Origin of the sequence: Pseudomonas auratipiscis, assembly GCF_036324085.1 — a bacterium.
Taxonomy (GTDB): Bacteria; Pseudomonadota; Gammaproteobacteria; order Pseudomonadales; family Pseudomonadaceae; genus Aquipseudomonas; species Aquipseudomonas auratipiscis.
In genome coordinates this window covers 115,343-173,013 of sequence record NZ_JAZDCU010000010.1, presented here as the reverse complement: position 1 = coordinate 173,013, position 57,671 = coordinate 115,343, and the positions used below count along the sequence as shown (strand labels likewise).

Annotated in this window: 50 protein-coding genes, 2 tRNA genes and 1 riboswitch (2 of these 53 running past the window's edge); of the genes, 13 read left to right on the top strand and 39 right to left on the bottom strand. The window is 59.6% G+C overall.

The window, feature by feature from the left end:
• The 9 genes from V0R60_RS15820 to rnr all read right to left on the bottom strand — a co-directional run.
• Positions 1 to 79, bottom strand: the 5' end (the start) of a protein-coding gene (locus V0R60_RS15820) for a circularly permuted type 2 ATP-grasp protein (RefSeq protein WP_330080764.1). 2,408 nt of this gene lie to the left of the window's left edge; only the first 79 of its 2,487 coding nucleotides appear in the window; its start codon is at positions 77 to 79; its stop codon lies off the left edge, out of view.
• A gap of 265 nt (positions 80 to 344) precedes the next feature.
• Entirely contained in the window at positions 345 to 2,648 is a 2,304-nt protein-coding gene (locus V0R60_RS15815) for a YgiQ family radical SAM protein (protein ID WP_330080765.1), read from the bottom strand.
• 100 nt (positions 2,649 to 2,748) lie between these two features.
• Positions 2,749 to 4,146: a replicative DNA helicase gene (gene dnaB, locus V0R60_RS15810; protein ID WP_203478789.1), complete on the bottom strand. Its 1,398-nt coding sequence runs from the start codon at positions 4,144 to 4,146 to the stop codon at positions 2,749 to 2,751.
• 110 nt (positions 4,147 to 4,256) lie between these two features.
• Positions 4,257 to 4,703, bottom strand: coding sequence for a 50S ribosomal protein L9 (gene rplI / locus V0R60_RS15805; protein ID WP_136478396.1), 447 nt, complete (start codon positions 4,701 to 4,703; stop codon positions 4,257 to 4,259).
• Positions 4,704 to 4,724: 21 nt separating this feature from the next.
• Positions 4,725 to 5,624, bottom strand: a complete 900-nt coding sequence (locus V0R60_RS15800) for a hypothetical protein (protein ID WP_136478397.1) — start codon at positions 5,622 to 5,624, stop codon at positions 4,725 to 4,727.
• Between the two features lie 36 nt (positions 5,625 to 5,660).
• The gene (gene rpsR, locus V0R60_RS15795; protein WP_009403887.1) at positions 5,661 to 5,891 is read right to left on the bottom strand and encodes a 30S ribosomal protein S18; all 231 of its coding nucleotides are present in this window, start codon (positions 5,889 to 5,891) and stop codon (positions 5,661 to 5,663) included.
• A gap of 28 nt (positions 5,892 to 5,919) precedes the next feature.
• On the bottom strand, positions 5,920 to 6,345 hold the full coding sequence (rpsF, locus tag V0R60_RS15790; protein WP_136478398.1) for a 30S ribosomal protein S6: 426 nt from the start codon (positions 6,343 to 6,345) through the stop codon (positions 5,920 to 5,922).
• A gap of 243 nt (positions 6,346 to 6,588) precedes the next feature.
• Positions 6,589 to 7,335: a 23S rRNA (guanosine(2251)-2'-O)-methyltransferase RlmB gene (gene rlmB, locus V0R60_RS15785; RefSeq protein WP_136478399.1), complete on the bottom strand. Its 747-nt coding sequence runs from the start codon at positions 7,333 to 7,335 to the stop codon at positions 6,589 to 6,591.
• On the bottom strand, positions 7,332 to 9,923 hold the full coding sequence (rnr, locus tag V0R60_RS15780) for a ribonuclease R (protein WP_136478400.1): 2,592 nt from the start codon (positions 9,921 to 9,923) through the stop codon (positions 7,332 to 7,334). The genes rlmB and rnr overlap by 4 nt, the downstream gene beginning before the upstream one ends.
• A gap of 266 nt (positions 9,924 to 10,189) precedes the next feature.
• Here rnr and V0R60_RS15775 point away from each other — a divergent pair.
• From V0R60_RS15775 to V0R60_RS15760, 4 genes are all read left to right on the top strand, one after another.
• A tRNA-Leu gene (locus V0R60_RS15775) sits at positions 10,190 to 10,276 on the top strand.
• 87 nt (positions 10,277 to 10,363) lie between these two features.
• Positions 10,364 to 10,450, top strand: a tRNA-Leu gene (locus V0R60_RS15770).
• Positions 10,451 to 10,624: 174 nt separating this feature from the next.
• Complete coding sequence (locus V0R60_RS15765) at positions 10,625 to 11,638, top strand: extracellular solute-binding protein (RefSeq protein WP_330080364.1); 1,014 nt, start codon at positions 10,625 to 10,627, stop codon at positions 11,636 to 11,638.
• A complete protein-coding gene (locus V0R60_RS15760; protein WP_330080365.1) occupies positions 11,638 to 13,206 on the top strand; it encodes an ABC transporter permease in 1,569 nt (522 codons plus the stop codon). The genes V0R60_RS15765 and V0R60_RS15760 overlap by 1 nt, the downstream gene beginning before the upstream one ends.
• A gap of 84 nt (positions 13,207 to 13,290) precedes the next feature.
• Here the strand turns inward: V0R60_RS15760 and V0R60_RS15755 are convergent, their stop codons facing one another.
• From V0R60_RS15755 to V0R60_RS15700, 12 genes are all read right to left on the bottom strand, one after another.
• On the bottom strand, positions 13,291 to 15,225 hold the full coding sequence (locus V0R60_RS15755; protein ID WP_330080366.1) for a methyl-accepting chemotaxis protein: 1,935 nt from the start codon (positions 15,223 to 15,225) through the stop codon (positions 13,291 to 13,293).
• Positions 15,226 to 15,363: 138 nt separating this feature from the next.
• The gene (locus V0R60_RS15750) at positions 15,364 to 16,656 is read right to left on the bottom strand and encodes an adenylosuccinate synthase (protein ID WP_136478404.1); all 1,293 of its coding nucleotides are present in this window, start codon (positions 16,654 to 16,656) and stop codon (positions 15,364 to 15,366) included.
• Between the two features lie 54 nt (positions 16,657 to 16,710).
• Positions 16,711 to 17,898, bottom strand: a complete 1,188-nt coding sequence (locus V0R60_RS15745; RefSeq protein ID WP_330080367.1) for an ATP phosphoribosyltransferase regulatory subunit — start codon at positions 17,896 to 17,898, stop codon at positions 16,711 to 16,713.
• Between the two features lie 275 nt (positions 17,899 to 18,173).
• A complete protein-coding gene (gene hflC / locus V0R60_RS15740) occupies positions 18,174 to 19,043 on the bottom strand; it encodes a protease modulator HflC (RefSeq protein ID WP_136478406.1) in 870 nt (289 codons plus the stop codon).
• Positions 19,043 to 20,209 (bottom strand): FtsH protease activity modulator HflK, encoded by a 1,167-nt coding sequence (hflK, locus tag V0R60_RS15735; RefSeq protein ID WP_136478407.1) that lies wholly within the window; start codon positions 20,207 to 20,209, stop codon positions 19,043 to 19,045. The genes hflC and hflK overlap by 1 nt, the downstream gene beginning before the upstream one ends.
• 96 nt (positions 20,210 to 20,305) lie before the next feature.
• A complete protein-coding gene (gene hflX / locus V0R60_RS15730) occupies positions 20,306 to 21,607 on the bottom strand; it encodes a ribosome rescue GTPase HflX (protein WP_136478408.1) in 1,302 nt (433 codons plus the stop codon).
• Between the two features lie 12 nt (positions 21,608 to 21,619).
• Positions 21,620 to 21,880, bottom strand: coding sequence for an RNA chaperone Hfq (hfq, locus tag V0R60_RS15725; protein WP_136478409.1), 261 nt, complete (start codon positions 21,878 to 21,880; stop codon positions 21,620 to 21,622).
• A gap of 97 nt (positions 21,881 to 21,977) precedes the next feature.
• Positions 21,978 to 22,949 carry a tRNA (adenosine(37)-N6)-dimethylallyltransferase MiaA gene (gene miaA, locus V0R60_RS15720; protein WP_136478410.1) on the bottom strand — a complete coding sequence of 324 codons (972 nt, stop codon included), beginning with the start codon at positions 22,947 to 22,949 and terminating at the stop codon, positions 21,978 to 21,980.
• A gap of 1 nt (position 22,950) precedes the next feature.
• Positions 22,951 to 24,858, bottom strand: a complete 1,908-nt coding sequence (gene mutL / locus V0R60_RS15715; RefSeq protein ID WP_330080368.1) for a DNA mismatch repair endonuclease MutL — start codon at positions 24,856 to 24,858, stop codon at positions 22,951 to 22,953.
• Positions 24,855 to 26,279: an N-acetylmuramoyl-L-alanine amidase gene (locus V0R60_RS15710; RefSeq protein ID WP_330080369.1), complete on the bottom strand. Its 1,425-nt coding sequence runs from the start codon at positions 26,277 to 26,279 to the stop codon at positions 24,855 to 24,857. Before V0R60_RS15710 ends, mutL begins: the two co-directional genes overlap by 4 nt.
• 3 nt (positions 26,280 to 26,282) lie before the next feature.
• Entirely contained in the window at positions 26,283 to 26,753 is a 471-nt protein-coding gene (gene tsaE, locus V0R60_RS15705; protein WP_330080370.1) for a tRNA (adenosine(37)-N6)-threonylcarbamoyltransferase complex ATPase subunit type 1 TsaE, read from the bottom strand.
• Entirely contained in the window at positions 26,741 to 27,601 is an 861-nt protein-coding gene (locus V0R60_RS15700) for an NAD(P)H-hydrate dehydratase (protein WP_330080371.1), read from the bottom strand. The genes tsaE and V0R60_RS15700 overlap by 13 nt, the downstream gene beginning before the upstream one ends.
• 63 nt (positions 27,602 to 27,664) lie before the next feature.
• Here V0R60_RS15700 and queG point away from each other — a divergent pair, with 63 nt between their 5' ends.
• The gene (queG, locus tag V0R60_RS15695) at positions 27,665 to 28,744 is read left to right on the top strand and encodes a tRNA epoxyqueuosine(34) reductase QueG (RefSeq protein ID WP_330080372.1); all 1,080 of its coding nucleotides are present in this window, start codon (positions 27,665 to 27,667) and stop codon (positions 28,742 to 28,744) included.
• A 53-nt stretch (positions 28,745 to 28,797) separates the two neighbouring features.
• Here queG and V0R60_RS15690 read toward each other — a convergent pair whose 3' ends face one another.
• Together V0R60_RS15690 and orn are read right to left on the bottom strand one after the other, a co-directional pair.
• Positions 28,798 to 29,409 carry a trimeric intracellular cation channel family protein gene (locus V0R60_RS15690; RefSeq protein ID WP_136478416.1) on the bottom strand — a complete coding sequence of 204 codons (612 nt, stop codon included), beginning with the start codon at positions 29,407 to 29,409 and terminating at the stop codon, positions 28,798 to 28,800.
• A gap of 100 nt (positions 29,410 to 29,509) precedes the next feature.
• Entirely contained in the window at positions 29,510 to 30,052 is a 543-nt protein-coding gene (orn, locus tag V0R60_RS15685; protein WP_330080373.1) for an oligoribonuclease, read from the bottom strand.
• A gap of 91 nt (positions 30,053 to 30,143) precedes the next feature.
• On the opposite strand from orn, the gene rsgA reads away from it, so the two are divergent.
• On the top strand, positions 30,144 to 31,175 hold the full coding sequence (gene rsgA, locus V0R60_RS15680; protein ID WP_330080374.1) for a small ribosomal subunit biogenesis GTPase RsgA: 1,032 nt from the start codon (positions 30,144 to 30,146) through the stop codon (positions 31,173 to 31,175).
• Positions 31,176 to 31,437: 262 nt separating this feature from the next.
• The gene (locus V0R60_RS15675) at positions 31,438 to 31,920 is read left to right on the top strand and encodes a TIR domain-containing protein (RefSeq protein ID WP_136478419.1); all 483 of its coding nucleotides are present in this window, start codon (positions 31,438 to 31,440) and stop codon (positions 31,918 to 31,920) included.
• A 66-nt stretch (positions 31,921 to 31,986) separates the two neighbouring features.
• Here the strand turns inward: V0R60_RS15675 and motB are convergent, their stop codons facing one another.
• Together motB and motA are read right to left on the bottom strand one after the other, a co-directional pair.
• Positions 31,987 to 33,006, bottom strand: a complete 1,020-nt coding sequence (gene motB / locus V0R60_RS15670) for a flagellar motor protein MotB (RefSeq protein ID WP_136478420.1) — start codon at positions 33,004 to 33,006, stop codon at positions 31,987 to 31,989.
• A gap of 3 nt (positions 33,007 to 33,009) precedes the next feature.
• Positions 33,010 to 33,861, bottom strand: a complete 852-nt coding sequence (motA, locus tag V0R60_RS15665) for a flagellar motor stator protein MotA (RefSeq protein ID WP_136478421.1) — start codon at positions 33,859 to 33,861, stop codon at positions 33,010 to 33,012.
• A 130-nt stretch (positions 33,862 to 33,991) separates the two neighbouring features.
• Here motA and V0R60_RS15660 point away from each other — a divergent pair, with 130 nt between their 5' ends.
• Genes V0R60_RS15660 through asd form a run of 3 tightly spaced genes read left to right on the top strand, consistent with a single transcriptional unit; the run spans position 33,992 to position 37,256 of the window.
• Entirely contained in the window at positions 33,992 to 35,527 is a 1,536-nt protein-coding gene (locus V0R60_RS15660; RefSeq protein WP_136478422.1) for an HDOD domain-containing protein, read from the top strand.
• A gap of 46 nt (positions 35,528 to 35,573) precedes the next feature.
• Positions 35,574 to 36,383 carry a rhodanese-like domain-containing protein gene (locus V0R60_RS15655; protein WP_136478423.1) on the top strand — a complete coding sequence of 270 codons (810 nt, stop codon included), beginning with the start codon at positions 35,574 to 35,576 and terminating at the stop codon, positions 36,381 to 36,383.
• Positions 36,384 to 36,392: 9 nt separating this feature from the next.
• A complete protein-coding gene (gene asd / locus V0R60_RS15650; protein ID WP_330080375.1) occupies positions 36,393 to 37,256 on the top strand; it encodes an archaetidylserine decarboxylase in 864 nt (287 codons plus the stop codon).
• A 45-nt stretch (positions 37,257 to 37,301) separates the two neighbouring features.
• Here the strand turns inward: asd and serB are convergent, their stop codons facing one another.
• Positions 37,302 to 38,516, bottom strand: coding sequence for a phosphoserine phosphatase SerB (serB, locus tag V0R60_RS15645; protein WP_136478425.1), 1,215 nt, complete (start codon positions 38,514 to 38,516; stop codon positions 37,302 to 37,304).
• Between the two features lie 134 nt (positions 38,517 to 38,650).
• Here serB and V0R60_RS15640 point away from each other — a divergent pair, with 134 nt between their 5' ends.
• The gene (locus V0R60_RS15640; protein WP_330080376.1) at positions 38,651 to 40,147 is read left to right on the top strand and encodes a histidine kinase; all 1,497 of its coding nucleotides are present in this window, start codon (positions 38,651 to 38,653) and stop codon (positions 40,145 to 40,147) included.
• Between the two features lie 116 nt (positions 40,148 to 40,263).
• Here V0R60_RS15640 and V0R60_RS15635 read toward each other — a convergent pair whose 3' ends face one another.
• From V0R60_RS15635 to V0R60_RS15595, 9 genes are all read right to left on the bottom strand, one after another.
• A complete protein-coding gene (locus tag V0R60_RS15635; protein WP_136478427.1) occupies positions 40,264 to 40,968 on the bottom strand; it encodes a PqiC family protein in 705 nt (234 codons plus the stop codon).
• A 176-nt stretch (positions 40,969 to 41,144) separates the two neighbouring features.
• Positions 41,145 to 43,403: a DNA topoisomerase IV subunit A gene (gene parC / locus V0R60_RS15630; RefSeq protein WP_330080377.1), complete on the bottom strand. Its 2,259-nt coding sequence runs from the start codon at positions 43,401 to 43,403 to the stop codon at positions 41,145 to 41,147.
• A 10-nt stretch (positions 43,404 to 43,413) separates the two neighbouring features.
• A complete protein-coding gene (locus V0R60_RS15625; protein WP_136478429.1) occupies positions 43,414 to 43,932 on the bottom strand; it encodes a retropepsin-like aspartic protease family protein in 519 nt (172 codons plus the stop codon).
• Entirely contained in the window at positions 43,929 to 44,915 is a 987-nt protein-coding gene (locus V0R60_RS15620; protein WP_330080378.1) for an esterase-like activity of phytase family protein, read from the bottom strand. Before V0R60_RS15620 ends, V0R60_RS15625 begins: the two co-directional genes overlap by 4 nt.
• Positions 44,912 to 46,816: a DNA topoisomerase IV subunit B gene (gene parE / locus V0R60_RS15615; RefSeq protein ID WP_136478431.1), complete on the bottom strand. Its 1,905-nt coding sequence runs from the start codon at positions 46,814 to 46,816 to the stop codon at positions 44,912 to 44,914. The genes V0R60_RS15620 and parE overlap by 4 nt, the downstream gene beginning before the upstream one ends.
• A 36-nt stretch (positions 46,817 to 46,852) precedes the next feature.
• Positions 46,853 to 47,461: a YqiA/YcfP family alpha/beta fold hydrolase gene (locus V0R60_RS15610; protein WP_136479040.1), complete on the bottom strand. Its 609-nt coding sequence runs from the start codon at positions 47,459 to 47,461 to the stop codon at positions 46,853 to 46,855.
• A 103-nt stretch (positions 47,462 to 47,564) separates the two neighbouring features.
• Complete coding sequence (gene cpdA, locus V0R60_RS15605; RefSeq protein ID WP_256658284.1) at positions 47,565 to 48,377, bottom strand: 3',5'-cyclic-AMP phosphodiesterase; 813 nt, start codon at positions 48,375 to 48,377, stop codon at positions 47,565 to 47,567.
• 84 nt (positions 48,378 to 48,461) lie between these two features.
• Complete coding sequence (locus tag V0R60_RS15600; RefSeq protein WP_136478432.1) at positions 48,462 to 48,914, bottom strand: DUF1249 domain-containing protein; 453 nt, start codon at positions 48,912 to 48,914, stop codon at positions 48,462 to 48,464.
• The gene (locus V0R60_RS15595) at positions 48,905 to 49,522 is read right to left on the bottom strand and encodes an NUDIX domain-containing protein (RefSeq protein WP_330080379.1); all 618 of its coding nucleotides are present in this window, start codon (positions 49,520 to 49,522) and stop codon (positions 48,905 to 48,907) included. Before V0R60_RS15595 ends, V0R60_RS15600 begins: the two co-directional genes overlap by 10 nt.
• 185 nt (positions 49,523 to 49,707) lie before the next feature.
• Here V0R60_RS15595 and V0R60_RS15590 point away from each other — a divergent pair, with 185 nt between their 5' ends.
• The gene (locus tag V0R60_RS15590) at positions 49,708 to 50,454 is read left to right on the top strand and encodes an RsiV family protein (RefSeq protein ID WP_136478434.1); all 747 of its coding nucleotides are present in this window, start codon (positions 49,708 to 49,710) and stop codon (positions 50,452 to 50,454) included.
• Here the strand turns inward: V0R60_RS15590 and cytX are convergent.
• A complete protein-coding gene (gene cytX, locus V0R60_RS15585) occupies positions 50,423 to 51,715 on the bottom strand; it encodes a putative hydroxymethylpyrimidine transporter CytX (RefSeq protein ID WP_330080380.1) in 1,293 nt (430 codons plus the stop codon). The two genes, V0R60_RS15590 and cytX, sit on opposite strands and share 32 nt — an antisense overlap.
• Before the next feature lie 80 nt (positions 51,716 to 51,795).
• Entirely contained in the window at positions 51,796 to 53,685 is a 1,890-nt protein-coding gene (thiC, locus tag V0R60_RS15580) for a phosphomethylpyrimidine synthase ThiC (protein ID WP_330080381.1), read from the bottom strand.
• 162 nt (positions 53,686 to 53,847) lie between these two features.
• A riboswitch (TPP riboswitch) is annotated at positions 53,848 to 53,952 on the bottom strand.
• Between the two features lie 142 nt (positions 53,953 to 54,094).
• Between thiC and V0R60_RS15575 the strand changes: the two genes are divergently transcribed.
• Positions 54,095 to 55,528: a TolC family outer membrane protein gene (locus tag V0R60_RS15575; RefSeq protein ID WP_203478720.1), complete on the top strand. Its 1,434-nt coding sequence runs from the start codon at positions 54,095 to 54,097 to the stop codon at positions 55,526 to 55,528.
• A 72-nt stretch (positions 55,529 to 55,600) separates the two neighbouring features.
• Here the strand turns inward: V0R60_RS15575 and waaA are convergent, their stop codons facing one another.
• Both waaA and V0R60_RS15565 read right to left on the bottom strand, forming a co-directional pair.
• Positions 55,601 to 56,869, bottom strand: coding sequence for a lipid IV(A) 3-deoxy-D-manno-octulosonic acid transferase (gene waaA / locus V0R60_RS15570; RefSeq protein ID WP_330080382.1), 1,269 nt, complete (start codon positions 56,867 to 56,869; stop codon positions 55,601 to 55,603).
• 14 nt (positions 56,870 to 56,883) lie between these two features.
• On the bottom strand, positions 56,884 to 57,671 hold the 3' portion of the coding sequence (locus V0R60_RS15565) for a LysR family transcriptional regulator (RefSeq protein ID WP_330080383.1). Its footprint extends 103 nt past the window's final position; the window shows 788 of its 891 coding nt (coding positions 104-891); its start codon lies off the right edge, out of view; its stop codon occupies positions 56,884 to 56,886.

The window sequence follows — 57,671 nt, the reverse complement described above, 5'->3', positions numbered from 1 at the left end:
CACGGACTTTGCCTTGGTCATCGAGCATTTCGTGGTAAGCACCCGGGATTGGCCGGTAGGCATCAAACAAGTCAGGCATGGCGGCGATCGAGGTCTGCAAGTCGATTCAGAGAGCGGAACCGCGCAAGACATGTGCCATATGGCCAAGTCAGTGAATTCCGGCCTGCAACTCATTCAGGTGCACCAAAAGCGCACCGCAGAGAGGCTGCCGTGCAAGCGTTGCACAGATTCGAGGCTTTTCCAGAAAAAACTGCAGGGGAGCGGCGTGATCCGGCCCCCTTTTTTCCAGGGTGCGCTGGCCTCATCGCGGGGCAAGCCCGCTCCCATTGCCAGGGAATTGCTAACTAGCGTGGCACGGCCGGTTGGCGGGCGGGTTTCTTACCGCCTTTACCGCCTTTGGCTGCTTCTTTACGCTCTTTGGCAGCCTGCTGGTTGCGGGCAAATGCCGCTGCCTTGGCTTGCTCGCGCTTGTCCCACGGATTGGAGCCGTCGCTTGCGCGAGGCGGCAAGCCCGTGTGCTGGGTCAGGATCTTCTGATCCTTGGCCACTTTGTGGCTACCCGCTGGCGTGGAGTTCTTGCGTCGAGCACTCTGGTAGCTGTCAGTCGACGGCTGGTGCAGCGGAATCAGCTGATGCTTGCCAGAACCAATCAAGTCGGCACGCCCCATGCGCTCCAGTGCCTCACGCAGCATCGGCCAGCCTTTCGGGTCGTGGTAACGCAGGAACGCCTTGTGCAGGCGACGCTGCTGCTCACTCTTGACGATGGTTACCGGGTCACTCTTGTACGTAACCTTGCGCAGCGGGTTCTTGCCGGAGTGGTACATGGCAGTGGCCGAGGCCATCGGCGACGGGTAGAACGCCTGCACCTGATCAGCACGGAAGCCATTACCCTTGAGCCACAAGGCAAGGTTCATCATGTCTTCGTCGGTGGTACCCGGATGCGCGGCGATGAAGTACGGGATCAGGTACTGTTCTTTACCTGCTTCTTTGGAGTACTTCTCGAACATGCGCTTGAAGCGGTCGTAGCTGCCAATACCCGGCTTCATCATCTGATTCAGCGGGCCTTCCTCAGTGTGCTCCGGGGCAATTTTCAGGTAGCCGCCAACGTGGTGGGTCACCAGTTCCTTGACGTACTCCGGCGATTCCACCGCCAGGTCGTAACGCAGGCCGGAAGCGATGAGGATCTTTTTCACCCCTGGCAGCTCACGGGCGCTGCGATACAGCTTGATAAGGGCCGAGTGGTCGGTATTCAGGTTCGGGCAGATCCCCGGGAACACGCACGACGGCTTGCGGCACGCCGATTCGATCTCGGGGCTCTTGCAGGCAATACGGTACATGTTCGCGGTAGGGCCACCGAGGTCGGAAATGACACCGGTAAAACCTGGAACCTTGTCGCGAATTTCTTCGATTTCACGAATGATCGAATCGTGGGATCGGTTCTGGATGATGCGTCCTTCGTGTTCGGTGATCGAGCAGAAGGTGCAGCCGCCGAAGCAGCCGCGCATGATGTTCACCGAGAAACGGATCATGTCGTAAGCCGGGATCTTCTCCTTGCCGTACGCCGGGTGCGGGATGCGCGCATAGGGCATGCCGAACACGTAGTCCATCTCTTCGGTGGTCATCGGAATGGGCGGCGGGTTGAACCATACGTCAACCTCCCCGTGCTTCTGTACCAGCGCGCGGGCGTTGCCCGGGTTGGTCTCCAGGTGCAACACCCGGTTGGCGTGAGCATAGAGCACGGCGTCAGCACGGACTTTCTCGAACGATGGCAGGCGAATGACCGTTTTGTCACGGGTCATGCGCGGGCTGTCTAGAATCTGTACGACCCTGGCTTCGTTGGGATCTTCGTCCGGGCCTTTTTCCTGCTCGATGGCGCAGGCCTGGGTGTCCTGGGTGTTCACGTACGGGTTGATGATCTTGTCGATCTTGCCCGGACGGTCGATACGCGTGGAGTCGACTTCGAACCAGCCTTGCGGCGTGTCGCGTCGAATGAAGGCTGTACCACGAATATCAGTGATGTCTTCGATCTTCTGGCCAAAGGACAGGCGCTGGGCGACTTCCACGATGGCGCGCTCGGCGTTGCCGTACAGCAGGATATCGGCACAGGCGTCGATCAGGATCGAATGACGAACCTTGTCCTGCCAGTAGTCGTAGTGCGCGATACGGCGCAGGGAAGCTTCGATACCACCCAGCACGATAGGTACATGCTTGTAGGCTTCCTTGCAGCGCTGGCTGTAGACCAGGCTCGCGCGGTCCGGACGCTTGCCGGCCAGGCCGCCTGGCGTGTAGGCGTCGTCGGAGCGAATCTTTTTATCGGCGGTGTAGCGGTTGATCATCGAGTCCATGTTGCCGGCCGCGACACCGAAAAACAGGTTCGGCTCACCAAGCTTCATGAAGTCGTCTTTGGACTGCCAGTTCGGCTGGGCAATGATGCCCACGCGAAAGCCTTGGGCTTCAAGCAGGCGGCCAATGATCGCCATGCCGAACGACGGATGATCGACGTAGGCATCACCGGTCACGATGATGATGTCGCAGGAATCCCAGCCGAGCTGATCCATCTCCTCCCTGCTCATGGGCAGGAACGGTGCTGGTCCGAAGCATTCGGCCCAGTACTTGGGATAGTCGAAAAGTGGTTTGGCTGCTTGCATGTCAGTGACCGGTGGCTAATCGATGAAAAATCGCGGGCGCGGAATATAGCACAAATTTTGACCAATTCCGACGTTAAAGGTCGGAATTGCTCGAATTGCCTTACTCGTCGTCGTCGAAGTTGTAACTACCCGGCGCCAGGTTCTCAAAGCGCGTGTACTTGCCGATGAAGGCCAGGCGAATAAAGCCGATCGGCCCGTTCCGCTGCTTGCCGATGATGATTTCGGCGATGCCTTTATGCTCGGTTTCCGGGTGATAGACCTCATCACGGTATACGAACATGATGACGTCGGCGTCCTGCTCGATCGCACCCGATTCACGCAAGTCGGAGTTCACCGGGCGCTTGTTGGGCCGCTGTTCAAGGGAACGGTTGAGCTGCGACAGTGCCACGACCGGGCAATTGAATTCCTTGGCCAGGGCCTTGAGCGAGCGCGAGATCTCGGAAATCTCGTTGGTACGGTTGTCACCGCTGGAACCTGGAATCTGCATCAATTGCAGGTAGTCGATCATGATCAGACCCACTTCACCATGTTCACGCACCAAGCGGCGGGTACGCGCACGCATCTCCGAAGGGCTGATGCCAGCGGTATCGTCAATGAACAGCTTACGGTCGTTTAGCAGATTGACCGCCGAGGTCAGGCGTGGCCAGTCATCGTCTTCCAACTGACCGGAACGCACCTTGGTCTGGTCGATGCGCCCCAGGGACGACAGCATACGCATGATCAGCGATTCGCCTGGCATCTCCAGGGAGTAGACCAATACCGCCTTGTCACTACGCAACACGGCGTTTTCGACCAGGTTCATGGCAAAGGTAGTCTTACCCATGGACGGACGACCAGCAACGATGATCAAGTCGGCTGGCTGCAGGCCGCTGGTCTTCTCATCAAGGTCGGTATAGCCGGTGGACAGGCCGGTAATGGCGCTATCGGTATTGAACAAGGTATCGATACGGTCGATGGCCTTGGTCAGCAGGTCATTGACCCCAACCGGGCCACCGGTTTTCGGCCGTGCCTCGGCGATCTGGAAGATCTGTCGCTCGGCTTCATCGAGAATCTCAGCCGCATTGCGTCCCTGCGGGTTGAAGGCGCTATCGGCAATCTCGTTGCTGATGCTGATCAACTGACGCAGCGTTGCCCGCTCACGGATGATCGCGGCATAGGCTTTGATGTTGGCTACCGATGGGGTGTTCTTGGCCAACTCGCCCAAGTAACCCAGGCCGCCGACTTGCGAACTGACACCTTCCTTATCCAACTGCTCGTGCAGCGTTACCACGTCGAACGGGGCGTTCAGGTCGGCAAGCTTATGGATGGCGCGGAAGATCAGGCGGTGGTCATGCCGGTAGAAATCGCCATCGGAAACTTGATCAAGCACTCGTTCCCAGGCGTTGTTGTCCAGCATCAGGCCACCGAGCACGGCCTGTTCGGCCTCGATGGAGTGCGGAGGCACCTTCAGGGCAGAGGTTTGCAGATCATATTGCTCGGGGGCGGTAATCTCGTTCATGGCCACGCAGGAATCAGGGTGATGAAAAAGACAAAGGGCACGACCTGCAAAGCAGGATCGTGCCCGATGTTAACCGGCTGACACTCAAGGTGCTAGCCGATTGGGACAGCTTAGGCTGCGACAACAACCACGCGAACGGTGGCTTCAACGTCGCTGTGCAGGTGCACGGCAACGTCGTATTCGCCGACGTTACGGATGGTGCCGTTCGGCAGACGAACTTCAGCTTTGGCCACTTCAACGCCGGAGGCGGTCAGGGCGTCAGCGATGTCGTGGGTGCCGATCGAACCGAACAGCTTGCCTTCGTCACCCGCGGTGGCAGTGATGGTCACTTCCAGCTCGGCCAGTTGGGCAGCACGGGTTTCAGCCGAAGCTTTTTTGTCTGCAGCCAGTTTTTCCAGCTCGGCACGACGCTCTTCGAACGCAGCCAGGTTGGCGGCGGTCGCAGCGGTAGCCTTGCCGAATGGCAGCAGGAAGTTACGACCGTAACCGGCCTTAACATTTACCTTGTCGCCCAGGTTGCCCAGGTTGGCGACTTTTTCCAGCAGGATCAGTTCCATTTGGTATAAACCTCTTAACTTTTAACCTTCACCGTTCGCGGAATCGTTGTCAGCACCTTTAGGGGGTGCCTTGCGACCGCGAAAATCAATCAGGCTGTCGACAATGGCCAAAACCACGAGCAACGGATAAGTCAGCTGCATAAACAGCAGGAGTGTCACGTACATCCCGACCAACCAGAACTTGCCCAGTCGACCTTGCGCCACCAGCCCATGCATCAGGGCAAGCCCTGCGAACATCAGCGGTACGCTGCACAGCGGCGTCAACATCGCCAGTTCAGAACCGAAATTCGGCCCCACCAGCATGAGCACCACCAATACCAGCGTTGGCACCAGAGGAAGCCTGACCGCTTGAAACTCGCGACCAAAACCTCCCGGGTTATACAACACTGCCTGCCAGTAACGACCCAACATCAGGGCCAGCACACTGACGGCTTGCATCAATGCCGCTATCAGGCCAATGAGCACAGGTGCGATCAGGCTACCCAGGCGGGCCCGCTCTTCTACCGACAATTGTTGGTAGAGACCGTCGAGCATCTGCGGCAGGGCTTTTTCAAGCACGCCAGCCAGCGCTTCGATCGGTTCGCGGAACACCGAACCCAGAACAACCCCATACACCAGGCCCATCGCGATGCTGAACAACAGCACCCGGTTCCAGGACTGTCCGGCGCGCAACAGCGCAGCCAGACCCAGCGTACCCAGCAACACCATCAAGGTGCGCGGCTCGCCGAAGAACCACCACACCAACGCCGGCAATAATGCCCAGGCGAGGACTGCGGAGGCGTCCTTGAAACCGCGCCGCAGGAACACCAGGCTCCCAGCGGCGGCACTCAACCAGAACAACAGCGGCAACGCCGCACAACCCACCACCACCAGGGTGGCTTGCACGCGACCGCGCATGATGAAATCAGCTAAGGCACGCATGCATTCTATCCTTTGCTACCTGTCGACGACCCGGTCTCAGCGGCCGTGGCTGTCGGTGTAGGGCAGCAGGGCCAGGAAGCGGGCGCGCTTGATAGCGGTAGCCAGCTGACGCTGATAACGAGCTTTGGTACCGGTGATACGGCTTGGAACGATCTTGCCGGTTTCGGATACGTAAGCTTTCAGGGTGTTGAGATCTTTGTAATCGATCTCTTTCACGTCTTCAGCAGTGAAGCGGCAGAATTTACGACGACGGAAGAAACGTGCCATGTAATAGGCTCCTCAAAAGGTCCGTGGATTACTCGTCAGCGTTATCGCTGTTGTCGCTGTCATTGCTGTCATCGCCATCGGCGCTGTCAGAATGCTCAGGACGGTCGCGACGCTCACGGCGCTCACTGCGGTTTTCTTCAGCCTTGAGCATCTCGGATTGGCCGGTGACGGCTTCGTCGCGACGGATGACCAGGTTACGGATCACGGCATCGTTGTAGCGGAAGTTGTCTTCCAGCTCGGCCAGGGCCTTGCCAGTGCACTCAACGTTCAGCATCACGTAGTGAGCCTTGTGAACATTGTTGATTGCGTAGGCCAGTTGACGACGGCCCCAATCTTCCAGACGGTGGATCTTGCCGCCGTCTTCTTCGATCAGCTTGGTGTAACGCTCAACCATGCCGCCGACTTGCTCGCTCTGGTCAGGGTGGACCAGAAAGATGATTTCGTAATGACGCATGAATGCTCCTTACGGGTTGTAGTCTGCCACCAGGGTGGTCAGACAAGGAGTGAATGACACTGTATGTCTTGCCTTGGCTGAAGGCGCGTGAACGCCTGCCGACATGGCAAGGGGCGCAATTGTAGAGAAGCACCGAAGGACAAGCAAGGTCATTGGTGAAGATTTGAACAGTTGCAAGCCACAAGATCAGTGCACTTCCCAGGGAAACACCACACCTTGCGGCTTGCAGCCTGAAGCTGGTTATTACTTCTTGGCGTTACGCTGACGAACGGCTTCGAACAGGCACACGCCCGTCGCCACCGACACGTTCAGGCTGCTGACGCTGCCGGCCATTGGCAGCTTGACCAGGAAGTCGCAGTGCTCGCGGGTCAGACGACGCATGCCCTTGCCTTCGGCCCCCATGATCAGAATGGTCGGCCCGGTCAGGTCCTGCTGGTACAACTCCTGCTCGGCCTCACCGGCCGTACCGACGACCCACAGGCCACGCTGCTGGAGCTTCTCCAGTGTGCGCGCCAGGTTGGTCACGGCCACCAGCGGGATTACCTCGGCGGCGCCGCAGGCCACTTTACGCACAGCCGGCGTCAAGGTTGCCGACTTGTCCTTGGGCACAACGACCGCCAGGGCACCGGCTGCATCTGCTGTACGCAGGCAAGCACCGAGGTTGTGCGGATCGGTGACGCCGTCGAGCACCAGGATCAACGGGGCGCCCTCAGTGCGGTCGAGCAGCTCTTCGAGCATTGCCTCACCCCACACCTGGCTCGGACTGACCTCAGCGACGACACCCTGGTGCACGCCTTCGACCCAGGCGTCCATCTCACGGCGCTCGGCCTGGCCGACCGCAACGCGGTTCTGCCCGGCCAGGTCGACAATAACCTGGACACGCGGATCGCTACGGCCTTCCGACAGCCAGATCTGCTTGACCCGCTTGGGGTGATGACGCAAAAGGGCTTCTACGGCGTGAACGCCGTAGATTTTTTCCAACTGACTCATGACTTGGCCTTGGGTTTACGTGATCCAGAGCTCGCTTTTGGCGGCCCTTTACGATGCTTGCTCGGCTTTTCCGACGACTTGCCGGCCTTGGAGGACGACTTGCCACTGGAGCTTTTGGCACCGGACATCAGCGCCTTTTTCATTTCCCGGCTTTTGCGCACCTCGGCGTTTTTCGCCGCCGCATGCGAAGGGAAATAAGCTTCGGCAGTTTCGTTCTTCTTGCTCCGACGCGCAGGCTCGGCCTTCGGCATCTCAGCCTTGTCGAGCACTGGGACTGGCTTGCCGTCCTGCGGGCGCACACCTTCGGAGCGCTGCTTGCGACCAATCGGCGCTTTCAGGGTGTTCTCGGCCATCTCGAAGTCGATCTTGCGCTGTTCGAGATCGACACGCATGACCCGCACTTCGACCGTGTCACCCAGGCGGAAGCTGCGACCGGTGCGCTCACCGGCCAAGCGGTGGTGCACAGGATCAAAGTGGTAGTAGTCGCCCGGCAAGGCGCTGACATGCACCATGCCTTCGACGTAGATGTCGGTCAGCTCGACGAACAGACCAAAACCGGTCACGGCAGTGATCACCCCCGGGAAGCTTTCGCCGACGCGGTCTTTCATGTACTCGCACTTGAGCCAGTTGACTACGTCGCGGGTGGCCTCGTCGGCGCGCCGTTCGCTCATCGAGCACTGCTCGCCAAGCTGCTCCAGGGTCGGCTCGTCATACGGATAGATGCGCGCCTTGGGAATGCTCGGGGCGCCGGCACGCTTGACGTGCGGTGTATCCTGGCGCGAACGGATCACACTGCGAATAGCGCGGTGGGTCAACAAGTCCGGATAACGGCGGATCGGCGAGGTGAAGTGGGTGTATGCCTCGTAATTCAGGCCGAAGTGGCCGTTGTTGTCAGCGCTGTACACCGCCTGGCTCAAGGAGCGCAGCATCACGGTCTGGATCAGGTGGAAATCCGGGCGATCGGAAATCTGGGCCAGCAGGGCCTGGTAGTCCTTGGGCGACGGACCATCCTTGCCTTTGTGCAACGACAACCCCAGCTCACCAAGGAAAGCGCGCAGTTTTTCCAGGCGCTCCGGTGGCGGACCATCGTGAACTCGGTACAGCGCCGGGATTTCATGCTTCTTGAGGAACTCGGCAGTGGCAACGTTGGCTGCCAGCATGCACTCCTCGATCAGCTTGTGGGCATCATTGCGCACCGTCGGCCGAATTTCGGCGATCTTGCGCTCGGAACCGAAGATGATCCGGGTTTCCTGGGTTTCGAAGTCAATAGCGCCACGGGTGTGACGGGCCGCCAACAGAACTTTGTACAGGGCATACAGTTGTTTGAGGTCCGGGACCACTTCACTGTACTGCTCGCGCAGTGCCTTGCCCTCACGGGTACGCGCATGTTCGAGCATGCTGCTGACCTTGTTGTAGGTCAGGCGTGCGTGGGAGTGGATCACCGCCTCGTAGAACTGGTAATCAACCATTTGCCCGGACTTGTTGATGGTCATTTCACAGACCATCGCTAACCGGTCGACGTGCGGATTCAGCGAGCACAGACCGTTGGAGAGCTCCTCCGGCAGCATCGGAATCACGCGCTCTGGGAAGTACACTGAGTTGCCGCGGACCTGGGCTTCGTTATCCAGGGCCGAGCCCAGACGCACATAGCTGGAGACGTCGGCGATCGCCACGTACAGGCGCCAGCCACCGGAGAACAGGCGCAACTTGCCCAGGCTCTCGCAGTAGACCGCATCGTCAAAGTCGCGAGCATCTTCACCGTCGATGGTGACGAACGGCAGATGACGCAGGTCGATGCGATGCTCTTTGTCTTTTTCTTCGACTTCCGGCTTGAGCTTGCGCGCTTCCTTGATCACCGCCTCTGGCCAAACGTGCGGAATATCGTAGCTGCGCAGAGCAACGTCGATTTCCATGCCGGGCGCCATATAGTTACCGATCACTTCGGTAACATCGCCTTGAGGCTGGAAGCGCGGCGTCGGCCAATGGGTGATCTTCACTTCGACGAACTGACCGATCTTCGCACCACCGTTACGTCCCGGAGTAATCAGCACTTCCTGCTGAACCTTGGGGTTGTCCGGAGTAACGAAGCCGATACCGCCTTCTTCGAAATAACGACCGACGATGCTTTCGTGAGCACGGGAGATCACTTCGACCACTACGCCTTCACGGCGTCCTCGGCGGTCCACGCCGGAAACCCGGGCCAGGGCGCGGTCACCATCGAACACCAGGCGCATTTGCGCAGGGCTGAGGAACAGATCGTCGCTGCCATCATCCGGAATCAGGAAACCGAAGCCATCACGGTGGCCGGAAATGCGTCCGAGGATCAGGTCCAGCTTATCTACCGGGGCATAGGTGCCACGCCGGGTATAGATCAACTGACCGTCACGCTCCATTGCTCGCAGACGGCGGCGCAGGGCTTCGATCTGGTCTTCGGTGGTCAGGCCGAACTCTTCGACCAACTGCTCACGGGCAGCCGGCGAGCCACGCTCGTCCAGGCGCTGCAGGATCAGCTCACGGCTAGGAATAGGGTTTTCGTATTTTTCCGCTTCACGAGCGGCCTCGGGATCGAGGGACTGCCAATCGGCCATTAGGAGAGGTTCACCTTGTCTATATAAGGGTTAGTTTGGCATAGGCGTATTGAAACCGGAAATTTCAGGCTTGGACAGCCCTCACAGAGCCCCTGGATACTGCCAAAACCATCATAAGGAACAACAACTTGAATTTTTGTAGATTTTTTCTGAACGGGGCTTTACAGCTCTCAGGGGCATCCGTATAGTGCGCACCACAGCGACGGCCACCGTCGTTATAGTTGAGATGCTAGCTGATGTGAAGCATCATGCGACCTCAGCGAAATGCCCAGATGGTGAAATTGGTAGACACGCCAGCTTCAGGTGCTGGTGACCTTACGGTCGTGGAAGTTCGAGTCTTCTTCTGGGCACCAATTTCAAATCTTAGAACTGCACAGCGCTTCTGAGATTTACAGCAACAAGCTACACTGTTTTTGTTACAAGCTACACCGCTTCATTTTGCCCAGATGGTGAAATTGGTAGACACGCCAGCTTCAGGTGCTGGTGACCTTACGGTCGTGGAAGTTCGAGTCTTCTTCTGGGCACCAATTCAGATCAAACCCGCGAAAGCGGGTTTTTTCGTTTCTACCCCTGCCATTCCTTCCTTGCGCCCCGAAACGACCGATAGCCTGCTCATGAAATTCCCCTCATAGGGCCATTTGAGAAGCGATATCGATTATCATTGTTTCCAGATATGTAGCCGCAAGCGAGGAAGTACCCGCATGACGTTCCGCAATTCCCCCCTATTGCGCGGCCTGGCCGTTTCTGTTTTTGCCCTGTTGTTAGGCACCCCTGTCGCCATGGCTGCCGACCCCGTGTCGCTGACTCTGTACAACGGCCAGCACAAGGAAATCGGTGACGCTATCGCCAAAGCCTACGAGGCCAAGACCGGTATCCACATCAACATCCGCAAAGGCAGCAGCAACCAGCTGGCCAGCCAGATCATCGAAGAAGGTGATCGCTCACCCGCCGATGTTATCTACACCGAAGAATCACCGCCCCTGAACAACCTGGGCGAGCTGGGCCTGCTGGCCAAGATCGACGACTCGACCCTGCAGATGCTTCCCAAGGATTTCGTCGCCGCCAATGGCACCTGGATGGGTGTGACTGCACGCACCCGGGTAGTGGCGTTCAATCCAAAGGTAATCGACGAAAAAGAATTGCCACCTTCTGTGATGGACTTCGCCAACCCTGAATGGGACGGCAAGATTGGCTTCGTTCCGACCAGCGGTGCCTTCCAGGAACAAGCCGTCGCCATCCTCAAGCTGCACGGTCGCGATGCAGCCGAAGAATGGCTGACTGGCCTCAAGGCCTTCGGCAAGACTTACACCAACAATATGGTTGCTCTCAAAGCCGTGGAAAATGGCGAAGTCGCCGCGGTACTGGTGAACAACTACTACTGGTACGCCCTGAAAAAGGAACGCGGCCAGCTGGATTCGAAGCTGTATTACCTTGCCGATGGTGACGTCGGCGGCTTGATGACCATTTCCGGCGCTGCTGCCGTCAAAGCCAGCAAACACCCGAAGGAAGCCCAGGCGCTATTGGCCTGGATGGCCAGCGAAGAAGGCCAACGAGTCATCACCCAGACCACCGCCGAATATCCCTTGCACAAAGGCATGGTCTCGGATCAGGGTCTGAAGCCGTTCGAGGATCTGCGTCCGCCGAAAATCACCCCGGCCGACCTGGGCAATGCAGAAGAAGCCCTGGAACTTGAACGCGAAGTTGGCCTGCTCTGATGACCGTAGCCGTACCCATGCCGGCAGCGGCAAGCCGTTACATCCCTCGGCGCAAGCGACCTTCGATCTGGGTTGTGGTGCCGGTCCTGCTGTTGGTCGGCCTGAGTCTGCTGCCCTTGTTGTACGTAGGCCTAAAGGCCTGGGAAGCAGGCTGGCGAGAAGCTTTGCACCTGCTTTGGCGCCCCTTTGTCTGGGGTCTGATGCGCAATACGCTGATGTTGATGGCCGGCGTCACCCTGGTCTGCATGATACTCGGGGTGTCCCTCGCCTGGCTGCTGGAACGAAGCGACCTGCCAGGCAGACGACTGTGGGGCGTAATCTTGTGCCTGCCGTTCGCGGTACCCGCTTTCGTCAGCGGCTTTACCTGGGTGTCCTTGAGCCCACGCTTCGAAGGCCTGGGCGGGGCAATCCTGGTAATGAGCCTATCCAAATACCCGCTGGTATTCCTGCCCGTTGCTGCGACGCTGCGCAATCTCGATACTTCGTTGGAGGAGTCGGCACGAACACTTGGGCAAAACCGATGGGGCGTGTTTTTCAAGATCACCCTACCGCTGCTGTGGCCCTCGATTCTGGGTGGCAGCCTGCTGATCGCCCTGCATATGCTGGTGGAGTTCGGCGCCCTGTCGATCCTCGGCCTACAGACGTTCACCACGGCGATCTACCAGCAATTCGAGCTGGAATTCAGCAACGCCAATGCAGCGATGCTCTCGGCAGTGTTGTTGTTCATGTGCCTGTTGCTGCTGTGGTTCGAACTGCGCGTACGTGGCAAGGCGCGCCATGTCCGCATTGGTCAAGGCGTAGCACGTCGCGGCGCACCTGTTCGCCTTCGCGCCTGGATGCCGGCAGGTCAGCTGTACTGCCTGATCCTGGCTTTGCTCGGCAGTGGCATTCCGCTGGGCATGCTTGGCTACTGGCTGAGCGTCGGCTCCTCCGCCGCCTTCCCGGTTGCCGATATCAGCCGCGCGCTGGCGTCATCGCTGTCGCTGTCGTTGGGAGGCGCCGGCCTGAGCCTGCTCCTGGCATTGCCGATAAGCTTTCTGGTGGTGCGATACAAGGGCCGCCTGGCAATCTGGGCCGAGCGCCTGCCGTACTTGCTGCACGCCCTGCCCGGCCTGGTAATAGCCCTGACCCTGGTGTACTTCGCCCTGCACTACGTGCCGGTGCTGTACCAGACCACCGGGCTGTTGCTGCTGGCTTACGCCCTGCTGTTCTTGCCCCTGGCCCAGGCACCGGTGCGCACGGCCCTGAACAAGGCGGCTCCACAACTGGAAGAAGCGGCGCGCACCCTGGGCGCGAGCCAATTCAGCGCGTTCTGCCGGGTTACTTTGCCAATTATCTTCCCGGCGCTCGCCGCCGCATTTGCCCTGGTATTTCTCGATGCCATGAAAGAACTGACGGCGACGCTACTGCTTAGCCCCACAGGCATGACCACCTTGGCGACCGAAGTGTGGGCACATACCGCCAACGTCGAATTCGCAGCAGCGGCTCCTTATGCAGCACTGCTGATTCTAGTGTCGGGGCTGCCGGTGTATCTGCTGACGACGCGGATGTATCTGAACCGCGCTTGAGGCTATGGAACGCTACGCGGGGCAAGCCCGCTCCTACCAGGTGTGCGTACAACCCTGCAGGAGCGAGCGTGCCCCGCGATCGTTTCAGGCCCGGAACTGGCCCAGGCTGGCTTTGAGCTGAGCCGCCAGGTCATCGAGCACTTTGCTGCTGGCAGTGGTTTGCATCACTACCTCTGCTGCCCGCTCGGCCTGGGCATGAATGGTCTGCACCCGCCCACGTACCGCCTGAGCACCGTGTGCCTGCTGTTCAGCCGCTCGGGTGGCCAGGCCAATTGCTGCATGCACCTGCTCGACCGAGACCTGAACCGATTGCTGCAGGCGCGCGCTGTCACGCAACACCAGCAAGCCCTCGCTGGCCTGGCGTCCCGCCTGGCTGATCGCCGCAACTGCTTCCTTGGCACCTTGCTGCAGTGCACCGATGTGAGCCTGAATGTCACCCGTCGAGCTCTGTGTTTTGCTCGCCAGCGCCCTGACCTCATCGGCGACCACGGCAAAACCACGACCCGTTTCTCCCGCCCGTGCCGCCTCGATAGCAGCGTTGAGCGCCAACAAGTTGGTCTGCTCGGCAATGCCGTGAATGACTGTGAGCACCACTTCAATCTGTTCACTTTGTTGAGCCAATCGCTCAATGACTTCTGAACCGGTTTGCACCTGCCCCGCCAACGCTTCGATCAGCTTGGCAACCTGCGTCGAGGTACGGCTGTTTTCATCCGTGGCCTGGCGAATATCCACCACTTGTTGCAAGGCAGACTGCATGGCGTGGCTTTCTGCCTGGGCTTCATCAGCCATGGTCGACAGATCGCGCAAGCTAGCCGCCACGGCATCACGCTGTAGCTCGGCAGCAGCATCGGCACCGGCATTGCGCTGGGCCATGACACCTATTTCAACGCCTGTGCGCTGAGCCACCTCACCTGCCTCCCGCACGATCGGCTGCAGCTTGTCGACGAACTGGTTGACTGCAGCCGCCATGTCGCCAATCTCGTCGCGACTGTCGATGCTCACGCGCTTGGTCAAGTCGCCCTCCCCGGCGGCCAAGTCGTTCAAGGCTGCGATAAGCAGGCGCAGCTTGTTGACCACCCGCCGCCCCAACACCACCGCCACCACCAGCAGCACACCAAGCCCAACCAGGGCCAGGCCCAGACCGATATTCCAGCGCAAGGTTGCCGCCGCGTCCTGGACGCTTTGCGAGGTATTGGCCTGCATGGCTGCGGCACTTGCCTGGGCAGCTTCCAGGCGTGCGCGCAAGGCTTTATTACTGTCCGCGGCAGCACCTACCAGGCTATCGCCCACCAACTGGTCACCGCTGGCAATCAGCGCTGAGAAGCGCTTATCGAGGGCAACCAGCTCGGCGTCCACTGCTGCGGTGGAAACCCCCATCAATACCTTGCCGATCTCCACGCCATTGGGATTGATCGACGCCTCGACGAAATACACCGACGGATCATTGCGCGCAGCATCCAGGACCTTGTCCAGCGCTCGTTCACCCTGACCCTTTTCCAATAATGCCTGGTTGATCGGGTTCTGCCGGTTCAAATAGCGAGTCAGGTGCTGACCCTGAACATCGTCATAGACCACGAACAACACATTGGGATTGCGCTGAGCGCGCCGGGAAAACTCGGACAAGGTGGGCAAGTCGTTATCCCACATTGCCCTTGGCGCAACCGAGGCCAGTAGCTCGGCCATGTCGTTGGCGGAGTCCTTGAGGTTTTTCTCCAAGGTCGCCCGTAACTGCGCCTGCTCACCCTGCAGGCGCGTCGACAAACCCGCAGTCAGTCGCTGACGCGTGCTCGCGGAGAGGCTATCGAGCCCGGAGCTGACCTCCTGCCCCGCCTGCTCAAGCTCGGCAGACAATTTCTGGCTATCGACACCCAATCGTTTGCCCAGATCCGCCTCCAGCGCAGTGACTGTGCTCCGGGTCAGCGCGACCGCAACCAGCACCTGCACCAAAAGAGCGATACCGAGGGCAACAAAGACAGGCCGCAACAGGCGACTTCGTAACAGTGAGAGAACGGCAGACACGTAAGAACCCTCTACTACTGGGGCCATTAAAATGATGGCAACCCTGAAGCGATTCTTACAGCAAAGGTTGTGCCGAACAGCGGACAGAAACGACAAAGGCCCCTAAAAAGGGGCCTTTGTTTTTACACCAGACGTTTATCAGGCAAACGGATGACGCAGCACGATGGTCTCGTTGCGATCCGGGCCAGTGGAGATGATATCGATCGGCGCACCGACCAACTCTTCCACGCGCTTGATGTAGGCACGGGCGTTAGCCGGCAGCTCTTCCAGGGTTTTGGCACCCAGGGTCGACTCGCTCCAGCCCGGCATTTCTTCGTACACAGGCTCCAGGCCGATGTAGCTGTCAGCGTCGGTTGGCGCATCGATAACGGCACCGTTCTCGTTCTTGTAACCAACGCAGATACGGATGGTTTCGAGGCCATCGAGTACGTCCAGCTTGGTCAGGCACAGGCCCGAGATACTGTTGACGTCGATGGCACGACGCAGGATAACGGCGTCGAACCAGCCGCAACGACGGGCACGGCCAGTGGTTGCACCGAACTCATGACCACGCTTGGCCAGGAACGCACCGACGTCATCGAACAGTTCGGTCGGGAACGGACCCGAGCCAACACGGGTGGTGTAAGCCTTGGTGATACCGAGGATGTAGTCGATGTACATCGGGCCAACACCCGAACCGGTAGCGATACCGCCGGCAGTGGTGTTGGAGCTGGTGACGAACGGGTAGGTACCGTGGTCGATATCCAGCAGCGAACCCTGGGCACCTTCGAACATGATGTCCTTTTCGGCGCGACGCAGGTTGTGCAGCTCAGCAGTGACGTCGAGCATCAACGGCTTGAGCAGCTCAGCGTACTCCATGCACTCGTCCAGCGTTTTCTGGAAGTCGATGGCTGGCTCTTTGTAGTAGTTGACCAGCACAAAGTTGTGATAGTCCAGCAGCTCGCCGAGCTTGGCAGCGAAACGCTCACGATGGAACAGATCACCGATACGCAGGCCGCGACGCGCTACCTTGTCTTCGTAGGCTGGGCCGATACCACGACCGGTGGTACCGATCTTCTGCTCGCCACGGGCTTTTTCACGCGCCTGGTCCAGCGCTACGTGGTAAGACAGGATCAGCGGGCAGGATGGGCTGATACGCAGGCGCTCGCGCACCGGTACGCCTTTCTCTTCCAGCTTGTTGATCTCACGCAGCAATGCGTCTGGTGCAACCACCACGCCGTTGCCGATCAGGCATTGCACGCCTTCGCGCAGCACGCCGGACGGAATCAGGTGGAGGACGGTTTTTTCACCGTCGATCACCAGCGTGTGGCCAGCGTTGTGGCCACCTTGGTAGCGCACTACGGCGGCAGCATGTTCGGTCAGCAGATCAACGATCTTGCCTTTGCCCTCATCACCCCACTGGGTGCCCAGGACTACGACATTCTTACCCATAACACTTGTCCTCATTCGCGCAAACTTGGCGCCGGCTCGTGCCGGCGGGGAATCTCAAATGGCTAACGGCAGTACCTGCCAAAGCCCGTTTTGCTGAATCAATTGCCGATCGCAATCCGCCTCGACGGCGGCAGTCAAAGGCTGCCCAGGCAAGGCCTGAACCACCCGCTGACCTTCACTGCGCAATTGGCAGACCAACTGCCAGAGTGCTGCATCGCTGCTGTCGGGCATCCAGATCCCGCCAGAAGGCAACACAACCTCGGCCCGCCCCAGTGTGACCAGGGTCTTCAAATCCGTGGAGAAACCGGTGGCAGGGCGAGCCCGGCCAAAGTCTGCTCCGATGTCGTCGTAACGACCGCCCTGGGCGATCGACTGACCGACACCCGGGACAAAAGCGGCAAACACCACACCTGTGTGGTAGTGGTAGCCACGCAACTCACCCAGGTCGAAATACAGCGGCAAATCTGGATAACGCGCAGCCAGGCGCTCGGCGATGGCCAACAAGTCATCGAGTGCAGCCAGAACCGCTGCAGGTGCGCGCCCAAGGCGTACACGCGCCTCGGTAAGCACTTCGCGACCACCACATAACTCGGTAAGCGAGCGCAGCATGTTGGCGAGGTCCGCAGGCAGGTTGGCGGTAAGCGTGACAACTTCATCGACAGCCTTGCGCTGCAGGGCATCGAACAACTGCTGCTCTACCGCACCGGACAAACCGGCGGCGCGCGCCAAGCCGCGATAGATACCCACGTGACCGAGGTCCATGTGCACATCAGCAACGTCGGCCAGTTGCAGCATGGCCAACATCAGGCTGATGACTTCAACGTCGCTGACCGGGCTTGCATCACCATACAGCTCGGCACCGAGCTGGATCGGGCTACGCGAGTTGGACAGCGCCCTTGGTTGGGCATGCAGCACGCTGCCGGCATAGCACAGACGGCTCGGTCCTTCACGACGCAAGGTGTGCGCATCGATACGCGCCACCTGTGGTGTGATGTCGGCACGAAAGCCCATCTGCCGACCCGACTGCGGGTCGATAACCTTGAATGTCCGCAGATCCAGGTCCTGGCCGGCACCGGTGAGCAGCGATTCCAGGTACTCGATATGCGGGGTCACGACGAACTCGTAACCCCAGCTCTGGAACAGATCCAACACCTGGCGACGCGCGATTTCAATACGCGTCGCCTCAGGTGGCAGTACTTCTTCGATGCCATCTGGCAGCAGCCAGCGGTCTACCGTTGCCATTACGCCATTTCCCCTTTGGTCCGGGCGGCCTGCCCGCGGGCTAGCCTTGAGTGAAGCAGGTGTCGCCAAACAATGACGCGCAGCACTGATTCCAGCGCAACCGCCGTGTCGACACCCTCAAATACCTTGGGTTGCGCTGTAGATCGGAGATGCCTTGCGGCCGTTCGATCTTGCAGACGCAAAAAAGCCGGGAATTTCCCGGCTGCCGCATCATACACCCGTTTTCTCACAGGAACACCCCGCCAGGCGTTTTAGCCGCCCGGCGGGGTGAAAACTTACGGCTTGGCTTTGTCCATGAAGCGGAAGAACTCGTTGCTCGGATCGAGCACCAGTACATCGCTTTTGTTGGCAAAGCTTTCGCGGTACGCCTTGAGACTACGGTAGAAAGCGTAGAAGTCCTGGTCCTGACCATAAGCCTTGGCGTAGATCGCCGCCGCCTGAGCATCACCATCACCACGGGCTTCTTCCGATTCCCGATAGGCTTCAGCCAGCAGTACACGGCGCTGACGGTCAGCGTCGGCACGAATACCTTCGGCCAACTCGTTACCCTTGGCGCGGTGCTCGCGGGCTTCACGCTCACGCTCGGTGCTCATACGTTCGAACACACTGCGGTTCACTTCTTTAGGCAGGTCGATGGCCTTGACGCGAACGTCGACCACTTCAATGCCCAGCTCCTTGCTGGCCATGCGGTTCAGCGATGCAGTGATGTCAGCCATCAATGCGTCACGCTCACCGGAAACCACTTCGTGCAGGGTGCGCTTACCAAACTGGTCACGCAGGCCGCTTTCCAGACGGCGCGACAGACGCTCATCGGCGATCTGCTTGAGGCCCGAAGTTGCCGTGTAGAAACGCTCGGCATCCTTGACTCGCCACTTGGCGTAGGCATCAACCATCACCGCTTTCTTTTCCAGGGTCAGGAAGCGCTGGGTTGGGGCATCCAGCGTCATCAGGCGGGCGTCGAACTTGCGCACCTGGTTGACGTAAGGCACCTTCACATGCAGGCCCGGCTGGACATCTGCCTGAACCACTCGACCAAATTGCAGCAGTACCGCACGCTCGGTCTGGGACACGATGTAGAAGCTGTTCCAGGCCACGATTGCCAGCACCACGCCAACGATCAGGGCGATCAGCGATTTATTGCTCATCAGCGACTCTCCCTAGAACGCAACTGTGTTTGCTGCTGTTGCAGCTCCGCCGCCGCGCGATTGGCCGCGTCGTTTACCGAAGCCGGGACGCTGACTGGAGCACTGCTGGTACGGCTGCCTTCAACCATCTTGTCCAACGGCAGGTAGAGCAGATTGCTCTGGCCATCCTTGCCGGAAACCAGGACCTTGCTGGTGTTGCTGTAGACTTCCTGCATGGTGTCCAGGTACAGGCGCTGACGGGTTACCTCAGGAGCCTTGCGGTACTCGGCGACCAGTTTGGTAAAGCGATCGGCCTCACCCTTGGCACGCGAAACGACTTCGTCACGATAACCGTTGGCGTCTTCGATGATCCGCTGGGCCTGACCACGCGCTTCCGGCACAACGCCGTTGGCATAGGATTCAGCCTGGTTGCGGGCACGCTGCTCGTCTTCACGGGCACGAATCACGTCGTCGAAGGCTTCCTGCACTTCACGCGGGGCTGCCGCGCTCTGCACGTTCACCTGGGTGACAGTGATACCGGTGCGGTAGGTATCGAGGAAACGTTGCAGACGCTCCTTGATGTCTACAGCCATTTGCTCACGACCTTCGGTCAGCACCTTGTCCATTGCGGTGGAACCCACCACATGGCGCAGGGCACTGTCGGTCGCGTGCTGCAGGCTGACTTCAGGCTGATCGACGTTCAGCACGAAATCCTGCAGGTTGGTGATCTTGTACTGCACGGTCAGCGGCACTTCGACGATGTTCTCGTCTTCAGTGAGCATCTGCCCCTGCTTGGTATAGGCACGCTCACGCGTGACGTTTTCCATGTACTTGCGATCGATCGGCGGGAAGTAGATGTTCAGGCCCGGCCCTACGGTTTCGTAGTATTTGCCGAAGCGCAGCACGACTGCTTGCTCCTGTTCGTCGACCACATACACGGCGCTGTACAGCCAGATAGCCGCCAGCACAGCCAGCCCGATGCCGAGCAGGCCGAAGCCACCGCCCTTGCCGATGCCGCTGTCTCCACCGCGTTTCTTGCCACTGCCGAACATCCCATTGAGGCTGTCCTGCAGTTTGCGGAAGGCCTCGTCGAGATCCGGCGGTCCTTTTTTGTCGCCGCCGCCACCGCGGCGCCCGCCCCAAGGATCCTGATTGTTCGAGTTGCCACCCGGCTCATTCCAAGCCATAGCGCTCTCCATCTGATAAAGCAAAGACGCACCCACGGCGCGCCGTCCAATGCTACAGAATGCCTGTCACGGCTGCCCGGCCGCGTCGCCGGGCTTTTATTGCAAAGTGTGTTGCTCAATAAAGTCTGCCGGCTCCAGGCCTTCACGGCTGATCAGGCGATTGAACTCGACCCGAGACACCCTTACGGCCAGAAGACTGCTGCCTTCATCGTCATGCTCTTCGCCCTGCACCGCACCCAACTCAAAGAACTTCGCGCGCAACCGCGCAAAACGCTGTTCCAGGCGCAAGGTTCCGATAAACAGGTCATCCCCCAGCAACTCGGCGACTGCCTGCCCCACCAGTTCCAGGCCGCGTCCATCCTGCGCAGAAACCCAGACTCGCTGCGGCTTGCCATCGGCATCGCGCTGAATCTGCGGCTCGACGCCCTCAAGCAGGTCGAGTTTGTTATAGACCTCGAGGATCGGCAAGCCTTCTGCACCAATCTCCCCCAGAACCGCCATGACCTGCTCGATCTGTTCCATGCGATCAGGTTCATGAGCGTCAATCACGTGCAGCAGCAGATCAGAGTTGCTCGACTCTTCGAGCGTAGCCCGAAAAGCCTCGACCAGCTTGTGCGGCAGGTGCCTGATAAAGCCCACTGTATCGGCCAGCACGATCGGACCTACGTCATCGAGCTCAAGGCGACGCAACGTGGGGTCGAGGGTGGCGAACAACTGGTCGGCGGCATAGACCTCGGATTGAGTCAGGGCGTTGAACAGGGTCGATTTGCCGGCGTTGGTATAACCAACCAGCGAGACTGACGGGATATCCGCCCGCTTGCGTCCCCGGCGAGCCTGCTCGCGCTGGCTGCGCACCTTCTCTAGACGCCCTTTGATCTGACGCAGGCGCACCCGCAACAGACGACGGTCGGTTTCCAGCTGGGTTTCGCCTGGACCACGCAGACCGATACCACCTTTTTGCCGCTCAAGGTGCGTCCAGCCGCGAACCAGCCGCGTGCTCATGTGTTCAAGCTGGGCCAATTCGACCTGGAGCTTACCTTCATGGGTACGCGCCCGCTGGGCAAAGATGTCGAGAATCAGACTGGTGCGATCAAGCACGCGACACTCGAAAGCGCGTTCGAGGTTACGTTCCTGACTGGGAGTGAGGGTGTGATTGAAAATCACCAAATCTACCTGCTCGGCTTTGACCAGGTCGCGCAACTCGTCGACCTTGCCGCTGCCAATCAGGTATTTGGCGGTGGGCTGATGTCGCGCCACATTGGCGAACGCGACTATATCGGCCCCAGCCGACAACGCCAGTTCCCGAAACTCCTGCGGGTCTTCGCGCGCCTCAGGGTTCTGACCTTCCAAGTGAACGAGGACCGCTCGTTCACCACCACCGTGGCGCTCAAAGAACAAAGCAGACTCCTATCAGGCGTTACCTGGCTCAGAGTCGCCATGCTCGGATTCGGTTGCGCTTGGCAGACGAATCGGACGCACAGGAACTACTGTCGAGATAGCGTGTTTGTAAACCATCTGGCTGACGGTGTTTTTCAGCAGGATCACGAATTGGTCGAAGGATTCAATTGTGCCTTGCAGCTTGATGCCGTTAACCAAATAGATCGAAACCCCAACTTTTTCTTTTCTCAAAGTATTCAAGTAAGGGTCTTGTAGCGAATGCCCTTTTGACATATGCCGCACTCCTGTAAGGATCAATAGTAAAAAAATCAAAGAAAAACTGATGGCTCAAGCCGCCCCACCCCCAAGGATAGACGGCAATTGCAAGGACTCAGCTCAATATGGAGACCGACCCCAGGTATTTCAAGGTACGAGGCAGATTGTCGCAAGCCAGGCTGTCCAACCAATGCAGGTCAGCCCAACTACGCAACCAGGTGAACTGCCGCTTCGCCAATTGGCGAGTAGCAATTACGCCGCGCTCCTGCATTTCAACTGATGTTAACTTGCCATCAAGATGATCCCAGACCTGGCGATAACCAACCGCCCGTATAGACGGTAGTCCCGCATGCAAGTCACTTCTGGCTCGCAGCAATCGGACCTCGTCAACGAAGCCCTGTTCCAGCATTTGCCCAAATCGTAGCGCAATCCGCTCGTGCAACACGTGACGATCGGCAGGCGCAATAGCCAGGCTGGCGACAGTATAGGGCAAATGACCCGCCGCCGAAGGGCCTGCGGCGCTACTTTCCGCGGATTGACGTTGACGATGTTGTGTCATTGTCATGCCGCTGACCCGATAAACCTCGAGCGCCCGAATCAGGCGCTGGGGATCGTTGGGGTGAATTCGCGCCGCCGATTCCGGATCAACCGCCGCCAACTGCTGATGCAGCCCTTGCAATCCAAGGCGCACGGCCTCTTCTTCAAGTTCAGCGCGGACCTGCTGGTCGGCGGCGGGCATATCAGCCAACCCTTCCAGCAAGGCTTTGTAGTAGAGCATGGTGCCGCCGACCAACAGCGGTATTTTGCCGCGCGCAGTGATGTCGGCCATGGCCTCCAGCGCGTCACGGCGAAAATCGGCAGCCGAATAGCTTTCAGCCGGATCAAGAATGTCGATCAGTCGATGGGGGTGCGCCGCCAACACTTCCCGGGAAGGTTTGGCAGTACCAATATCCATGCCTCGATAAACCAGTGCCGAGTCGACGCTGATCAGCTCGCAGGGCAGCACTTTGGTAAGTTCGATGGCCAGGTCGGTCTTGCCCGCCGCGGTCGGGCCCATGAGGAATATCGCGGGAGGTTTGCTACTCATTTTATCGACCGCGCAGGAACAGTTTGTCCAGATCGTCCAGGCCCATTTGGGTCCAGGTCGGTCGGCCATGGTTGCACTGGCCGCTGCGCTCGGTATTTTCCATATCGCGCAGCAGTCCGTTCATTTCTGCCACGGCCAAGCGCCGGTTGGCGCGAATGGCGCCGTGGCAGGCCATTGTCCCAAGCAATTCGTTCAGGTGCGCCTGGATACGGTCGCTGGTACCGTACTCCATCAGATCGGCCAGAACATCCTGGACCAGACGGTTGGCCTCAGCCTGCTTGAGCAGGGCTGGAATCTGGCGGATGGCAAGGGTTTCCGGGCCCAGGCGCTGCAACTCGAAGCCCAGGCGCCGGAACCACTCGGCGTGCTCTTCTGCGCAATCGGCCTCACGCTGGCTCAGCGCCAGGGACTCCGGCACCAACAGCGGCTGGCCACTCAGCCCTTCGCTGGCCATGGCCACCTTGAGACGCTCATACATGATGCGCTCATGGGCGGCGTGCATGTCTACCAGCACCAGGCCCACGGCGTTCTCGGCAAGAATATAAATACCCTTGAGCTGCGCCAGGGCATAGCCCAGCGGCGGCACATCACCCTGGCTTTCCGGCAGCGCGGCCGGCGCCGCGTCGTTCAGCGGCGAGAAGAACTCACGATAGACACTCTGCGCCTCGGCAGCCGGCACAGCCTGGCCCGGACGCGGTGTGTACTGGTATTGGTAACCGCCACCAGCGCCACTGCCATTGCCGGCGCCAAGGTTACGCATACCCGGCTCGGACGCTGGTTGCTCGAGCAGATTCGCGGCAAGGCGCATCTCACCCTGGGGGCCGAACTCGCCCGCCTGAACGCCACTGGGACGAACAATCTCGGTGGTCGCTGCAGGTGCGGCCAATTGATCTTCCGGCCGCACGTCGGCCAGAGCGCGGTGCAGGGTGCCATAAAGGAAGTCATGGACCATGCGCCCATCACGGAAGCGCACTTCATGCTTGGTCGGGTGGACGTTGACGTCGACACCGGTGGGGTCGACTTCCAGGAACAGCACGAAAGTCGGGTGACGGCCATTGAACAAAACATCGCGATAGGCCTGGCGTACCGCGTGCGCAACCAGTTTATCGCGCACGGCCCGGCCGTTGACGAAGAAATATTGCAAGTCGGCCTGACTGCGCGAGAAGGTCGGCAATCCGACCCAACCCCACAAGTGCAAACCGTTACGCTCGATTTCGATCGGCAAGACCTGTTCGAGAAAGCCCGGGCCGCAGATCGCCGCCACACGCCGGGCACGGGCGGTATCGTCGAGGGCTTCATGCAGGCTGAGAATGGATTTGCCGTTATGACGCAGGTGGAAAGCCACGTCGAAACGCGCCAGCGCCAGACGCCGGATCACTTCCTGCAGATGATCGAACTCGGTCTTCTCGGTTTTCAGGAACTTGCGTCGAGCCGGGGTATTGAAGAACAGGTCACGCACTTCTACAGAAGTACCCACCGGGTGTGCAGCTGGCTGCACCCGCGGGGCCATGTCGCGGCCTTCGGTTTCCACTTGCCAGGCCTGGTCAGCGTCTCGGGTGCGCGAGGTCAGAGTCAGGCGTGCGACCGAACTGATCGAGGCCAGGGCTTCACCACGAAAGCCCAGGCTCATGACCCGCTCCAGGTCTTCCAGATCGCGGATCTTGCTGGTGGCATGACGCGCCAACGCCAGCGGCAGGTCCTCGGCTGCAATGCCGCGCCCGTCGTCACGTACCCGCAACAGTTTGACCCCGCCCTGCTCGACTTCCACGTCGATGCGCCGGGCACCGGAGTCCAGGCTGTTTTCCAGTAACTCCTTGATCACCGATGCCGGCCGCTCGACAACCTCACCGGCGGCGATCTGGTTGGCCAGCCGTGGGCTGAGCAGCTCGATCCGTGCACTCTCGGTCATTGCTGGGACGCCAGGGCAGTAGTCGGAATATTCAGACTTTGGCCTACCTTCAGCTCATCAGTCTTGAGGTTGTTGGCCGAGCGCAGGCTAGCGACATTGACCTGATATCGAACCGCGATCATCGCCAAGGTCTCACCTGGGCGCACGCTATGTTCACGTGGCCCTTGGGCGATCTTGCCGCTGTCACGCAGGAAGGCTATGTAAGTGCCTGGCGGCGGATTCTGCTGGAAGAACTGCCGAACACCGCTGTGAATCGAACGTGCCAGCGATTGCTGATGGCTCGCAGTGGCCAGCTTTGCCGCCTCGTTGGCGTTGGAGATGAAGCCGGTTTCCACCAGGATCGACGGGATATCAGGCGACTTGAGCACCATAAAGCCCGCTTGCTCTACCCGACGCTTGTGCAGCGGGGTTATCCGCCCCATGTTGCCCAGCACTTTCTGGCCAACGTTGAGGCTCGAGCTTAGCGATGCTGTCATCGACAGATCGAGCAGCACGCCTGCAAGCATACGGTCCTTGTCATCGAGGCTGACGTTACCAGCACCACCAATCAGGTCGGAACGGTTTTCACTGTCCGCCAGCCAACGCGCAGTTTCAGAAGTGGCGCCGCGATCGGACAGGGCAAATACCGAAGCACCGAAGGCGGCCTTGGACGGTGCGGCGTCGGCGTGAATCGAGATAAACAGGTCAGCGCCCTTTTTGCGCGCAATCTCGGTACGTTTGCGCAGTGGAATGAAGTAATCGCCAGTACGCGTCAGCTCGGCATGGAAACCTTTCTCGCGGTTGATCTGGCGCTGCAACTCTTTGGCAATCGACAGCACGATATCTTTTTCATGCTGGCCTCTGGAGCCTGAAGCCCCCGGATCTTCACCGCCATGGCCAGCATCGATGGCAATAACGATGTCACGTTTGCCACTAGGCACTGGGGTCAGTTTTATTGCCGGCTGCGCAGGCGTCACCGGCACTGCCGGAGTGGTGGCAACCGGAGGCGTTGGCGACGGCGAAACGGCATCGGCAGCCTGGTCGTATAGGTCCACTACCAAACGATTGCCATATTGGGCATTGGGCGCCAGGGTAAAGCTCTTGGGGGTGACCGACTTGCGCAGATCGATGACTACACGCAGGTCAGTAGGTGTGCGTTGGGCGGAGCGCACACTGGTGATCGGGGTGTTGGCGGTCGATGCCGTCAACGGCGCGGCCAGCGTCGCGCCATTAATGTCGATGACCAGTCGATCGGGGGCGGTCAGAGTAAATACACTGTGCTGAACGGGCCCCGAAAGGTCGAATACCAGCCGTGTGTTATCCGGCGCACGCCATAGACGCATACTTTTGACTTGCGTGGCGGCCAGAGCCTCAACGGTTACCGCCGTAAGCAGCAACCCTACGACTGCAACCAGTGCGCGAATGCGCATACCTATCCCCATTTTCTATTTGAATTCCAAGGCCAGAGCGGCACACCAGGCTTTGCCACGTGCCCCCTGTGGCGACAGGTCAAGCGAACGACCGTTCGCTTGGGGGCTTATGGTAATGGTCAGGTCGGGCTTTGGCAAAACACCTGCCCCTTTTTGGGGCCATTCAAACAGGCACAAAGCATCATCTTCGAAATAATCGCGAATCCCGAGGAACTCCAGCTCTTCGGGATCGACAAGACGATAGAGGTCGAAGTGAAAAGCGCGGACGTCGCCAATTTCATAGGGTTCAACCACGGTGAAGGTAGGGCTTTTAACTGCGCCCTGATGCCCCAGGCCACGAATGATGCCTCGCGACAGGGTGGTTTTACCCGCGCCCAGGTCCCCTTCAAGAAAAATTACGCCGTGACCTTTGGTCACCTCGGCAATACGCCCACCGAATCGGACCATTGCCTCTTCGTCGGCCAAAAACAGGGTTACACCTGACACGCTGAATGCTCCTCCAATAAATGACGAATTGCCGGAACCAGATCACTGGCCGCCAGCCCACGGCCTTGCGCACCCAATCGCTCGCCGGCACAGGCATGCAGCCAGACACCCAGACAAGCGGCCTCCCAACTGGACATGCCCTGAGCCAAAAGCGCACCAAGTACACCGCTTAGCACATCGCCCAGCCCCGCTCCGGCCATCGCCGGATGCCCGCGTTCACACAGGGCAAGCTGACCTGCAGGGTCGGCTACCAGGGTGCCTGCGCCCTTGAGCACACATACGACCGCATATTTGCGCGCCAGTTTGCGCGCCGCACCTGGGCGATCTGCCTGCACGGCCTCGGTGGAAATCCCCAGGAGACGCGCCGCTTCTCCGGGATGCGGAGTGATGATCGAGCCCGACGCCAACGCCAGTGGCGCTCTGGCAAGCAAGTTCAAGGCATCGGCATCCCACACCTGTGGGCTGCCGGCATTGTTCACCACCGATAGTAAACTACGCCCCCAGGCTGCCTGACCGAGCCCAGGCCCGACCACCAACACCGAAGCGCGCTCAATTATTCCCATCAACTGATTGGCCGAATGCACCCCTATGCACATCACTTCGGGGAGCCGCGCCAGCGCTGCCGGCACCTGTTCGCTGCGCGTCGCCAGGGAAACCAGTCCGGCACCACAGCGCAATGCAGCCTCGGCACTGAGCAGCACTGCCCCTCCCGTACCGCGATCACCACCAACGACCAGCACATGGCCGAAGTCACCTTTTTGCGCCGCAAGCTGACGTGGTGCCAGTGGTGCAAGAACAACACTGGTGAGGATAAAAGGCTGGTTTGCAGGATGTTTGGTCTGAGGCATGGGTCAAAGGCTCCGATGTCTGGCAGAATTATACGCACCTGAGTCTGCCTTGCCTTATTTCCCATGTCTTCTGTCATCCCCGATCTTCCAGCGTTGGCCCAATCAATCAAGGATTGGGGCAAAGAACTCGGCTTTGCCCATGTTGGCATCGCCGGGGTGGATCTGGCTGAGCATGAACAACACCTGGAACGCTGGCTGCAAGCGGGCTATCACGGTGAAATGGACTACATGGGTGCTCACGGCAGCAAGCGCTCGCACCCCGACCAGTTGGTCCCCGGCACCCTGCGCGTGGTGTCACTGCGCATGGACTATCTGCCCGGTGACACACGCATGGCCCAGCAACTGGCCAATCCAGAAAAAGCCTACATCTCTCGCTATGCCCTGGGTCGCGACTACCACAAGCTGATCCGCAAGCGTGTCCAGCACCTGGCCGAGCGTATCCAGAAAGAAATCGGCCCGTTCGGCTTTCGTGCCTTCGTCGACAGCGCTCCCGTGCTGGAGAAAGCCATCGCCGAGCAAGCGGGCCTGGGCTGGATCGGCAAGAATACCCTGCTGCTCAACCGCAAGGCGGGTAGCTACTTCTTTCTAAGCGAACTGTTTGTCGATCTGCCGCTGCCGGTAGATCCCCCGCAAGCCAGCGAACACTGCGGGCGCTGCACTGCGTGCCTGGACATCTGCCCCACCAATGCCTTTGTCGGCCCCTACGTACTCGACGCCAGACGCTGTATCTCGTACCTGACCATCGAGCTGAAAAACGCCATCCCCGAAGAGCTACGCGCGCTGATAGGCAACCGCGTGTTCGGTTGCGACGACTGCCAGATTGTCTGCCCATGGAACCGCTTTGCCCGCCCCACCGGCGAAACCGACTTCAAGCCCCGGCATAACCTCGACAGCGCCGACCTGGCCGAACTGTTCATGTGGGACGAGAAAACCTTCCTCGACAGTACCGAAGGCTCGCCACTGCGCCGCGCCGGATATGAGCGTTGGCTACGCAACCTGGCCGTAGGCCTTGGTAACGCCCCGTCGACCATCCAAGTGCTGGAAGCGCTGAAGGCACGCCAGCACTACCCTTCGGAACTGGTACGCGAACACGTCGAGTGGGCCTTGGATCAACACACTAAAAAAGCCGCCGCCAACACCTGAAGCTGTAGCTTGAAGCTTGAAGCTTGAAGCTTGAAGCTTGAAGCTTATGACTTTCAGTGCTCATCGTTGTAGTGGAACTTGGGCATTTCCCAGTGAAAGCGGATCGCCAACAGGCGCAGCAACAGACCGCCGAACAAGGTCAGCAGGATGGCTTGCTCCCCTGGCATGTTGAAATGCACGCACCCCAGGTAAAACCAGGCCGCGGCGAACGAAACACTCGCATACAGTTCGCGCCGGAAGATCAGCGGGATATCGTTACAGAAAATATCTCGAAGGATCCCGCCGAACACACCGGTGATCACGCCGCTGATCGATGCCACCAGCATGCCCTGCCCCATCTCCAGTGCCGTCATGCAACCAATCAGGGTGAAGGCGACCAGGCCCAAGGCATCGAGCACCAAAAACAAAGAACGCAAATGGCGCATCAGCGGCGCGATGAAGATAGTCATCAGTGCAGCGAAGCTGGTCAGCACCAGGTATTCCGGATGCTTGACCCAGGTCAGCGGGTAATGCCCCAGCAGCACATCGCGCACCGAGCCACCACCCAGCGCGGTAACGCAGGCGATCAGCACCACACCAAACCAGTCCATCCCGCGGCGCCCGGCCGACAGCGCGCCGGTCATCGCTTCAGCGGTGATTGCAATGAGGTAGAGCATCAACAACATGGCGCAGATCCGTGCAATGGGGCGCGCAGTCTAACCAGTTGCTTCAGGCACCAACAGGGGGCGCCGCACGGATTGTCTGTACAACCGTGCGGCAACGCGATCAGAACTTGATGAAATGCTCGCGGTAGTGACGAAGTTCGTTGATCGATTCACGAATGTCGTCCAGCGCCAGGTGGGTACCCCCTTTCTTGAAGCTGTCGCGCACTTCAGGGGCCCAGCGTGCAGCCAGCTCCTTGAGCGTGGACACGTCGAGATTGCGGTAATGGAAGTAATTCTCCAGGCCACGCATGTGACGGTAGAGGAAGCGGCGATCCTGACAGATGCTGTTGCCGCAGATCGGCGACTTGCCTTTTGGCACCCACTGCTCAAGGAAGGCGATGGTTTGAGCCTCGGCCTCGGCCATGCTGACCTTGCTGTCCTTGACTCGCTGAGTCAGACCGGAGCCGCCGTGAGTACGAGTGTTCCACTCGTCCATGCGCGCCAGCACCTCGTCACTGTGGTGAATGGCAATCACCGGACCTTCGGCCAACGTGTTGAGGTCGCTGTCAGTTACGATGGTGGCCATTTCAATAATGACATCGTGGTCTGGATCCAGACCGGTCATTTCCAGGTCGATCCAGATCAGGTTCTGTGGGTTCTGCATGATTCTGCTCCTCGGTAGGTGCGCAGTTTAGCCTAGTGGAGCGTGCTAAACTCCACGCCGTTTAATAATGCTTGCCGAACACGGAACCTTCATGGCCAAACGCCAGCTCAATCGCCGCCAGAACTGGCGGATCGAAAAAATCCAGGGTGAACGCGCTGCCCGCGCCGCCAAACGCGAACAACTGACCCTGCAGGAGCTCGAAGGCGGCGACCTGGGCCCGGAACAGCTCGGTCTGGTGATTGCTCACTTTGGCGTGCAGGTCGAGGTCGAAGCACAAGACGGCGAAGGTGCAGGCCAGGTGTTTCGCTGCCACTTGCGCGCCAACCTGCCAGCACTGGTTACTGGTGATCGGGTTGTCTGGCGGGCCGGAAACCAAGGCATCGGCGTAATCGTTGCGCAAATGCCACGCAACACCGAGCTGTGCCGCCCTGACAGCCGTGGCCAGCTCAAGCCTGTGGCAGCCAACGTCGACCTGATCGTGATTGTCTTCGCCCCTGCGCCGGAGCCGCACGCCAATTTGATCGACCGCTATCTGGTCGCCGCCGAGCATGCTGGCATTCACCCCCTGCTGTTGCTGAACAAGGCCGACCTGATCGACGCGCAGAACGCTCCAGCGCTTAACGCCTTGTTGGCGGTGTACCGGCAACTGGGCTACCCGCTCCTGGAAGTGTCGGCCCATCATGGCGACGGAATGCAGCAATTGCAGGCTCGCCTGGATGGTCATATCAGCGTCTTCGTGGGGCAGTCCGGGGTTGGTAAGTCTTCGCTGGTCAACAGCTTGCTGCCTGACGTGCAAACCCGGGTTGGCGACCTGTCAGAGTGGTCCGGGCAAGGCACGCACACCACCACCACCGCGCGGCTATACCACTTCCCGGGAGGTGGCGAGCTGATCGACTCCCCGGGTATTCGCGAGTTTGGTCTGGGGCACGTAAGCCGCGCCGATGTCGAAGCCGGCTTCATCGAGTTCAACGACCTGCTCGGCACCTGCCGTTTTCGCGACTGCAAACATGATCGCGAACCGGGCTGCGCGTTGCTCAAAGCCCTGGAAGATGGCCGCGTGCAGCAGCAGCGGATGAACAGCTACCGCTCGATCATCGCCAGCTTGCCGCAAGATAGCTATTGAGTGAACCGGTGAGGCTCGCAAGGAGCCTCACCGCATTCCATGTAGGACTCACCTGCAGGAAAATTTACCAAACAATGTAGGGCCATTCTTTATCGCTGGTCATACCTTGCCGCGACAAACTCTTTCATTGATTGTCGGCTTTCAGGTTCGCTTTCACCGGGTGACCCAACTCCATGCTTTGAGCTTGAGAGGAAACGACAATGATAAATCCAACCTTGACCAGCAACACCTTCACCCCCTGTGTACCAGGAGGACAGAACTGATGCCTGTGGTTATCAGCTATCGCCACCAGGAGCGCCTTGATGCCTTCATTATCAATGAACGCCTGAAGCTTGAAGGCATTGCCACCCAACTGGACCTCTACGACGGCGAAACCGGTATGACTGCCGATGACGTCAGCGGTCAGGTCTGCAGCAACATCAGTGGCTGTACTCACCTGATCAGCGTCCTCTCCCCGGAAACCATCGACTGTTGGTGGGTACCCTTCCAATTAGGCGCCGCCACCCTCGGCAATCGTCGCATCGCCCTGTACCAATGCGCACACTGCGCGCTGCCTGGATTTCTGGAGAAGTGGCCCATCATGAGCCTGCGCGAACACATCGATCTGTTCGTGCTCGCCTACCACGACGAACAGACATTCCGCCGCTCTATTTGTAGTGAAGGTGCTCACGCCGACGCCACCAATCGACTGAATGCCGGCTTCTTCCACGCTGACCTCAAGGCCAAGATCCGCCGTGGCTTTTGACTTTCGCCAGAAAGCACAACGCCCGTGAACATTGCTGTTGACGGGCGTTGCAGGCAAAGGCTGGGATTACTCCTTGCTCTCGTCCATCTTCAATACGCCATCCTCGAAGATGTTCAGCTTCTGACGCAGTTCACGTGGCTGCATGGGCTCGTCAACAGGCGCGGGGGCTGGCGAGGCCGGATTGGGTGCCGGGGCGTCGGCACCTGGCGCGGCCCCTTCTGGTGCACCGGGCTGCGGCTGCTCGCCCTCGATGGTGCGCTGGGCCTTTTTGGTCAGCACGATAATATCGATACGCCGATTGACCGGATTGAGCGGATTGGCCCGATCAAACAACGAAGACGAAGCATAACCAACCACGCGGGCAACCTGGGTATCCGGGTAGCCACCCGCAACCAGAGCACGACGCGCTGCGTTGGCACGGTTGGCCGACAGCTCCCAGTTGCCGAAGTCTCCGGTGCCAGCGTACGGCTTGGCGTCGGTATGGCCACTGATACTGATCTTGTTCGGTACAGCCTTGATGGTATCGGCCATCGCCAGAAGGATGTCTTCGAAATACGGCTGCAAGCGGGCACTACCGAGGTCGAACATTGGTCTGTTTTCAGCGTCCATGATCTGGATACGCAGGCCATCCTGGGTAATCTCGAACAGAATCTGGTCCTTGAACTTCTGCAGTTCCGGGTTCTCGTCGACCTTGTTCTGCAACTCCTGCAAAAGCAGTTCGAGGCGCTCACGCTCAACCTGCTCGGCCATACTTTCGACCTTGTCCTGATCCAGTTGAATGCTGGTGTCCGGCGTCGGTTCGGATTTGACTTCAGGGTTGATGGTCTTTTCCGGGGCAAGCTCGGGCGAACCGCCCAGGTCAATAATGTAGGGCGTACCGCTTTCCGAAAAACCGATGGGGTCCTTGAAGTACCCGGCAATGGCGATTTTCTGTTCCGGTGTGGCAGTGGACATCAACCAAAGCACCAGGAAGAGCGCCATCATCGCCGTAGCAAAGTCGGCGAAGGCGATCTTCCAGGCACCACCGTGGTGGCCGTCGCCAAAGCGCTTTACGCGCTTGACGATAATGGGCTGATTATTCTCCATGACTTAGCGTCCGCGAACCGCTTGTTCCAGCTCGGCGAAACTTGGACGGTGGGCCGGGAACAGCACCTTGCGCCCGAATTCCACTGCCAGAGACGGCGGCATGCCGGAAGCCGAAGCCACCAGCGAAGCCTTGATCGCTTCATAGACGTTGAGTTCTTCGCGGGCGTCCTGGCGCAGCGCGGTGGCCAGCGGGCCGAAGAAACCGTAGGCCGCGAGAATACCGAAGAAGGTACCTACCAACGCCGCACCCACGTGCAGGCCGATGGCCTGCTGGTCGCCATCGCCCAACGAGGCCATGGTCACCACGATACCCAATACTGCAGCCACGATACCGAAGCCTGGCATGCCATCGGCGATACCGGTCACGGCATGGGACGGGTGCTCGAGCTCTTCCTTCATGCTCAACAGCTCCATGTCGAACAGGCCTTCGAGCTCATGGGGAGCCATGTTGCCGGTGGACATGATGCGCAGATAGTCACAGATGAAGGCAGTCATGCGTTCATCGCCCAGCACCGCCGGGTATTTGGCAAAGATCGGGCTGGAGGCGGCGTCTTCGATATCGGCCTCGATCGCCATCATGCCTTCGCGGCGGCTTTTGTTGAGGATCTCGTAGACCAACCCGAGCACCTCGACATAAAACGTGTGGGTAAAGCGTGTGCCGAACATTTTCAGCGACTTTTTGATTACATGCATGGTCATGTAACCGGGGTTCGCCTGCAAGAACGCACCAAAGGCTGCGCCACCGATGATCAAGACCTCGAAAGGCTGAATCAGTGCCGCAATTTTGCCGTGAGACAGAACATATCCGCCGAGCACACTCGCGAATACGACGATGATGCCGATAATTTTAGCCATAGATTGAAAGCACTTACTGTCGTGGTCGGGGTCGTGAACGGAAGTTAAAAAAACTCTTCTTCTACTTATCGGCAGATCTGCGCCAGACTATAGTCAGTCAAGGCGAAAAGCCAGTTCGGCCCCTTCCAGCATGCCTATTGAAACCAACGTGCCAGATCAAACACCGAAAACACTCGCTGCCTGGGTCAAGCTACTAGATAGCGTTCGATTGCCCATTCCCATCACCAGCTATGAGCGGGTCAACGCCGCAATTGCCGATAGCCGTCGCTCTCTGCGCGATATCGCCGAATTGATGCAGGACAGCCCAGCCTTGGTGCTTGGGGTCATGCGCGAGGCCAATCATCACACCAACACAAGCATCGGCGAGCCTGCCGAGAGCTTGGAAATCGCCTTGAATCGCCTGGGCCTGGCGCGCACAGCAGAGCTGCTCGAGCGCCTGCCAGTCCTTGCTGAGTGCGAGATCGCACCGACCTTGCGTCAGTTACAGATGGTCAGCCAGCACGCCAGCCAGCAGGCCAACGGCCTGTTTGCCAGCCGCCTGGCCCGACTCTGGCAGGAAATTCACTGGGGCAGCCTGTTGTTTCTTTCGCCCTTATGGCCATTGGCACTGACCTTCCCCAAGCTTCTCGAAGACTGGGAGCTGCGCGTCGTGCACAAGGGTGAATCGGCACAACAGGTCGAAATGGAGTTGTTTGGGGTGCGCGTGTTGAGCCTGTGCAAGGCGCTGGCCGAACACTGGCGACTTCCAGACTGGGTCACCCGCGGCTATCAACTGCTGCAGGAGGAGCGCCGCTTGCTGGCGCAGGCCCTGCACATTGCCCGCGACCAAAACAGCCTGCGCCAGCAGCGACGCCTGGACGAACGGCCGAACTTGCGACGTTGGTTCAACCAGCCTGCCAACACTGTACTGCTGGCCAATGGCTTGGCGTTGGCTGCACAAGTGGGTTGGACCAACCCTCATGTCCGACGCTGGCAACTGCTCACCAGTCTGTATTTGCAAACATCACTGGACGAGGTACAACAACTGGTGCACCAACAGGCAGCCACCAGTGCCCGTCACCATGCCTGTCATGACCTGTTCCACCCGGCCGAGGCCTTGCTCTGGCCCTGGAATCAGCGCCGCCTGCACCCCGGCCAGATCGCTCCGCCGCCACCTTCGACCCAGGCCTTGGGCACTTGGCGCAAACTCTGCGCCGAGTTATTGAGCGAGCCTAGCCCGTTCAGCAATGCCATACACCTGACCACCGTGGCCCGTGATGCCTTGGTAGCCTGTGGCATGCAACGGGTGATGCTGTTGATGACCGACAAGACCGCTACCCAGTTACGCGTCCATCAAACAGCTGGAATTCCGGCAGAAGCCACCAGCCTGGTTGTGTCGATCGAACAGAGCAAGTTGCTTCAGCGCCTCATGAGCTCATCAGCTCAGTTACGCCTGACGCCGGAGAATAGTGTTCAATTTTCCGCCCTGTTACCGCCACACCTGCGTACGTGTTTCCGCAGCGAACACGTGTTGCTGCGCTCGCTGTCGAGCAATGGCCGGGTAGTAATGGTGCTGATTGCCGACCAGGGTGGAAAACCGATGGCCGATGTCAGCGTGCAAGCCTTTGGCAAAACCGCGCAATGTATCGAGCGAGCCCTGACTGCCTTCAGCAACCGCAGCGCCTGACCCATGCGCTACAATCGCCCCCTCTGATCCGCCCTGGAGACTCTGGATGACTGACTTTTCTGGCTTGCCCCTGGTAATCGAGCCGGCTGACCTGCAAGCCCGGCTTGATGTACCAGAGTTGATCCTGGTAGATCTGACCAGCATCAACCGCTATAACAGCGGGCATATTCCGGGCGCTCGCTTTGTCGACCCAAAGCGTACCCAACTGGGCCAGCCCCCTGCACCGGGCCTGCTGCCAGCCAAAGCCGATCTGGAAAAGCTGTTCGCCGAACTCGGCCACAACGACAATGCGATCTATGTGGTATATGACGACGAAGGCGGTGGCTGGGCTGGACGCTTTATCTGGCTGCTCGATGTCATCGGCCACAAGCGTTACCACTACCTCAACGGCGGCGCTCAAGCGTGGCCGGCGAGCACCCTGAGCACTGAAGTACCGAGCCATGCTGGCGCTACCGTCAGCCTGACGCTGCACGAAGAGCCCACGGCCACCCGTGAATACCTGCAAAGCCGCATCGGTGCTGCCGACCTGGCGATCTGGGATGCACGCAGCGCCGCCGAATACCGTGGCGAGAAAGTGTTGGCAGCCAAAGGCGGACACATTCCCGGCGCAGTCAACTTCGAGTGGACTGCCGGCATGGACATGAACGATGCCTTGCGCATCCGCAAGGACATGCCCGAAATCCTCGAGCAACTGGGTATCAGTAAAGACAAGGAAGTGGTCACCCACTGCCAGACTCATCACCGCTCCGGCTTTACCTACCTGGTAGCCAAGCATCTGGGCTACCCTCGGGTCAAAGCCTATGCCGGATCCTGGGGCGAATGGGGCAACCACCCCGACACCCCTGTAGAAGTTTAAGGAAACCTAATGAAATCCCGCTTGTTCATCATCAGTCAGTACCTGTTGCCCCATCACCTGCTGTCGCGCCTGGCTGGCTGCATTGCCGAATGCCGCGTGCGCTGGTTCAAGAACGCCTTCACCAGCTGGTTCGCCAAACGCTACCAGGTCGATATGTCCCAGGCCCTGGTCGAAGACCTCAGCGCCTACGAGCACTTCAACGCCTTCTTCACCCGAGCGTTGAAACCTGGCGCCCGTCCGCTCGATGAAACCCCGGGGGCAATCCTCTGCCCTGCCGACGGCGCAGTCAGCCAGCTCGGGCCTATCGAGCACGGTCGCATCTTCCAGGCCAAAGGCCACAGTTTCAGCGCGCTCGAGCTGCTCGGCGGTGATCCAGCCAACGCGGCACCGTTCATGGGCGGTGAGTTCGCCACTATCTACCTGTCGCCAAAGGACTATCACCGTGTGCATATGCCGCTGGCTGGTACCCTGCGCGAAATGATCTATGTGCCGGGTCGCCTGTTCTCGGTCAACCAGACCACTGCTGAAAACGTTCCGGAGCTGTTTGCCCGCAACGAACGCGTCGTGTGCCTGTTCGATACCGAACGCGGCCCCATGGCTGTCGTGCTGGTCGGAGCGATGATCGTGGCCTCGATTGAAACCGTCTGGGCCGGCCTGGTGACGCCACCCAAGCGTGAACTCAAGACCTTCCGGTACGACGAAGCCAGCCGCGCTCCGATTCATCTGGAAAAAGGCGCGGAGCTGGGCCGCTTCAAGCTGGGTTCGACTGCTGTGGTCCTGTTTGGCCCAGAGCAGGTCAAATGGGCTGAAGAACTCGGCGCAGGCTCCAGTGTGAGCATGGGTCAACGCCTGGCACTACCTGCCGGGGCCTGAAACTGAAAAAGCCCGCAGCGATGCGGGCTTTTTCATTGTGCGAACTCAGCCGCGACCATCGCGATCACGAAAGCCGAGCAGGTACAGCACACCATCCAGACCCAAGGTCGAAATCGCCTGCTTGGCCGACTGTTTGACTAGCGGCTTGGCCCGGAAGGCAACACCCAAGCCGGCAATCGCCAGCATCGGTAGGTCATTGGCACCATCACCCACGGCAATGGTCTGCTCCATTTGCAGGCCTTCCTTGAGCGCCAGCTCGCCGAGCAGGTCCGCCTTGCGCTGGGCATCGACGATCGGCTCGACAGCAACACCGGTTACCTTGCCGTCAACGACTTCCAGCTCGTTGGCAAAGACATAGTCGATACCCAGCTTGGCCTGCAGTTGCTTGGCGAAATACGTGAAGCCACCCGACAGAATCGCCGTCTTGTAGCCCAGACGCTTGAGCTCGGCGAACAGGGTTTCGGCGCCTTCGGTCAAGCGCAGCGATGCACCGATCTCGTCAAGCACGCCCACATCCAGGCCCTTGAGCAAGGCCAGACGCTCCTTGAAGCTGGCACGAAAATCCAGCTCTCCGCGCATGGCTCGCTCGGTAATTTCCGATACTTGCTCACCTACACCGGCCGCCTTGGCCAACTCGTCAATCACTTCCGCTTCAATCAGCGTCGAGTCCATGTCGAACACCGCCAGGCGGCGATTACGACGGAACAGCGAATCCTGCTGGAAGGCGATATCGACATTGAGTTCCTGGGCCACGCTGAGGAACTCGGCACGCATCGCCTGCGGATCGGCCGGCTCACCGCGTACGGAGAACTCGATGCAACCCTTGCCCTGCTCGACCGGCGTATCCAACGCCACGCGACCGGAAAGTCGATCGATGTGATCAATGTTCAGCCCATACTTGGCCGTGATCGAGCTGACTCGCTGCAATTGCTCAGCCGTAACCTTGCGGGTAAGCAAGGTCACGATATGGCGAGCCTTGCCCTGCCCTTCGACCCAGCTCTGGTAATCGGCTTCGGAAACCGGAGTGAATCGCACCTGTTGATCGAGTTCGTAGCCCGCAAACAGAATATTCTTCAGCACCGAGGAAGCCTTCTCGGTGTCCGGAATTTCCACCAGGATGCCAAAGGACAGGGTGTCATGGATCACCGCCTGACCGATGTCGAGGATGTTCACACCACCCTGGGCCAGAACGCCGGTGATGGCCGCAGTAAGACCCGGACGGTCCTCCCCAGTGATGTTAATCAGAACGATTTCGCGCAAAACGGGCTCCGACACATGGAAAAAAGCACATTCTACCGATTTTCGCTGACCATCGGGCGCAGCCGATGCTTTGCCGGCCCCTGAGCGCTCGCTATACTGCGCAGCAACTTCTCCGACATAAAGAGCCGCGCTCTGTGAACCGGCCTACGCCCGTTAAAACCGACAACTTCTTCCTGCTGATTTTTCATGCCCTGCGCCAACGTCGTGTGCCGCTTGCGCTGCGGATCGCCTGCCACAACGTGCTGCTGGTAGCACTGGCACTGGTGATCTACGCCTGCGTGATGGGTTTGCAGTTCAAGCAGGCCATGCATGACCAGGCCGATGCCCTGGGGCAGAGCCTGACCACGCAAACCGCAACCTCGGCGACCGAGCTGCTGGTGTCCAACGACATCCTCAGCCTCAATGTGCTGCTGGGGAACCTGGTGAAGAACCCACTGGTTGCCCATGCAGCAATCTACAGCGTTGATAACCGCATCCTCGCCGAAGCGGGCCAACGTCCGAAGAACAGTCTGCTGGGTGAGGCCGAAGGGCTCTACCAGACCAAGATCACCTTCCAGGACGTGACCGCCGGGCAACTGCGCATCAGCCTGGACATGGACCAGTTCCAGCAACCGCTGACGATCAGCCTGCAGAGCATGGGCATTCTTGCCGGTATCCTCCTGGCCTTGGCGCTGGCCATGAGCCTGCGCCTTGGACGCTTCATCTCCACGCCGCTGCTGCAACTGCGCGTCTGGCTGCGGGACATCAATGAGTTCACCCCGGCCACCGAGCGCCAGGATGAGATTGGCGATCTGGCTCGCCAACTGCACAGCCGACTTGCGCCGCCGCGCGAAGTGGAGCCTGAGCCTGAAGAGCTGGATGAAGACGAGGACGAACCCGAATTCGAAGTTCGCAACTTGCGCGATCCAAGCTTTGACGAGGCGCCGGCGGTGGGCAAAGTCAGCAAACCTGTCACTGCCGACCATGACGAAGATGATGAAGCATTTGCCGACCTGATCGATGATCAGGAGCACAGTGCCCCACGCCCTGCCCCGCAAGCGGTCAGTCGTGAGCCACAGGCCAGTGCGGTACTGGCGGTACAATTGGGCTCCCAGGAGCAACTGCGTCGTTTGCCACGCGCACGCCTGACCGAACTGCTGGAGCGCTATCGCGATTGCCTGGACCAGGCTGCCTCACTGTATGAAAGCGAAGTGCACACCCTGAACGACGGCAGCACCCTGATGCTGTTTCACAGCCAGGACAGCGGCGAAGACTACCTCACCAACGCTATTTGCTGTGGTGAACTGCTGCGCGCCTTGGGCCATGCCCTGCAGATCGAGGTGGCCGACAGCGGCATTACTCTGCAACTGCAGTTGGGCCTGGCCCTCGGTGAGGACCTGCACGGCCTGAGCCAAATCGACCTGCTGCTGACCGAGAAAGCCCAGGATGCCCTGGCGCTGTCGCAACACAGCCGCAACCTGCTGTTGGTCGAGCGTAAGATCAGCGAAGACACCCTGATCCGCCAGCGTGCACGTATTCGTCCGATTGCCAGCCCTGAAGGGGCGTCCTGTGTCGAGCGCTTGATGGAGCCCTACCCGTCGATGCTGGAGCGTCAACTGGCTCGGATGCACGAGCGTCGGGTCAAGAGCTGATTTGCCGGAGCAGTTTGCTGTGAGTGGGTAGTGATTTGCGCCAGCACTGACTACCCCTGCCAAACCACAGGCACAAAAAAGCCCGCAGCGATGCGGGCTTTTTTGTGCCTGACTGGTTAGAAGCGGAACACTTCCAAATCAGTACGAATAGGTGTCGCCAATGGAATCTTCGACTTTTCTGGCTCTTTACGCACTTGCACCGGCGCAGCTTTCTTCGGTGCTTCTTCAACGATAGGCGGTTGATTGGCCAAAGGTTTGAGGGCGATGCTCAATTGCTCGGCAAGCTTTTGCAGCAACTGCCCCTGGGCTTGAACCTGGGCGGCGGTGCTGCCCTGATGCTGTTGCTCGAGGTGCACGATGCGGTTGTCGCGAACCTGACCACGACGATCGAGCAAACGCCATTGAGCGTCGAGGACCGCAGGCTGGTTGGCGCCGGAGTCCAGGCGAGTGATCGACAGCAAGACCTGCACATCAGGTGTGAAACCGCTATTGCCAGGAGCCAGCACCACGCGCTGGCTATCCAGGCGCCAGGCGAGCTGACGTACCAGCAATTGATCGATATCGGCCGACAAGCTGCCAGCCCAACGGCCTTCAGTGGCTGCAGTCAGGCTGCCGTCGGACTGGCGTTGCAGCAACGTTTCACGCTGCAGGTAGTCGGCCACCGACACCGGGCCGAGCACAACAGCCATACCCGCGCTTTGCGCAGGTTGGCCAGGTTCACCGCTGTCGAGCTGATACAGGGAAACGGGTTGGTGCATGCTGCAACCAGCCAGACCGAGTACGCCGCAAAGTAAAACCAACGGAAGACGCAGAAATTTCATCATCCCATCCAGGCGGTCGCCACAAGGCACACCGCAATGATACTCATGTAGATTCAGTCGGATACACAGCCACGCTGGTATCGCAAGGGGCCTATCATCCGCGAAATAGCGGTTCGACTCCAGTGTTTAAAACCCGAACGGGCGCGAAAAAGCCGATTCGGGGGCCCTAGCTCGGCTTATCCGAGGTTTTCGACCAACAGTGCATCGACCCGCTGGAAGCCACGCGGGAGTTTATTCCCTCGACGGCCGCGTTCCCCTTTGTAATGTTCGAGGTCATCGGCCTTCAGAGATAGCGTACGCTTACCTGCCTGCAACACAAGGGTGGCGCCATCGGCAATGACCGCAAGGTCGGTGACGTATTCTTCGCGACTGGCGACCCGATCCCCAGGAATACCGATGATCTTGTTGCCTTTGCCTTTACCCAACTGCGGCAAGTCACTGACTTTAAAGATCAAAAGCCGACCTTCGGTTGTCACCGCCGCCAGCCAGTTGTGCTCACGATCAGCCACGGGCCGGGGCGCGATGACCTTGGCGCCGTTCGGCAGGCTCAGCAAAGCCTTTCCAGCCTTGTTTTTGGCCTGCAGGTCTTCGCCCTTGACCACAAAGCCATAGCCAGCATCGGAAGCGATTACATACAACGCATCGTCCTCAGGCAACAGCACGCACTCGAAGCCTGCGCCCGGTGGTGGCGTAAGGCGCCCGGTCAGTGGCTCGCCCTGGCCGCGGGCCGATGGCAAGGTATGCGCGGCAACCGAATAGCTGCGCCCGGTGGAGTCGATGAACACGGCAAACTGATTGGAGCGTCCGGCAGCGGCGGTTTTAAAACCGTCACCGGCCTTGTAGGACAGGCCCGTAGCATCGATATCATGGCCCTTGGCGCAGCGCACCCAACCTTTTTCCGACAGCACCACCGTTACCGGCTCGGTCGGCATCAACTCGTTTTCGGACAGGGCCTTGGCTTCCGCGCGCTCGATGATAGGCGAGCGGCGGTCGTCACCGTAGGTTTCAGCGTCCTTGATCAGCTCGGAGCGCACCAGTTTGCGCAACTTGGTTTCGCTACTCAGCAGCGCGACCAACTTGGCTTGCTCCTTGGCCAGTTCATCTTGCTCATTGCGGATTTTCATCTCTTCCAGTCGGGCCAACTGGCGCAGACGGGTTTCGAGGATGTACTCGGCCTGAGTTTCGGTCAGGTCGAATCGGGCAATCAGCGCGGCCTTAGGGTGTTCCTCGGTGCGGATGATGTGGATCACTTCATCCAGGTTGAGGAAGGCAACCAGCAAACCTTCGAGCAGATGCAGGCGACGCTCGACCTTATCAAGACGGAACTGCAGGCGCCGGCGCACGGTTTGCACGCGGAACTCAAGCCATTCGACCAGCAGCGCGCGCAGGTTCTTCAACTGCGGGCGGCCATCCAGGCCAATGATATTGACGTTGACGCGGTAACTGGACTCAAGATCGGTCGTCGCGAACAGATGCTGCATCAGCTCGTCGAGGTCGATACGATTGGAGCGAGCGATGATCACGATGCGGCATGGGTTTTCGTGATCCGATTCATCGCGCAGGTCGGCCACCATCGGCAGCTTCTTGGCTTGCATCTGTGCGGCGATCTGTTCCAGCACCTTGGCCCCGGAGACCTGATGCGGCAAGGCGGTGACGACGATATCACCGTCTTCGATTCGATAAACCGCACGCATGCGTACCGAGCCACGGCCGGTCTGGTAGATTTTCAGCAGTTCGGCGCGCGGCGTGATGATTTCCGCTTCGGTCGGATAGTCAGGCCCCTGGATATGCTCACACAGCTGTTCAACGGTAGCCTTGGGCTCATCCAGCAAGCGCACACAGGCGCTGGCGACTTCGCGCAGATTGTGTGGAGGCACATCGGTCGCCATACCGACGGCGATACCCGTGGTGCCGTTGAGCAGGATGTTCGGCAAGCGTGCCGGCAGCACCGACGGCTCATCCAGCGTACCGTCAAAGTTCGGCACCCAGTCGGCCGTACCTTGGCCAAGTTCACTGAGCAGCACTTCGGAATAGCGCGACAACCGCGCCTCGGTATAACGCATGGCGGCGAACGACTTCGGATCGTCTGGCGCACCCCAGTTACCCTGACCATCGACCAGGGTATAGCGGTAGCTGAAGGGCTGCGCCATCAGCACCATGGCCTCGTAACACGCCGAGTCACCATGGGGGTGGAACTTACCGAGCACGTCACCCACGGTACGGGCCGATTTTTTGTGCTTGGAGTCTGCATCCAGGCCCAATTCACTCATGGCGTAGACAATACGACGCTGCACCGGCTTCAGGCCGTCGCCGATATGCGGCAAGGCACGATCCATGATGACGTACATGGAATAGTTGAGGTAGGCCTGTTCGGTGAAGTCAGCCAGTGACCGGCGCTCTACGCCATCTAGGCTGAGATCAAGGGAGTCGCTCATGCGGGCCTCATCATTTCAGGTTCTGGCGCAGCAGCAAGGTGCCACTACGCTGGGTAAATTCGAGTTGTTTCAGGGCACTCATGCCCAGTAAAACCTGGTCGCCATCCAATCCTGGAACCACCAGGGCGCGCACATCGCGCAACAAAATGTCGCCCAGTTGCAGTGTCTCAAGGCGCGTGCGATAGCCTTGGGTACGGCCATTGGCGGTACTCAGCATCACCGGGGCGCCGCGTTGCAGAGCAAGCTTGGCAGCCAAGCGCTCGGGAATGGCCACATCGGTTGCACCGGTATCGAGCAGAAAATGTACCGCTTGACCATTGATCTGGCCATCGGCGACAAAATGCCCCTGGCCATTGCCTGCCAGTTGCACTTCGATATAGCCCTCGCCATGTTCGGAGCGGACTTGCGCATTGGGATTGGCCTGACGCTGCTCCCAATCCCCAAAAAAGCGCGTAGCCAGGAACAATCCGGCTGCCCAGGCCAGGACCAGCAGTACTCTGCCAGCACGTTTGCCTGGTGGTTGGCTCACGACTTGGCACTCCAGCCGCCCGCAGGTGCGGCGAAGCGCCAAATGATCGGCCTCGACTCACCATCATTGCGGGTCGCACCGTTGTTGTCCAAACCGATCCAGGCACCTTTGGCATCGATCACCAGCGCTTCGGCCAAACCAAATGGCTGTGCATACTGACGCGGTTCGGCCAGAGCGCCTTCGGCATAGGACCAGCAACGCTCGACCTTGGCTGTCGCTGCATCGCGACGGCAGATACGGTGAGCGTTACGCTCCAAGGTGAACAGCTTGTCGTTGAACAGCGCAAGATCGGCAAAGTCGCGCGGCAATGCTCGTGGCTCAGGCATCTGCGGCGGCTGCATCTCGACACCGGCCTCGCTGAGCAACACACAACCATTACCGCAATTCCATACCGTCTGTTGACGATTGATCAGCAACAGACCGCGGCGTTCTCGCTCGGCCGCCAGCCAGATGCGGTCGCCGGCCGGGCTTACCGCAATGCCTTCGAACAACGCATTGAAATGCAGAAGCATGCCGCTGGCCCGTGCCTGACGCACCATGCTCGGGTCGATTTTCAACCAGTTGGGCTCACCCTCGACCGGCACCTGCAGCACGGCAGCATGAGCCTCGCTGACAACGTAACGATTACCTGCCGCGTCACAGCTAATGCCCTCGAAATCCAGGTCGCCACCACGGACTTGACCGGCCACCCAGGTACGTGAACGAATCCCCCAGGGCAAGCCACTTTCCGGGACCGCTGGGGCTACCAGAGGCACCGCCTCGGCCTGCCAGACCTGCGCCTTGGTATCGAGGCGGTACAAAAGGTCATCATCACGGTCCGACACCGTCCACAGTTCACCCTTGCACAGGGCCAACCCAGACAGATTGCCACCACGCATGCCCTCGACCGGATGCTCGGCCAACAGCTTGAGCTCCGGCCAGGACGCCGCCTGCGATGAAAGAGCAAAAACGCCGAGCACTATCGCCAGCAGGTAACGAATCAAGCCAGTACCTCAGCCAGGTTACCCTTGGACTCCAGCCAGCTCTTGCGGTCTCCGGCACGCTTCTTGGCCAGGAGCATGTCCATGATTTCCCGGGTTCCCTCCAGATCCTCGAGAGTCAGTTGGACCAGGCGGCGAGTGTTCGGGTCCATGGTGGTTTCACGCAGCTGGGGCGGGTTCATTTCACCCAGGCCTTTGAATCGCGTGACCTGTGGTTTGCCGCGCTTCTTCTCGGCAACCAGGCGATCAAGAATGCCATCACGTTCAGCCTCGTCCAGGGCGTAGTAGATTTCCTTGCCCAGGTCGATGCGGTACAGCGGCGGCATGGCCACGTAGACATGACCGGCCTCGACCAGCGGGCGGAAATGCTGGACGAACAATGCGCAGAGCAAGGTCGCAATGTGCAAACCGTCGGAGTCGGCGTCGGCGAGGATGCAGATTTTGCCGTAGCGCAGCTGACTCATGTCGGCAGCACCTGGGTCTACGCCGATGGCCACGGCAATGTTATGCACTTCCTGGCTGGCCAGAACTTCACCACCATCGACTTCCCAGGTGTTGAGGATCTTGCCGCGCAAAGGCAGGATTGCCTGGAATTCCTTGTCGCGCGCCTGCTTGGCCGATCCACCCGCGGAGTCACCCTCGACCAGGAACAGCTCGGCACGCATCGGGTCTTGCCCAGCGCAGTCAGCCAGCTTGCCCGGCAGTGCCGGCCCCTGGGTAACGCGTTTGCGCTCGACCTTTTTACTGGCCTTGAGGCGACGACCTGCGTTGCTGATAGCCAGCTCGGCCAATTGCATACCCAGCTCTGGGTGGGCATTGAGCCAGAGACTGAAGGCATCCTTGACCACGCCGGAAACGAATGCTGCTGCCTCTCGGGACGACAAGCGTTCCTTGGTCTGCCCGGAGAACTGCGGCTCCTGCATTTTCATCGAGAGCACGAAGGTGATGCGCTCCCAGACGTCTTCAGGCGCCAGTTTCACACCGCGCGGCAGTAGATTGCGGAATTCGCAAAACTCGCGCATGGCGTCAAGCAGGCCTTGGCGCAAGCCGTTGACGTGCGTACCGCCCTGGGCGGTAGGAATCAGGTTGACGTAGCTTTCCTGGACACTGTCACCGCCTTCTGGCAGCCACAACAAGGCCCAGTCGACAGCTTCCTTGTTTCCGGCCAGGCTGCCGCAGAAGGGTTCGTCCGGCAGGCGCTGGAACTCGCTGACCGAGTCGACCAGGTAGGAGCGCAGCCCGTCTTCGTAATGCCACTCGACTTTCTCGCCGCTGGCCTTGTCCTCGAACGTGACCAACAGGCCCGGGCATAGAACGGCTTTGGCCTTGAGCACATGCTTGAGGCGGCTGATGGAGAACTTCGGCGAATCGAAATACTTCGGGTCCGGCGCGAAGTACACGCTGGTTCCGGTATTGCGCTTGCCAACGGTACCGACCACCTCCAGCTCGCTGGACTTGTAGCCGTCGGCGAAGGTCATCTGGTACTCGTTGCCATCACGCTTGACCTTGACCCGCACCTGGCTGGACAAGGCGTTGACTACAGAAATACCAACACCGTGCAGACCACCGGAGAACTGGTAGTTCTTGTTGGAAAACTTGCCGCCGGCGTGCAGCTTGGTAAGGATCAGTTCAACCCCGGACACACCCTCTTCAGGATGGATGTCCACCGGCATGCCGCGACCGTCATCGGAGACTTCCAGCGAGTGGTCGGCGTGCAGAATCACCTGTACCGACTTGGCGTGCCCTGCCAGGGCTTCGTCGACGCTGTTGTCGATGACTTCCTGGGCCAGGTGGTTCGGTCGGCTGGTGTCGGTGTACATGCCCGGGCGCTTGCGCACCGGGTCAAGGCCCGAGAGGACTTCGATGGCGTCTGCGTTATAGGCGCTAGCGCTGGGAATGGCCATGGGTTCTCGTCGTCAGTCGTGGGTGAAAATAAGTCATCAAAATACAGAAAAATCGAGCGATTGATACTGCTGCGGGGCAATACCCGCGAAGCTCAATAAAGCGGGCAAACGCTCAGCGAAGCCCTGGAAGCTGTGATCGCCGCCGGCCTGGATGCGCAATGCACAGGCCCGGTAGAACTGCTCGGCCCGCCGATAATCAAGGGTCTCATCGGCGGTTTGCAGCCAGACCTGATAGCGCCCGGCATCTGCAGGCGGCGCCACTTCAAGCTCGGCCAGGGCCTGCACGTGGTCCTCGGTCAACTCCCAGGTTTCCCCGGTGTAATGGTTTTGCTGGGTTCCCAGGTAACCATCGAACATCTGGTGCGGATTTACCGCAGGGTTGACCAGCAGCGCCTTGAGCCCGTAGCGCTCTGCCAAGTGGGTGGCATAGTAGCCGCCGAGCGAGCTGCCGACCAGTAATGGCGATTCGAGCTCGGCCAGTGCGGCTTCCAGCTGGGCCATGGCCTGGCGGGGGTGATGATGCAGTGCGGGCACGCGCAGCTGTTCAGCAAGACCGATCTGCTCCATCACCGCGACCAATTGGCAGGCTTTCTTCGACGACGGCGCGCTGTTGAACCCGTGAATATAGAGAATCGAACCTGCCATGCCGCCCCCGATACGCTTGATTTGCCTGGCAGCGCCAGGCGCGAAAGCGCGCATTTTAGCCTGTTCGACGGCAGATGGAGCGTTTTCACCCATTCAGCAACACTTAATAGCCATCGGCGTGATCGATAGTGAATGCGAAGTCGGTGACGCGCGATACCCCAGTCTCGATCTGGCCGTCGGCATGCAGACGTAGCCAGCGATAACCCGGCGCCTGTTCACCGACTTTGAAGTCTTCACTGTCCGGCTCGAACTGGATGCAGGTAGAGGGCGAGGCCAGCAAGCGCACGCCATCACGCACCTGGTCCCACTCCTGGTGAATATGCCCCCAGAGCAGCCCCCGCGCCTGTGGATAACGCTTGAGCAAGGCAAACAAGGCATCGGCATTGCGCAAACCAATCGACGCCATCCAGGCGCAGCCGATCGCCACGGGCTGATGATGGAAGCAGATAAGGTGATGCCGCTGCGGCGCGGCCTGCAATGATTGCTCGAGCAATTGCAGCTGGCTGGCATCGAGCATCCCCGGCACCGCGCCTGATATCGCTGAATTGAGCATCAAAATGCGCCAATTGCCGATATCCATGATCGGCTCGAGCACATCGGTACCTTGCGCAGCCTGCTCCATGGGCATGGGTTCGTCGTGGTTGCCAGCCAGCCATCGGCTTGGCGCCTTGAGGCTTGCAGTCAATTCACGAAAGTAAGCGTAAGACGCTTCAGACCCATCTTGGGACAAGTCGCCAGTGGCCAGCACCGCATCGATTCGCGGCTGTTCTTCACGCACTTTGTCGATCACCCGCTGCAGGCTCTCGCGGGTGTTCATACCCAGCAGCGTTGCTTGCGCATCGGCAAACAGGTGGCTGTCAGTCAGTTGCACCAGGTGCACGGGCGCATCAACAGGCGCAATAGATTGGTGCGGCAAGGGCCGACTCCTCGAACGGATTCAGCGCGATTATGGCGGCTAGCTGCGCTTGCGCAAATACTTGAAAACGACCGCCATCACATTTCAGCGAACAACTGCCAACTCATGACCGCAGGCCAGGCAATGACTGAGCCATTCGCCGAGGAACAGGTTGAGCTGAGCTTTCTCGTCCGGCTGGTGCATCGCAGCATTTGGATACGGGTAGACACTGCGAAAGCGCCGGGCATGCTCGGCGCTGACCACTTCGGCCATGCGGGCATCGTGATACACCTGAACTTCCAGCTGCGGCACCGGCAGCCACGGCAGACTGTGTTCCTGGCGCACGCGCAGGGTGGTGGTGTATGGACAGGCAAGCACCACATCGAGCACTAGCACGCCAAGCATCTGGTCACCCTGGGTCATGCCGATCCGACGCGAACTCATGGTGCAGCGCATGTCCGGCAACAGGCGCATCAAACGCGCATAGTTGGCCTCGCAGGCAGCCTGCAACCCGACCAGATCGACCCGGTAGCGTTCGCGCAACAGATTCACGACCATAGCCCCCTGACTTCATCCCGGTTCAAGGCCAGCCATTGCAAGGCAATAATGCTCGCTGCGTTGGCAATCAGCCCATCGCGCACGGCCTGCATGGCGTCTTCGAACGCCCAGACCTTGACGCGAATATCTTCACCTTCTTCCTCCAGCCCGTGCAGGCCGCCGGCCCCAAGACTACTGCACTGACCGAGATACAAATGTACCAACTCATCGCTACCGCCAGGTGACGGGAAATACCGCGTCATCGGCCACAGCGCCTTGAACACAAGACCAGCTTCCTCCTGCGCTTCGCGGTGTGCAACTTCTTCCGGCTGTTCATCTTTGTCGATCAGACCGGCGACCAGTTCGATCAACCAGGGGTTGGCGATCTTGCCCATGGCGCCGACACGAAACTGCTCGATCAGCACCACCTCATCACGTTGGGCGTCGTAGGGCAGCACACACACTGCGTCGTGGCGCACGAACAGTTCGCGACTGATCTCGCGCCCCATGCCACCGGCAAACAGCTCATGGCGCAGGCTTACCCGGTCGAGCTGGTAGAAGCCCTTGAAACAGTTGACCCGCTCGACGATTTCGACGTCGCTGGGCACAGTGTTCGATGTGTCTGACATAGGAATCCTTTAATACTTCGTGTACCGCTTCGCGCCATCCTAACCTGCGCACCGCCGCGTTTCACCCCTTTCAAGTTGCCGCCCGGACTGCGAGGATAGGCAGTCTGCTGATATTCAGCTTAGTGGCGAACTGAAGGCCCTGCCGACGGTCCAAGCCCGATCACCTTTGCCTTACAAGGATCATCATGACGCTTGTGAAACTGACTACCGTGGCCGTGCTGGCCTTGGCCCTGGGCGCTTGTCAAAGCCTGTTCCAGCCGAACATGCGCACGCCACTGGAGGTCAAGCGCGACCGTTGGGAGCACATCAAGCCCGGTTGCAACACTGCTGACTGTCCGCTGGTCAATATCGACACCATTCACTTCCCGGCCAATCCGAAACTGGATGCAATTGTCGAGAAGCGCCTGCTACAGATGACCCAGGATAATGACAACAGTGCCCTGCCCGCTTCGCTCAAGGCCTATGAAGATCAGTTCATGGCCACTGCCGACACACGCAACAGCAGCTACCTGCAAGCCAAGGTACGCGAGCAGCATGACGGCCTGGTGATCATCGAGCTGTCCAGCTATCTGGACACCGGCGGCGCACACGGCATGCCTGGCCGCGGCTTTATCAACTATTCACGCCAGCAGGACAAAGTGCTGACGCTGCAGGACATGCTGGTACCGGGCCAGGAAGAAACATTCTGGAAAACCGCCCAGGAAGCTCACAAAGCCTGGCTAATCAGCACCGGCATGGACAAGGACGCCGAGTTCGTCAAAACCTGGCCATTCCAGCAGACGCCACACATCGCCCTTACCTATGGCGCGGTAGTGCTCAAGTACGAAGTGTATGCCATTGCCCCGTACTCCATGGGCCACATCGAACTTAAAATCCCCTACCCGCGCCTGAACGGTGTGATCAAGCCGGAGTTGTTTCCCGGTCGCGGCTGACGGACGGCGCTGCCGCCCAGTAGACGAACCCTGCCAGCAGCAACGCAGGCAGGGTTGAGCCCACATCGGCCGCATAGTGGGCCAGTGCGTGATACGTCGCTACGCCGCACGCCCAGGCCACCAGCGCACGCCAATGCAGGCTGTGGATCGGAGCATTGTCGCTCCGCCGGCGGCGCACCACAAAGTGATCAACCAGCACCACGCCGAACAGCGGGGCGAACACCGAACCGATCAGCAGCAGGAAGTTCTGGTACTGGGCCAACGGTGCAAAACAGGCGATCAAGGTACACAGCACACCAATGACCAATGCCAGGTGCTCGACTTTCAAGCGTACCAGCAAGCCAGTGGAGACTGCCGCCGAGTGAATATCGGCAAAGGCTTTTTCCGACTCATCGAGCAGAATCAGCAGCAACGGAATACCAATGCCTGCGCCCGCCAGTGCCAACAGCAAGGTGTTGACCTCACCGGCAGGCGCGAACGCCAAGGTATACGCCACACCCAGGCTCATCATCCAGACGTTGCCCAGCAGGTAACCCAGCGCAGTACCGAGGAAAACCCGGCTGCCTTGACGGGCGAAGCGTGAGTAGTCGGCAATCAATGGCAACCACGACAACGGCATCGCGATCGCGATGTCGATACCCACTGCCAGCGACATCGAACCGTCGCCAGCACGCGCCCACAGGGCAGCGAGATCGGCCTTGGCAAATAGATTCCAGGTCAGCCACAGGCAAGCACCCAGCAACAGCCAGATGCCCCACTTGCGCAGAATTTTGCGCACGAAGGTCAAAGGCCCGCTGACGGCCAACGCGGTGGCCAAGGCGCCAAAGCACAAGGTCCATAGCATTGGGTTGGTCAGGGCGCTGCCCTCGCCGAAGGCGCGAGCGCCCAACAGGCTGGCGGCATCGCGCATGACGATAATTTCGAATGAACCCCAACCAATCAGTTGCATCAGGTTCAGCAATGCGGGCAGCCGTGCACCGTCGCGGCCAAGGCTGCGGCGCAGGGCAGCCATGGAGGAAAGCCCGGTATCACTGCCGATGACGGCAACCGCCGCCAGCAGCAGAACACCTACGCACGTGCCAAGGATGATCGCCAGCACGGCGTTGGCCAAACCCAGGCCAGGGCCGAGCAAGGCGCCGGTTTGCAAGACCATCAGGCCTATACCCAGGGAGAACCATAGGGAACAGAGGTCACGACCGCTCAAAACGCGCTGCTGGTCGGTAACCGGATAATCGGGAGAAAACTGACTCGGTGTGCTCACAAGGGAATCTCGACAGGGAGGTTTATTGTTCTTAGGGCCCTATCGCGGGGCAAGCCAGATCGACTTGCCCCGCGATGCGGTTAGACCTTTTTGTACAGCTGGCTGCCTTCCTGGCGGAATCGCTCGGCCTGCTCGCGCATGCCGTCCTCGACCGCGACATCTACCGCATCAATGCGTTGGTTGGCCGCGTACTCACGTACTTCCTGAGTGATTTTCATCGAGCAGAACTTCGGTCCGCACATGGAGCAGAAGTGCGCGACCTTAGCCGAGTCCTTGGGCAGGGTCTCGTCATGGAAAGAACGGGCAGTGTCCGGGTCCAGGCCGAGGTTGAACTGGTCTTCCCAGCGGAACTCGAAGCGCGCCTTGGACAAGGCATTGTCACGGATCTGCGCGCCTGGGTGCCCCTTGGCAAGGTCAGCGGCGTGGGCGGCGATCTTGTAGGTGATGATCCCGGTCTTGACGTCATCCTTGTTCGGCAGGCCCAGGTGTTCCTTTGGCGTCACGTAGCAGAGCATGGCGCACCCGAACCAACCAATCATCGCCGCGCCGATACCGGAGGTGATGTGGTCGTAACCCGGGGCGATGTCGGTGGTCAGCGGGCCGAGGGTGTAGAACGGTGCTTCGTCGCAGCATTCGAGCTGCTTGTCCATGTTCTCCTTGATCAACTGCATGGGGACATGCCCCGGGCCTTCGATCATGCACTGCACATCATGCTTCCAAGCAATCTTGGTCAACTCGCCAAGTGTCTCCAGCTCGCCGAACTGCGCCTCGTCGTTGGCATCGGCAATCGAACCCGGACGCAGGCCATCACCCAGCGAGAAGCTGACGTCGTAGGCCTTCATGATTTCGCAGATTTCGTCGAAATGGGTATAGAGGAAGTTCTCCTGGTGATGCGCCAGGCACCACTTGGCCATGATCGAGCCGCCACGACTGACGATGCCGGTTACGCGTTTGGCGGTCAGCGGCACATAGCGCAGCAGCACACCGGCGTGAATGGTGAAGTAGTCGACGCCCTGCTCGGCCTGCTCGATCAAGGTATCGCGGAACAATTCCCAGGTCAGGTCTTCGGCCACGCCATTGACCTTCTCCAGCGCTTGGTAGATCGGCACGGTACCGATTGGCACAGGCGAGTTGCGGATGATCCATTCGCGCGTTTCATGAATGTGCTTGCCGGTGGACAAGTCCATGACCGTGTCCGAGCCCCAGCGAATACCCCAGGTCAACTTGGCCACTTCTTCTTCGATGGAAGAACCCAGGGCGCTGTTGCCGATGTTGCCGTTGATCTTCACCAGGAAGTTGCGGCCGATGATCATCGGTTCCAGCTCAACGTGGTTGATGTTGGCCGGAATGATCGCGCGGCCACGCGCGATCTCTTCACGGACAAATTCGGCGGTGATTTCCTTGGGGATACTGGCACCGAAGCTATGGCCTGGGTGCTGCTGCTCGAGCAGGCCGGCAGCGCGAGCTTCCTGCAGCTTCATGTTCTCGCGGATGGCGACGTATTCCATCTCGGCGGTAATGATGCCCTGGCGGGCATAGTGCATCTGGCTGACGTTGGCGCCGGCCTTGGCCCGACGCGGATTGCGTACATGGGCAAAGCGCAGCTTGGTCAGCTCGGCATCGGCCAGGCGCTGCTGGCCAAAGTTGGATGACAGCCCTTCCAGGCGCTCAGTGTCACCACGGGCGTCGATCCAGGCCGAACGCACGTCGCCCAGGCCTTTGCGCACATCGATAATGACATTGGGGTCGGTGTAGGGACCGGAAGTGTCGTAGACCAGCACCGGAGCGTTGGCTTCACCGCCGAAGTCAGTTGGCGTGTCGTCCAGGCTGATTTCACGCATAGGCACCTGGATGTCTGGGCGTGAGCCTTCGACATAGATTTTGCGCGAACGGGTGAATGGCTGTACGGACTGCTGATCGACCTGGGCCGATTCACTCAGATTGATAATGTTTTTTTCTTGTTTGCTCATCACAGGCTCTCCAGACAGCTTCCTAGCGGTGGAATGTCGGGAGAAGAACCTGAAAAAGCACGGACGCACCTTGGACCGGTGCTGTGCCATGTACGGAGATGTCTGCAGCTACTTACTCGGCTGGCTCGACATTCCCGGACCTGACACAAGAGACTCGCCGGGAAAGCGAGAAATCTTGTTCCCTACGCAGGCGCTAACCTGATCAGGTTCAACGGGATCCGGATTATCCGATCTCAGCCTCAACGCAAGGCACCCCGACAAGAACGGCCCCAGTCTAGTCTGCTCTTGCCTGCAAAGCCAACTGTACAAGCGCACTGACGATAAATGGCGCAATTGGCGGATTGTTGCAAAGTGCCTGCGCATCTACACTCACCGGTTCAGAAACACTCAATTGTTCAAGGATCGCCCTATGCTGCGCAAACTTTCACTGGCCCTTGCCGTGTCTTGTGCTACCAACGGAATGGCCTGGGCAGCAGACCCGCCCCTGTCAGCGAAAACCGATCTGGTCAGCGTCTACCAGGAAGCTGTGGATAACAACGCCGATCTGGCTGCGGCCCGCGCCAACTATGGTGCGCAAAAGGAAGTGGTACCTCAGGCCCGGGCCGGCCTGCTGCCAAACCTTTCGGCCGGTGCCGAAATGTTGAACACCCGCACCAAGATCGATGATCCGTCGATTACCTCGAGTCGCAGTGGCAACTCCTGGTCCGCGACCCTGGCCCAGCCGATTTTCCGCGCCGATCGCTGGTTCCAGTTGCAAGCTGCAGAAGCGATCAATGAGCAATCAGCGCTGGAGCTTTCAGCCACTGAACAGAACCTGATCCTGCAAACTGCCGATAATTATTTCTCGGTCCTGCGTGCCCAGGACAACCTGGCGTCGACCAAGGCTGAAGAAGCTGCCTTCAAACGCCAGCTGGACCAGTCCAACGAGCGCTTCGATGTGGGCCTCTCGGACAAGACCGACGTGCTTCAGTCCCAGGCCAGCTATGACACCGCCCGCGCCAACCGGATCGTGGCACAGCGCCAGGTTGACGATGCGTTTGAGGCGTTGATTACCCTGACCAATCGCGACTATACCTCTATTCAAGGCATCCGCCACACGCTGCCAGTACAGGTCCCGGTGCCAAATGACGCCAAGGCTTGGGTCGAGACTGCCGGCAAACAGAACCTCAACCTGTTGGCGAACAACTACGCCGTCAGCGCCGCCGAAGAAACCCTGCGCCAGCGCAAGGCCGGCCACGCGCCAACCGTCGATGCCGTTGCCCAGTACCAGAAAGGTGACAACGACAACCTAGGTTTCACCAACCCGAACCTTACCGGGCAGAATTACCGGGGTGATGTGGAGCAGACCACTATCGGCCTGCAGTTGAATATCCCGATCTACAGCGGCGGCCTGACCAGCTCGCAAGTGCGCGAGGCCTATCAGCGCCTGAACCAGAGCGAGCAACAGCGTGAAAGCCTGCGTCGCCAGGTGGTGGAGAACACCCGCAACCTGCACCGCGCAGTGAACACCGACGTCGAGCAGGTACAGGCGCGCAAGCAATCGATTATCTCCAACCAGAGCGCCCTGGAAGCGACCGAGATCGGTTATCAGGTCGGTACGCGCAACATCGTCGATGTGCTCGATGCCCAGCGCCAGCTGTACACCTCGGTGCGCGACTACAACAACACCCGCTACGATTACATCCTCGACAATCTGCGCCTCAAGCAGGCTGCCGGAACCTTGAGCCCACAAGACCTGACGGATCTGAGCCGCTACCTGAAACCGGACTACAACCCGGACAAGGACTTCCTGCCACCAGACCTGGCTGCTGCTGCACAGGCCAACTTCAACGCCCGGCCTTGAACAAGCATCGCAGGGCAAGCCCGCTCCCACAGGCGCCAACCGCCGTGGGAGCGGACCTGCCCCGCGACGGCGTCAGAGCAATCGTCCCAACCCCTCGAGCAATCGCTGCAAGGCCCCCTGATTGGCCTTCATCACCGCCCGCCCCGCTTCACCCATGCGCCGCGCATCCTGCGGTAACTCAATAAGACGTCGAATCGCAGCCGCCAGGCCCTGGGCGTCGTCCACTTCCTGCAGCGCCCCAGCGTCACGCAGCATGGTTGCAATCTCGAGAAAGTTGAACAGGTGCGGGCCACTGGTCACCGGCAACGACAGCGCCGCGGGTTCCAACAGGTTGTGTCCACCGTTTGGCACCAGGCTGCCACCGACAAACGCGATGTCCGCCAAGGCATAAAGAAACAGCAACTCGCCCATGGTGTCACCGAGCATCACAGCCGTATCGACACCCACCGGGTCGCCACTTGAGCGTCGAATCGTCGGAAACTGCGCAGCACACAACTCGAAGACACTGTTGAAGCGTTCAGGATGCCGCGGCACGAGAATCAACAAAGCATCGGCGTGATGCTCGAGCAACTGGCGATGGGCAGCCAGAATCACCTCATCTTCGCCCTCATGGGTACTGGCAGCGATCCACAGCGGACGTTGAGTCGCCTGCCATTGCTCGCGCAGCAACCTGGCACGCGGCAGCAATTGCTCGTCGATCCTCAGGTCAAACTTGATCGAGCCGGTCACCTGAACAGATACAGGCCTGGCCCCCAACTGGCGAAAGCGCTGCGCTTCGGTTTCGGTCTGCACCGCAATCAGACTCATCTCGGCCAGCATCGGCCGGGTCAGCTTGGCAAAACGGGCATAACCTCGCGCCGAGCGCTCAGACAACCGCGCATTGGCCAGCGCCACCGGAATAGCACGCTTGGCACACTGGTGAATATGGTTGGGCCAGAGCTCGGTTTCCATGATCACCGCAAGCTTGGGCTGGACATGATCGAGAAAACGCCCCGCCGCCCAGGGCAGGTCATAGGGCAAGTAGCAATGCTGGATGCGTGGCTCATTGGCGAACATCGCCTGGACCCGCTCCGAACCTGTCGGAGTCATGCAGGTGATGGTAATCGGCAGCTGTGGATAAGCCTGCAACAGCGCGCGAATCATCGGCGCCGCAGCGATGCTCTCGCCCACTGACACCGCATGCACCCAAATGCCGCCTTTGCGCATGGCCGGCAGGTTGATGGCGAAGCGTTCGCCAATACGCTTGGCGTAGGCCGGCGCTTTACGCGAACGCAGGTACAGGCGCAGCGCAACCAGCGGCAGGCCCAGGTGAAACAGCAGGGTATAAAGTGTTCTATTCATGGCGCCGAAGTGTACTAGCCAATGGCTCGTAAGTGCACGGCGAAGCGTTCAGCCAACCACTGCGCCGCAGGGCCCAAGGGCTCATCGCGACGCCAGACCAACTCCACCACCAGCGCAGGCGGTGTCCATTCGCAGGACAACTCCACCATTTGCGCGTGATAGGTCGGATACTGCACTACGTGCCGAGGCAGCCAGGCCCAACCCAAGCCACGCATCAGCAGTTCGGCCATGGCGTAAAAACTGTCGGCGCGCCAGATCTGCGGACTGATCGGTTCACCGCCCGGATAACCACTTTCCTGTGGGGCGATCAGCAATTGTCGATGCCGCGCCAATTGCTGCCGATTGATCCTGCCCAACTGTGCCAGCGGATGATTGACCGCGCAGACCGTCACCATTTCCACCCGCCCCAAGGCTCGACGCTCCAGTGCCTGCGGCATGCGTTCGTGATGAAAGAGCAGGCCCAGATCGGCACGACGCTCGACCAACTTGCGCGCCACATCCCCTTGCGCACCGCTGGCCAACTGCACTTCCAGCATGGGGAACTGCTGGGCCAACTCGTCGAGACTATCGATCACCGGCTGATAGGGCATGGCTTCGTCCTGGGCCACGCGCAACTGCGCTTCCTGGCCGCGCAGCAACGCCAATGCACGGCCGTCCAGGCGCTCACACTGGCGCAATAACTCGCGAGCATCCTCCACCAAGGCGGCTCCGGCTTCGGTCAACCGAGGCTGACGACCGCTGCTACGTTCAAACAGGGTCACACCCAAGTCTGCCTCGAGCAGGGCGATGGCATTGCTGACTG

Excerpts from the sequence above, each read along its gene's own strand:
- V0R60_RS15815 (WP_330080765.1), bottom strand. The coding sequence starts at position 2,648 with ATGCAAGCAGCCAAACCACTTTTCGACTATCCCAAGTACTGGGCCGAA.
- dnaB (WP_203478789.1), bottom strand. The coding sequence starts at position 4,146 with ATGAACGAGATTACCGCCCCCGAGCAATATGATCTGCAAACCTCTGCC.
- rplI (WP_136478396.1), bottom strand. The coding sequence starts at position 4,703 with ATGGAACTGATCCTGCTGGAAAAAGTCGCCAACCTGGGCAACCTGGGC.
- V0R60_RS15800 (WP_136478397.1), bottom strand. The coding sequence starts at position 5,624 with ATGCGTGCCTTAGCTGATTTCATCATGCGCGGTCGCGTGCAAGCCACC.
- rpsR (WP_009403887.1), bottom strand. The coding sequence starts at position 5,891 with ATGGCACGTTTCTTCCGTCGTCGTAAATTCTGCCGCTTCACTGCTGAA.
- rpsF (WP_136478398.1), bottom strand. The coding sequence starts at position 6,345 with ATGCGTCATTACGAAATCATCTTTCTGGTCCACCCTGACCAGAGCGAG.
- rlmB (WP_136478399.1), bottom strand. The coding sequence starts at position 7,335 with ATGAGTCAGTTGGAAAAAATCTACGGCGTTCACGCCGTAGAAGCCCTT.
- rnr (WP_136478400.1), bottom strand. The coding sequence starts at position 9,923 with ATGGCCGATTGGCAGTCCCTCGATCCCGAGGCCGCTCGTGAAGCGGAA.
- V0R60_RS15765 (WP_330080364.1), top strand. The coding sequence starts at position 10,625 with ATGACGTTCCGCAATTCCCCCCTATTGCGCGGCCTGGCCGTTTCTGTT.
- V0R60_RS15760 (WP_330080365.1), top strand. The coding sequence starts at position 11,638 with ATGACCGTAGCCGTACCCATGCCGGCAGCGGCAAGCCGTTACATCCCT.
- V0R60_RS15750 (WP_136478404.1), bottom strand. The coding sequence starts at position 16,656 with ATGGGTAAGAATGTCGTAGTCCTGGGCACCCAGTGGGGTGATGAGGGC.
- V0R60_RS15745 (WP_330080367.1), bottom strand. The coding sequence starts at position 17,898 with ATGGCAACGGTAGACCGCTGGCTGCTGCCAGATGGCATCGAAGAAGTA.
- hflC (WP_136478406.1), bottom strand. The coding sequence starts at position 19,043 with ATGAGCAATAAATCGCTGATCGCCCTGATCGTTGGCGTGGTGCTGGCA.
- hflK (WP_136478407.1), bottom strand. The coding sequence starts at position 20,209 with ATGGCTTGGAATGAGCCGGGTGGCAACTCGAACAATCAGGATCCTTGG.
- hfq (WP_136478409.1), bottom strand. The coding sequence starts at position 21,880 with ATGTCAAAAGGGCATTCGCTACAAGACCCTTACTTGAATACTTTGAGA.
- miaA (WP_136478410.1), bottom strand. The coding sequence starts at position 22,949 with ATGAGTAGCAAACCTCCCGCGATATTCCTCATGGGCCCGACCGCGGCG.
- mutL (WP_330080368.1), bottom strand. The coding sequence starts at position 24,858 with ATGACCGAGAGTGCACGGATCGAGCTGCTCAGCCCACGGCTGGCCAAC.
- V0R60_RS15710 (WP_330080369.1), bottom strand. The coding sequence starts at position 26,279 with ATGGGGATAGGTATGCGCATTCGCGCACTGGTTGCAGTCGTAGGGTTG.
- V0R60_RS15700 (WP_330080371.1), bottom strand. The coding sequence starts at position 27,601 with ATGCCTCAGACCAAACATCCTGCAAACCAGCCTTTTATCCTCACCAGT.
- queG (WP_330080372.1), top strand. The coding sequence starts at position 27,665 with ATGTCTTCTGTCATCCCCGATCTTCCAGCGTTGGCCCAATCAATCAAG.
- V0R60_RS15690 (WP_136478416.1), bottom strand. The coding sequence starts at position 29,409 with ATGTTGTTGATGCTCTACCTCATTGCAATCACCGCTGAAGCGATGACC.
- orn (WP_330080373.1), bottom strand. The coding sequence starts at position 30,052 with ATGCAGAACCCACAGAACCTGATCTGGATCGACCTGGAAATGACCGGT.
- rsgA (WP_330080374.1), top strand. The coding sequence starts at position 30,144 with ATGGCCAAACGCCAGCTCAATCGCCGCCAGAACTGGCGGATCGAAAAA.
- V0R60_RS15675 (WP_136478419.1), top strand. The coding sequence starts at position 31,438 with ATGCCTGTGGTTATCAGCTATCGCCACCAGGAGCGCCTTGATGCCTTC.
- motB (WP_136478420.1), bottom strand. The coding sequence starts at position 33,006 with ATGGAGAATAATCAGCCCATTATCGTCAAGCGCGTAAAGCGCTTTGGC.
- motA (WP_136478421.1), bottom strand. The coding sequence starts at position 33,861 with ATGGCTAAAATTATCGGCATCATCGTCGTATTCGCGAGTGTGCTCGGC.
- V0R60_RS15660 (WP_136478422.1), top strand. The coding sequence starts at position 33,992 with ATGCCTATTGAAACCAACGTGCCAGATCAAACACCGAAAACACTCGCT.
- V0R60_RS15655 (WP_136478423.1), top strand. The coding sequence starts at position 35,574 with ATGACTGACTTTTCTGGCTTGCCCCTGGTAATCGAGCCGGCTGACCTG.
- asd (WP_330080375.1), top strand. The coding sequence starts at position 36,393 with ATGAAATCCCGCTTGTTCATCATCAGTCAGTACCTGTTGCCCCATCAC.
- V0R60_RS15635 (WP_136478427.1), bottom strand. The coding sequence starts at position 40,968 with ATGAAATTTCTGCGTCTTCCGTTGGTTTTACTTTGCGGCGTACTCGGT.
- parC (WP_330080377.1), bottom strand. The coding sequence starts at position 43,403 with ATGAGCGACTCCCTTGATCTCAGCCTAGATGGCGTAGAGCGCCGGTCA.
- parE (WP_136478431.1), bottom strand. The coding sequence starts at position 46,816 with ATGGCCATTCCCAGCGCTAGCGCCTATAACGCAGACGCCATCGAAGTC.
- V0R60_RS15610 (WP_136479040.1), bottom strand. The coding sequence starts at position 47,461 with ATGGCAGGTTCGATTCTCTATATTCACGGGTTCAACAGCGCGCCGTCG.
- V0R60_RS15600 (WP_136478432.1), bottom strand. The coding sequence starts at position 48,914 with ATGGTCGTGAATCTGTTGCGCGAACGCTACCGGGTCGATCTGGTCGGG.
- V0R60_RS15595 (WP_330080379.1), bottom strand. The coding sequence starts at position 49,522 with ATGTCAGACACATCGAACACTGTGCCCAGCGACGTCGAAATCGTCGAG.
- V0R60_RS15590 (WP_136478434.1), top strand. The coding sequence starts at position 49,708 with ATGACGCTTGTGAAACTGACTACCGTGGCCGTGCTGGCCTTGGCCCTG.
- thiC (WP_330080381.1), bottom strand. The coding sequence starts at position 53,685 with ATGAGCAAACAAGAAAAAAACATTATCAATCTGAGTGAATCGGCCCAG.
- V0R60_RS15575 (WP_203478720.1), top strand. The coding sequence starts at position 54,095 with ATGCTGCGCAAACTTTCACTGGCCCTTGCCGTGTCTTGTGCTACCAAC.
- waaA (WP_330080382.1), bottom strand. The coding sequence starts at position 56,869 with ATGAATAGAACACTTTATACCCTGCTGTTTCACCTGGGCCTGCCGCTG.